This window comes from Nocardia sp. NPDC051321, from assembly GCF_044455225.1.
Classification (GTDB): domain Bacteria; phylum Actinomycetota; class Actinomycetes; order Mycobacteriales; family Mycobacteriaceae; genus Nocardia.
Window position 1 is genome coordinate 113941 of sequence record NZ_JBITEM010000019.1, and the last position, 51448, is coordinate 165388.

Consider the following 51448-nt stretch of genomic DNA (forward strand, 5'->3'; position numbering starts at 1 on the left):
TGACCGCCTCCGACCGCACCGACACCTTCGTCGAGGTCCGGCCGACCGATGCGGCCAAGAAGGCCGACGTGCGCGTCGCCGCGCAGACCAAGGTCGATTTCGCCGCGGGCGTCCTGACCGTGCGGACGCCGAGCGGGTGGCGGACCTATTCGCCGCTGGGTGGCAACCCCTCGATCGAGGTGATCATCGAGGTGCCGACCAATTCCTGGCTGAAAGCCACTGCGGGCGTTGGCCAACTGCTGGCCACCGGCGAACTCGTCGAGTCCGTGCTGGAGATCGCCGCCGGTGACATCGCGGTCGAGAGCCCGCGCGGAGCGGTGACGGCAAAGGTAGCCAAGGGCGATATCCGCGTCGGTGACGCGTCGCGCGGGGTGCTCCGGCTGGAGACCTCCATGGGCGAGTTGGCGGTAGGTATCCGAGCGGGCAGCGCGGTGCGGCTGGAAACCAACGCCCTGTCCGGCACGGTGCAGAACCTGATGGCACCGGTCGCCGGGTCGGACACCGTCGACACCGTGCAGGTGTACGCGCGAAATTCGTTCGGCAACATCATCATCCGGCACGACGTCGCAGCTTGACGTCACCAACGGCCCCGGGGTCCGCGTATCAGCGGGAGCAACCCCGGGGTCGAGCCGTGTGCGGGTTCACGCTGTGATCGGATCGTTGATCTGCTCTACGAGGATGTCGGCGTGGCCGGTGTGCCGCCCGTATTCCGCGATCAGGAACAGGTAAATCCAACGGACACTGACGATTCCGGCGCGCGGATGGTGCACGGTGTGCGCCAGGTCGTAGGGCGCCACGATCGTCGCGGATCTGCGGCTGGCCCGCTCGAACTCCGCGATGACGTCGCTGAGCGTCTCGTCGTCGGAGACGGCGAAACTGCCAGCTCCTGGCGTTGCGTAGCCGTCGCATTCGGCTTCGGGCAGGCCGGCCAGATAGTGCTGGAACCAGATCCGTTCCGCCGCGGCCGCGTGCTTGATCAGTCCGATCGGCGTTGTCGCGGAGGCGACGAGCCGACGGCGGGACTGTTCCTCAGGGAGTTCCCGCACCTTCTCGACGAGTGCGGCTCTGCCGCGATCGAGGGTATTCTCCAGCAGCGTCCGCTCGGGACCGGCGGTGATTCGGGCAGGGGTAGTCATTGGTTGCCTCCTTGTGGCGGATTTCTTTGTGGCCGAGAGTGATCGGCCAGACGATGTCAACGCGGTGGCGCGCGCTACAGCGCATCTGATTTGCCGTGGGAGCCGCGAACGAGTCGTACTCGACCCGGGCGTTCGAATGCACCGGGGAGACTTGCCGACACTGCGAGTTTAACGAATGACACCGAGACGTCCACCCCCTCCACTTGCGCGGGGTGGAGGGGGTGGACGGATGCGGTGGCGGGGTTACTTAATGAATCTCACCGAACGGAACTCGACATCGCGCTCACGCTCGCCGGGGCCCATCGCGTTCACGACCTTGCCTTCGCAGTCGTCGCCGCGGAAGAGTTCGGCGACGCGATTGGTCTTGTTCTCGGCGAAGCCCTTGCCTTCGATGCGGTAGCAGCGGTTGTTCTTGGGGTCTTCGAGCCGCTGGTGGTCGCCGTGGTGGGTGTAGATGAACGTCCCCTTCGCCTCCAGGGTGCCCGGATCGACGGGATCGGCATGAGCAGTGGTAGCTCCGCCGAGAGCCAATGCGAGAACCGCGCCGGCCGCGGCGAGAGCGCCTCCGATGTGTTTCATGATCTGCCTTTCGTAGAGCCTTCACCCACGTATCTCGTGAAACGTGGTCGCTCCCGGGCACCTTGTGGGTCGCGCCGGGGCTTTGTCTTGGCCTGGCCAGTCGACGTCGACGGCACCGATGGTAGCAAGATTCGCACTGGGGAAATCGATCAAATCTGTTGTGCCACAGTGGAATACGGGAAAGGTGCGCACTGTCATTCGGTCGCGCGGGAGCCTCGGGGGGCGTCGAGTCGGGAGTTGACGCGCGGCAACGGAGCCGATCAAGAACTAGCTCTTCACGCCGAATGGCGGGGTCGTTCCTACGCTGTGGGCCAGTTCGCATGGGGGTCCGAAATGCCCACTGGTTCAATGGGATTGCTCCCGGCGATCATGCTAACAACTCGTGCATGCGACGGTTCCCCAGTCGTCGGCGGTGTTGGTTGACGAAGGCCATTGGGGCAGTCGGTGAGCAAATGCGCCATCGTCGGGTTAGCTGATCTCGAAACGTGGCAGCGCCAGAGGGGGGCGTGCGACGGTCACCCTGTCCTGGCGGCTTCGCGCTGAGCGTCCACGACCTCGCCGACGGCTGCGGGTACCCGGGTCCTATAGCGAACGGATGCGTGACCTGGCCTGAGCGACCAGCGAGGGCTGGCTCGAGACCCCACCTCGTGAATGAGATTGCATAGTCGTGCATAATCATCACATGGTTGATTCGGTGCACGCGCCGGAGCCAGGCGCGCCCGCGTTGCGGGTCGCGGTGGCCGGGGCGAGTGGGTACGCGGGCGGGGAAGTGTTGCGGCTGCTGCTTGGGCATCCGGCGTATCGAGCCGGGCGCCTGCAGATCGGGGCGTTGACGGCGGGCGCGAACGCCGGGAGCCCGCTCGGGGCGCTGCAGCCGCATTTGCTGCCGCTTGCCGATCGCCTGCTCGTGCCGACCAGCGTCGACGAGCTGGCGGGGCACGATGTGGTGTTCCTCGGGCTGCCGCACGGACAGTCCGCGGCCATCGCGGAGCAGCTGCCCGCGTCGACGGTGATCATCGATTGCGGGGCCGATTTCCGGCTCACCGACGCGCGGGCGTGGGAGAAGTACTACGGCAGCGAGCACGCGGGCAGCTGGCCCTATGGCCTGCCCGAGCTGCCCGGTGGCCGCGAGAAACTGCGCGGCGCGAGCCGGATCGCGGTGCCAGGCTGCTATCCGACGGTGGCCAGCCTCGCGCTCGCACCCGCCGTCGCGGCGGGGATCATCGAGCCGAGGGTGAATGTCGTCGCGGTGAGCGGAACCTCGGGCGCCGGACGCAAGCTCGATGTCGGGCTGCTCGGCTCCGAGGTGATGGGTTCGGCGCGGGCCTACGGCATCGCGGGCGCGCACCGGCACACCCCGGAGATCACCCAGAACCTGTCCGCGGCAGCCGGTATCGACGTCGCCGTGTCGTTCACGCCGGTGCTCGCGCCGATGCCGCGCGGCATCCTGGCGACCTGCACCGCGCCGACCGCGGTTGAGGTCGCGCAGGCCCGCGCCGTCTACGAAAAAGCCTATGGGGACGAACCTTTCGTGCACCTGCTGCCGGAAGGTGTCTTGCCGCAGACCGGTTCGGTACTCGGCTCCAACGCCGTCACCCTGCAGGTGGCGGTGGATGCCGACGCGGGCTTGCTCGTGGTGATCGGCGCGATCGACAACTTGACCAAGGGCACCGCGGGCGCCGCGGTGCAATCCATGAACCTGGCCGTCGGATTCGACGAGACCGCAGGACTTTCCACCGTAGGAGTGGCACCGTGACGACATCCGCCGCGACATCGACCGGCAAGCTGGTGCGCAACCAGGGCGTGACGGGGCCGCTCGGCTTCCGCGCGGCCGGTATCGCGGCAGGCATCAAGGCGAGCGGAAAGCCGGACCTGGCACTGGTTTTCAATGAGGGCCCGGAATACGCCGCGGCGGGCGTTTTCACCCGCAACAAGGTGAAGGCCGCCCCCGTGCTGTGGTCCCAGCAGGTGCTGTCCGGCGGCCGCTTGCGCGCGGTGATCCTCAATTCCGGCGGCGCCAACGCGTGCACCGGGCCGGGCGGCTTCCAGGACACGCACAAGACCGCCGAGGAACTCGCTGCCGCACTGAGCAATTGGGGCTCCGAGACCGGCGCCGGCGAGATCGCCGTGTGCTCCACCGGCTTGATCGGCGACCGGCTGCCGATGGACAAGCTGTTGCCCGCGATCACCGAGATCGTGCACGAGATGGGCGGCGGCCTGTCCGGCGGCCTCGACGCGGCGCACGCCATCATGACCACCGACACCGTGCCGAAGGAAGCCGCCTTCCATCATCGGGACAAGTGGAACGTCGGCGGCATGGCCAAGGGCGCGGGCATGCTCGCCCCCTCGCTGGCCACCATGCTGGTGGTGCTGACCACCGACGCCGCCGTCACCGCCGACCAGCTGGACGAGGCGTTGCGCAACGCGACCGCGCGCACCTTCGACCGGCTCGACGTCGACGGGTCCTGCTCCACCAACGACACCGTGCTGCTGCTGGCCAACGGTGCCAGCGAGGTCACCCCGAGCCAGGCCGACCTCGACGCCGCCGTCCACGCGGTCTGCGACGACCTGTCCACCCAGCTGATGGGCGATGCCGAGGGCGTCACCAAGCGGGTGCTGGTTACGGTCGCGAGCGCGGTCAGCGAGGACGAGGCGGTGGCCGCCGCCCGCACCGTCGCCCGCGACAGTCTGGTCAAGACAGCGCTTTTCGGCTCCGACCCGAACTGGGGCCGGGTGCTCGCCGCGGTCGGCATGGCACCGATCACCCTCGACCCGAACCGGATCTCGGTGTCGTTCAACGGAAATCCGGTCTGTATCGACGGTGTCGGCGCGCCTGGCGCCCGCGACGTCGACCTGTCCGGGATGGATATCGAGGTCCGCATCGACCTGAATGTCGGTGACGCGCAGGCCACCATCCGCACCACCGACCTCTCGCACGGCTATGTCGAAGAGAATTCGGCCTACAGCTCATGACGGGCCAACTCCACGAGGACCTTTCGGCGCTTGGCAAGGCGCACGTCCTGGCCGACGCGCTGCCCTGGCTGCAGAAGTTCCGGGACAAGATCGTCGTCGTGAAGTTCGGCGGCAACGCGATGGTCGACCCGGAACTCGAGCGGGCCTTCGCCGCCGACATGGCCTTCCTGCGCACCGTCGGCGTGCACCCGGTGGTGGTGCACGGCGGCGGCCCGCAGATCAGCGCGATGTTGAAAAAGCTTGGGCTGGAGGGCGAATTCCGTGGCGGCTTCCGGGTAACCACCCCGGAGGTGATGGAGGTCGTGCGGATGGTGCTGTTCGGTCAGGTCGGGCGCGAGCTGGTTGGCCTGATCAACGCGCACGGCCCGTACGCGGTCGGCATCTCGGGCGAAGACGCGAATCTGTTCACCGCGACCCGGCGCACCGTCGAGGTCGACGGCGTACCGACCGACATCGGCCTGGTCGGTGACGTCACCTCGGTCAACCCGGACGCGGTGCTCGACCTCATCCGCGCGGGCCGCATCCCGGTGGTCTCCACCATCGCGCCGGACGCGGACGGCGTGGTGCACAACATCAACGCCGACACCGCCGCGGCCGCGCTGGCCAAGGGCATCGGCGCCGAGAAGCTGGTGGTGCTGACCGACGTCGAGGGCCTCTACACCGACTGGCCCGACCGCAACTCGCTGATCACCCGCATCGATACGGCCGCGCTCGCGGAGTTGCTGCCGCGCCTGGACGCGGGCATGGTGCCGAAGATGGAAGCCTGCCTGCGCGCTGTGCAGGGCGGGGTGCCGAGCGCGCACGTCATCGACGGTCGCGTCCCGCACGCCATGCTGCTGGAACTGTTCACCGGAGAAGGAATCGGAACGATGGTGACGCTCGCCCCGTCCTCGAATGGGGTCGGCTCGCTGGACGGAACGAAAAAATGAGCACAGATCAAGACCTCCAGACGCGGTGGACCGCCGCGATGATGAACAACTACGGCACCCCGAAGCTCGCGCTGGTGCGCGGGGCGGGCGCGGTGGTCTACGACGCCGACGGCAACCGCTATGTCGACTTCCTCGGCGGCATCGCGGTCAACAGCCTCGGTCATGCGCACCCGGCCATCCTGGCCGCGGTCACCGAGCAGCTCGGCACGCTCGGGCACACCTCGAATCTCTATGTGAACGAACCGGTTGTCGAATTGGCCGAGCGGTTGCTCGCGCACTTCGGCGACGGTTCCTCGGAATCGGGACACAGCGGCCGCGCCTTCTTCTGCAACTCGGGCACCGAGGCCAACGAGGCGGCATTCAAGATCGCCAGGTTGACCGGGCGGCGCAAGATCATCGCGTGCGAGGAGGCGTTCCACGGCCGGACCATGGGCGCGCTCGCACTCACCGGGCAGGCGGCCAAGCGGACACCGTTCGAGCCGATGCCCGCCGGTGTCGTGCACGTGCCCTACGGTGACGCCGCGGCGCTGGCGGCCGTCGTCGACGCGGACACCGCCGCGGTGTTCCTGGAGCCGATGATGGGGGAGAGCGGCGTCGTCGTTCCGCCGATCGATTACCTGGCCAAGGCCCGCGAGATCACCAGCAGGCACGGCGCGCTGCTGATCCTCGACGAGGTGCAGACCGGCATCGGCCGGACCGGAAAGTTCTACGCGCATCAGGCCGTTGGCATCGTGCCCGACGTGATCACCCTCGCCAAGGGACTCGGCGGCGGGCTGCCGATCGGCGCGGTGCTGGCCACCGGCCCGGCCGCCGAGTTGCTCACGCCGGGCTTGCACGGCACCACCTTCGGCGGCAATCCGGTCTGCGCGGCGGCCGCACTCGCGGTGCTGCGCACCATCGACGAACAAGACCTGCTCGCGCATGTGGAGTCGGTCGGCAAGCGGCTCGTCGACGGCATCGAACTGCTGGAGCATCCGCTGGTCGCGCACGTGCGTGGCGCGGGGCTGCTGCTCGGCATCGTGCTCACCGACGACGTCTCCGCCCACGTCGAGGCACGCGCCAGGGCGGCCGGATATCTGGTGAACCCGGCCAAGCCCAACGTGATTCGGCTCGCGCCGCCGCTGATCCTCACCGAGACCCAGGCCGACAATTTCGTCGCCGACCTGCCGGAAATCCTGGACGCGGCGACCCAAGATGCGAAGGAGGCTGCGGCGCAATGACTTCAGCACAGCACGCGGTACGGCACTTCCTCCGTGACGACGATGTGAGCCCGGCCGAGCAGGCCGAAATCCTCACCCTCGCGGCCGAACTCAAGCACGCGCCGTTCTCCCAGCGGCCGCTGGAAGGCCCACGCGGCGTCGGGGTGATCTTCGAGAAGAACTCCACCCGCACCCGGTTCTCCTTCGAGGTGGGCATCGCCCAGCTCGGCGGGCACGCGGTGGTGGTGGACGGGCGCGACACCCAGCTCGGCCGGGAGGAAACCCTCGGTGACACCGGCACGGTGCTCTCGCGCTACGTGGACGCGATCGTGTGGCGCACCTTCGAGCAGTCGCGGCTCGACGAAATGGCCGCGACCGCAACGGTTCCCGTGGTGAACGCGCTGTCCAACGAGTTCCACCCGTGCCAGGTGCTCGCCGACTTGCAGACCCTCGCCGAGCGCAAGGGCAGCCTCGCGGGCCGCAACCTCACCTACTTCGGCGACGGCGCGAACAACATGGCGCACTCTCTGCTGCTGGGTGGCGTCACCGCCGGACTGAACGTAACCATTGCCGCGCCAACGGGTTTCGAGCCGTTGCCGTGGATCCTGGAGGCCGCGCGCAAGCGGGCCGCCGAGACCGGCGCCACCATCACGCTGACCGGCGACCCGGTCGCGGCGGCCGACGGCGCCGACGCGCTGGTGACCGACGCCTGGACCTCGATGGGCCAGGAGAACGACGGTCTGGACCGCGTCGGGCCGTTCCGCCCGTTCCAGGTGAACAGCGACCTGCTCGCCCGGGCGCAGCCGGATGCCATTGTGCTGCACTGCCTACCTGCCCATCGCGGCGAGGAGGTCACCGACGAGGTGCTCGACGGTCCGCACAGCGTGGTGTGGGACGAGGCGGAGAATCGGCTGCACGCGCAGAAGGCGCTGCTTGTATGGTTGCTGGCCAAGCGAAGTGACGGTGCGGCATGAGCGAGTACCCGCGAGCGAGCCGGGGACACGGCGTGCGTTCGCGCACGACGGAGCCGAGTGCCGGCGAGGTGGCGGACGGTCGGCGATCGGGCATCGAGGTGCGGTCGTGAGTGTCGCGCCGGAACCGGGTAAGACGGGCCCGGAGATCGCCCGCACCAGGGCCGGGCGCCAGTCCCGCATCGTCGAACTGCTGACCGCGCACGCGGTACGCAGCCAGACCGAGCTGGCGGCGCTGCTCTCCGCCGAGGGCATCGAGACCACCCAGGCCACCCTCTCGCGTGACCTCGACGAACTCGGCGCGGTGAAACTGCGCGCCGCCGACGGTGGCGCGGGCGTCTACGTGGTCCCCGAGGACGGCAATCCCATCCGGGGCGTCATCGGCGGCACCGATCGCCTCGCGAAGCTGCTCGGCGATCTGCTGGTCTCCACCGACCACAGCGGCAACATCGCGGTTTTGCGCACCCCACCCGGTGCCGCGCATTACCTGGCCAGCGCGCTGGATCGCGCGGCGCTGCCGTACATCGTCGGCACCATCGCGGGCGACGACACCATCGCCGTCATCGCCCGTGAGCCACTGACCGGGGCGGAACTGGCGGCGAAGATCGAGGAGATCGCCTGACCGCGGTCAGCCGAACGGGTACTGGCCGTTGCCGCCGCCACCTGGCCCCTTGCCCGGCGTGCCCGCGTTGATGATGTCCTGGACGAGGTCGACGACGGCCCGTCCGATGTTGAGGACATCGTTGCCGAGGGTGCTGAATTCTTGCGCGATGAGGTGCAGCATTGCGTCCGTCCTTCTACCCGCTCGAAGATTCCGTTCTTCAGGGTCGCACACGGGGCAGGGCTCGCCAAGGGGTAATTCGCTTGATGGGCAGTGACTTTCGCGAACTATCCGAGGCAGCGGGGGAGTGCACCGGACCCCCGTTGTGAATGGGCTTGCATCATCATGCATAATCATTTGCAGGACGTGCGGGCCGCTGCGGCGGGAAGCCGGTCCGTACTTTCGAACACAAGCATCGAAACCGAGGAGCACACAGACCATGTCCGAACGCGTCGTACTCGCCTACTCAGGTGGGCTGGACACCTCCGTGGCGATCAGCTGGATTGCCAAGGAGACCGGTTCCGAGGTGGTGGCCGTGGCCATCGACCTCGGCCAGGGCGGCGAGGACATGAACGTGGTGCGCCAGCGAGCGCTGGACTGCGGCGCGGTCGAGGCCATCGTGGTGGACGCGCGCGACGAGTTCGCCAACGACTACTGCCTGCCGACCATCCAGGCGAACGCCATGTACATGGGCCGCTACCCGCTGGTGTCGGCGATCAGCCGCCCGCTCATCGTCAAGCACCTCGTCGAGGCCGCCAAGTTCCACGGGGCAAGCACCGTCGCGCACGGCTGCACCGGCAAGGGCAACGACCAGGTGCGCTTCGAGGTCGGCATCGGCGCGCTCGCGCCGGACCTGAACGTGATCGCCCCGGTCCGGGACTACGCGTGGACCAGGGAGAAGGCCATCGCCTTCGCCGAGGAGAACGCGCTGCCGATCAACGTGACCAAGAAGTCCCCGTTCTCGATCGACCAGAACGTGTGGGGCCGCGCGGTGGAAACCGGCTTCCTCGAGGACCTCTGGAACGCGCCGACCAAGGACGTCTACGACTACACCGCCGACGCGACGGTCAACTTCGAGGCACCCGACGAGCTCATCATCACCTTCGAGAAGGGCATCCCGGTCGCCATCGACGGCCGCGCCGTCAGCGTGCTCGAGGCCATCGTCGAGCTGAACCACCGGGCGGGCCGCCAGGGCGTCGGCCGTCTCGACATGGTCGAGGACCGGCTCGTCGGCATCAAGAGCCGGGAGATCTACGAGGCGCCCGGCGCCATCGCGCTGATCACCGCGCACCAGGAGCTCGAGGCCGTCACCGTCGAGCGCGAGCTCGGCCGGTACAAGCGGCAGGTCGAGCAGCGCTGGGGCGAGCTGGTCTACGACGGCCTGTGGTTCTCCCCGCTCAAGCGCGCGCTGGACGCGTTCGTCGGCGAAACCCAGGAGCACGTCTCCGGCGACATCCGGATGGTGCTGCACGGCGGCAACGCGGTCGTCAACGGACGGCGCTCGGAGCAGTCGCTCTACGACTTCAACCTGGCCACCTACGACGAGGGCGACACCTTCGACCAGTCGCTGGCCAAGGGCTTCGTGCAGATCCACGGGCTGTCCTCCAAGGTCGCCGCGCGGCGGGACCTGAACCAGAAGTAGTCACGCCGCTCGGCCAAGGCGAGTGATCGGACTCTCGCGGGCCGCGGCGAGCACAGTGAGTGGTTGTGCGGCGGGCCGCGGGACTGGTCGCGAGGAGGTTGGCCTGCTGTGGGTGAGTGCTCGACGCGCTGCGGACTGGCGTCCCCGATGGCAGGTGACCGGCACTGCGTTGGTCGGCGCTCTACCGATCGGCGCGACCGCCGTTGCCGGGGTGGTCGTAGTCTCGAAGTCGGCCGATGCGTCGGCTCGACTCGAAGGGAGCGACGATGCGGACCGAGGACGACAGCTGGGACATCGTAAGCAGCGTCGGCGCGACGGCACTCGGTGTCGCTGCGCTGCGCGCGGGCGAATCCCGCCGCACCGACGCGCTGTTCCATGACCCGTACGCCGAGCTACTGGTGAGCGCGGTCGGTTCGGCTTCCTGGACCCGGTTGAGCCAGGGCGATGTCGGCCGAATCGACCAATCGACGGTGCGCTCCTATGGTGTGCTCGGCGACCTCCTGGTGGCCCGCACCTGCTACTTCGACGACTATCTCGAGGCAGCGGCCGCCGCGGGCCTCCGGCAGATCATCATCGTGGCCGCCGGACTCGACGCGAGGGCATATCGGCTCGACTGGCCTGCGGGCACAACGGTGTTCGAGCTGGATCAGCCGAAGGTGTTGCAGTTCAAGGCCGCCGCGCTCGCCGACCGCAAACCCGCCGCCGACCGTCGCGAGGTCCCGGTCGACCTGCGTGACGACTGGCCTGCGGCCTTGCGCGGCAACGGTTTCGATCCCGCCGTGCCGACCGCGTGGCTGGTCGAGGGGTTACTGCGCTACCTTCCCGCCGACGCGCAGGATCGGCTGTTGACGCACATCGCGGCACTGAGCGCGCCGGGCAGCCGGGTGGCGATCAATACGACGCCGGGCCAGCTGTCGCCGACAATGCAAGAACAGGAAGACGGCCGCGACAGACTGCTCGCCACGCTCGACATAGATCTCGACGTCGACGCGCTGTGGTATCCGGCCGAGGGCCGCAGCGATCCCGTCCACTGGTTCACCGAACAAGGCTGGACGGTGGTGCGGGCCGATCCAGCCGCCGTGCTCACCGACCGCGGCCGCGACGTGCCCGAGGAAGTCGCCGCGGAAATGCGCGACCACCTACTGATGACCGCAACCCGAGGAGACAGCACACCATGACGCAGAGCGGCAGCACGAACACCGGTGCGCTCTGGGGCGGGCGCTTCGCGTCCGGACCGGCCGAGGCGATGGCGGCGCTGAGCAAGTCGACCCACTTCGACTGGGTCCTGGCGCCATACGATATTCGCGCGTCCAAGGCGCACGCGCGGGTGCTGCACAAGGCCGGACTGCTCTCCGAGAGCGACCTCGCCGACATGCTCGCCGGACTGGATCAGCTTGCCGCGGACGTGGATTCGGGCGCGTTCGCGCCCGCCGACTCCGACGAGGACGTGCACGGCGCGCTCGAGCGCGGGCTGATCGACCGGGTCGGCACCGAGCTCGGCGGGCGGCTGCGCGCCGGGCGCTCCCGGAACGACCAGGTGGCCACGCTGTTTCGGATGTGGCTGCGCGACGGCGTGCGCCGGGTCGCGGTCGGCGTGCTCGACGTGGTCGACGCGCTGGTGACGCAGGCGGCCGTGCATCCCGACGCGGTGATGCCCGGCAAGACGCACCTGCAGGCCGCGCAGCCCGTGCTGCTCGCGCATCACCTGCTCGCGCACGCGCATCCGCTGCTGCGCGATATCGATCGGCTGCGCGATTTCGACAAGCGAGCGGCGGTGTCGCCGTACGGTTCCGGCGCGCTGGCCGGTTCGTCGCTCGGCCTCGATCCCGAGGCGATCGCCGCCGAACTGGATTTCGATGCGTCCGCCGCCAATTCGATCGACGCCACCTCCTCGCGTGATTTCGCCGCCGAGGCCGCGTTCGTGCTCGCCATGATCGGCGTCGACCTGAGTCGGATGGCCGAAGAGGTGATCCTCTGGAGCACACCGGAATTCGGCTACATCACCCTGGCCGACGCCTGGTCCACCGGGTCCTCGATCATGCCGCAGAAGAAGAACCCGGACGTCTCCGAACTCACCCGCGGTAAGGCGGGCAGGCTCATCGGCAACCTCACCGGTTTGCTGGCCACCCTGAAGGCGCAGCCACTGGCCTACAACCGAGACTTGCAGGAGGACAAGGAACCGCTGTTCGACTCGGTCGCCCAACTGGAGCTGCTGCTGCCCGCCATCGCGGGCCTGGTCTCGACGCTCACCTTCCACACCGACCGGATGGCCGAACTCGCCCCCGCCGGTTTCACTCTCGCCACCGACATCGCCGAATGGCTGGTCCGCCAGGGTGTTCCGTTCCGCGTCGCGCACGAGGCGGCGGGCGCCTGCGTCCGCGCCGCCGAATCCCGCGGCGTCGGCCTCGACGAACTCACCGACGAGGAGTTCGCCGCCATCGACCCGGCCCTCACCCCCAAGGTCCGCGAGGTCCTCACCGTCCAAGGCTCCATCGCCTCCCGCAACGCCCGCGGCGGCACCGCAGCCACCCAGGTAACCGTCCAACTCAACGAAATCGCCACCACCACAGCCCAACTCCGCACCTGGTTGAGCTGACCCCCGACACCGCAGCCACCCCGGCCGCACACCGCCGTGTCAACGGTGAGCGACCTCAACTGCCCACGAGGACTAGTTCAGCGGGGGAATAGGTTCGCTATGTGGAGGAGGGGTGCGGCGATGGCCGGAATCATGGCGGGGTCGTGTAGTCGGCCCGTGCGGTAGGTGAGCAAGTGTTGGCCGGTGAGGCTCCAGGGCGGTGAGATGTTGGCCACGTGGGCGTCGATCAACGGCTTACCGATCAGCCAGCGGGCGTAGTTGGGGTCGCTGGTGCGGATGCGGAAGCGAGAGTCGAACGCCGCGTTGCCGGTCGCGGTGGGTTTGTCGCCGAACAGTGAGCGGCCGAGCTGCGAGAGCGGACCGCGCGGTTCGACCGCGATCGGTGGATACGGTCGGTGCAGCTGTACGACGACGGCGATGTAGTGGTGCCGGGTAGTCGATGTCGTGCTGCTGTTGTCCGACGAGTAGCTGGTGGACGTTGTCTTGTAGTGATAGTCCGCCACGGTCACCCACTGCCCGCCCGCCTGCCCGGTCAGCATCACCCCGAGACCACTTCTGTTGCGGCCGGGCAGCCTGGCCGTCCAGTCCGCGCGGGCATGCTGGGTAAAGCTCCATCCGTTGGCTCTCCCCCACGCCTGCAAGCGATTCCGGCGTTGCCGCTCGACACGAATCGACAGCGCGGCAAAGACGATCAGCAGCACAACCATCAGCACCACACCCAGGCCGATAGATAGCACGACTGAATCCATCCGATCCCCCCTCCCCATCGTCGCGTCGGCGAGCCATCCCGCGGATGCCACGATCACCGAGTTCATCCCGCCCACCGCACATCCGGCAGTACGCCGCCTCGTTATTCTGCGGCACTCGATACGCTGCCGCCATGACCCTGTTGCTGCTGGCCATTGCCATCGCGTCCGAGGTGACCGCCACCGTCTCACTCAAGATCTCCGACGGCTTCACCAAGGTCATCCCGTCGATCATCGTTGTCATCGGCTACGGCAGCGCCTTTTGGTTCCTTTCCCAAGCTTTGAAGCGCGGCATGCAGATCGGCGTCGCCTACGGCATCTGGTCCGCCGTCGGCGTCGCCGCCATCGCGATCATCGGCGTGCTGTTCCTCGACGAACGCCTGACCTTGGTCCAAGTCGGCGGCATCGGGCTGGTGATCGTCGGGGTGCTCGCGCTGGAACTCGGCGGCGAGCACTGAGACATAGCGGGCGTGCCGGCAGATCACGCAGATCTACCGGTACACCCAGAGTCAGGTGCGGCTCAGCGGAATTCGGTGGTGTCGAGATCGAAATCGAACGGAGCGGGCAGTCGTAGCAAGGTGCCGAATTTGGCGGCGGCGACGTGCTGGTACTCGCCGCCCACGGGCTGCCAGTAGATCTTCACCTCCGCGCGATGCCGGTCGACGAGCAAGTACGCCGGTATCGATGCCTGCGCGTAGGCATCTCGTTTTTCGACCCGGTCGACCTCCGCGTCGCGGGTACGGCCCGAGGTCACTTCGAGGACCATCAACACACCGGAAGGATCGGACCATGGCGGCTGGTCGAAGAAGTATTCGCGTGGTGCGACCGCACCGTCGACGCGGGCGCGGCTCTCCCGGTAGGCAGGGATACGGAGGCCGCGTTCGGGCAGCAAGCGTAGCTCCGGGCAGTGGTCGCGAACCTGGTCGCCGATAAGCATGGTGTAGGCATCATGCTCGCCATCAGGAACCGGAACCACGTAGATCCTTCCATTGATCAGCTCGACGTCGACCTCCTCGGACGATGCGCGCTCCAGGACCTCGAACTCGGCGAGGGTCACATCGGCGTCCATGCTGCTCATATCCCCAGGGTAACTGGGTGGCGCGGGTTCGGTCTGCTGGTCGTCCGCCAGCAGATGTCGCGCTGCGGTGCGCGGGCTCATCCGGGGCCCGGGTCCGGTCGCGGGCGTCCACGGTCCATTGGCAACTCCTTCTACTCGACGACAGGACTGTTGTGCATTTTCTTTGACGTGCGACGCAGCCAGTTGGTTCCCGGGAATCTCCTCGACTTTCAGCGCTGAAAGTGGAGCATTGGCGCGCCCTACCCGAGGAACCTGCCAACGTGGGCATTGCGTGCATTGTTTTCTCGCCCTGAAAACCGGAATCCGTTGCGTCCTCCGCATTTTGCCGAATATGTCCCACGAGATGAGGGGCGAACGTAGCATCGGGCGATGGACTGGACGTTTGCTCAGCTGTGCGCGCACGGATGTGGCCGATGACCTCGGACGATGCGGCGAAACCGGCCGATACCGCAGGTGCTTCCGCCGCCGTGCTGCAAGCCGAGGGGTTGGTGAAGCGCTATGGCGGGGTCGAGGCGTTACGTGGCGCGAACTTTGCGGTGAGCGCCGGTGAAGTCGTCGCGTTGATCGGCGACAACGGCGCGGGTAAATCGACGCTCGTGAAATGTCTTTCCGGCGCCGAGCAGCCGGATTCCGGGCGGATTTTGCTGGACGGCAAGCCGGTGGTGCTGAATACGCCGACGGCCGCGCGCAAACTCGGTGTGGAGACGGTGTATCAGGATCTCGCGGTGGCGCCCGATCTGGACCCGGCCGCGAACCTCTTCCTCGGCCGCGAACTGGTGCGTAAGGGGTTACCGGGCAAGCTCGGCATGCTGGACCGTACCGCCATGAGAGCCCAAGCGGTCGAACACTTCCGGCGCCTCGGCGTCACCCTGCAGAGCTCGGACGTGCCGATCGGCTCGCTGTCCGGCGGGCAGCGGCAGAGCGTCGCGGTGGCCAGGGCGGTGATGTGGGCCAGCAAGGTGGTGTTCATGGACGAGCCGACCGCCGCGCTCGGCGTGGTGCAACGCGAGCGGGTCCTGGAGGTGATCCGGCGCGTCGCCGGCGAGGGCATCGCGGTGGTGCTGATCAGCCACAACATGCCGGAGGTCTTGGCGGTCGCCGACCGCATCGAAGTGCTGCGGCTCGGCAGGCGGGTGGCGCGGTTCACCGCCGCCGAGGCCACGCTCGAGCAATTGGTCGGCGCCATGACCGGCGCGCTGTCACAGGAGGGGGCGGCGTGAGACGCCAGTGCCCCACGGGTCGCGAGGATGTCGCATGAGTGAGGTCAAGTCCGTCGATGTGGACGGGAACGGCAACGGTGCTGCCGAGTTACCGGAACGCACTGTCCTGCAGCGACTGATGGGTGCGAGCACGGTGTGGATCGGCGTGGTGCTCGTCGCGTTGTGCATCGTGTTCAGTGTGCTGCGGCCCGACGCGTTCCCGACCCGGTTCACCTTCCAGACGCTGCTCATCGAAACCTCGGTGCTGCTTGTCCTTTCGGTGGGGATGACGTTCGTGATCATCACCTCCGGCATCGACCTGTCGGTCGGCATGGTGCTGATCTTCTCCGGCGTGATCGGCGCGAAATCGATGGAGTGGCTGAGCCCGGACCAGGACGCCACCGGCGCGGGCTGGGGCATCATCGGCGTCGGCTTCCTGCTTTCCATTGCGGGCGGCGGCCTTTGGGGCCTGATCAACGGATTGCTGGTGGCCAAGGCCAAGATTCCGCCGCTGATCGTCACCCTCGGCTCGTTCGGTGCCGCGCTCGGCGCGGCCCAGCTGATCACCGGCGGCGTCGATACCCGGACGGTGCCCGAAAATCTGCGTGACACACTCGGTTTCGGCACCACACTGGGCGGGATACCGAACCTGGTGCTGGTCGCCACCGTGGTGACGGTGCTCGCCGCCTGGGTGCTGCACACCACCCGGTTCGGCCGCTACACCTACGCCATCGGCTCCAATGAGGAAGCCGCCCGCCGGTCCGGTATCGCGGTCACCCGGCACCTGGTGACGGTGTACCTGCTCACCGGCGTGCTCGCCGGTCTGGCGGGCTTCATGAACCTGGCCTACTTCGGCACCACCACGATCGGCGGGCACACCACCGACAACCTGGATGCCATCGCGGGCGTGGTGATCGGCGGAACCAGCCTCTTCGGTGGTGTCGGCTCGATCGTCGGCACCGTGATCGGCGTGTTCATCCCGTCGGTGCTGAAGAAGGGTTTCGTCATCGCGCAGGTGCCGGTGTTCTGGCAGCCGATCGCGGTGAGCGTGGTGCTCGTCGCGGCGGTCTGGTTCGACCAGCTCCGCCGCCGGGCCCGTGACCGGAAGTAGGAATTCGATAGTGCAACAACACAAATACGGCGGAGGTAAGCCAATGAGGGTGGCCAAGCGGACAGCGGTGGTGATCGGCGCGATGATGTCGGTCGGCGCGCTGCTGGTGTCTTGTAGTGGGCAGGTGAGCAATTCGGGCAGCACGGACAGCAAGAAGCTGGTGCTGATTCCCGGCGTCGCCGACGAGCCGTTCTACATCTCGATGCAGTGCGGCGCACAGGACGAAGCCACGAAGCTCGGCTACAAGCTGGACACGCAGGCGCCAACCAAGTTCGACGCGGGCTCGCAGACCCCGGTGCTGACCGGTGTGGTGGCGAACAAGCCCGGCGGCATCCTGATCGCCCCGACGCACGCCACCGCCATGGCCAATCCGATCAAGCAGGCCAAGGACGCGGGCATCAAGATCGTCGAGGTTGACACCGCGCTCGACGACACTTCCATTGCGCTGTCCTCGATTTCGTCGGACAACAAGAAGGGCGGCGCCCTCGCGGCGCAGACCCTGGCGAAGCTGGTGGGGGAGAAGGGCCCGGTGCTGGTGATCAATACCAAGGCGGGCACCTCCACCACCGACGCGCGGGCGCAGGGCTTCGAGGACGCGGTGAAGAGCTTCCCCGGCATCACCTCACTTGGCGTGCAGTACAACAACAACGAGGCGGCCCAGGCGGCGTCGATCGTCACCGCGACGCTGGCCGCGCACCCCGATCTCGCCGGGATCTTCGCCACCAACCTGAGTTCGGCCGAGGGCGCCGCTACCGGCCTGCGCAACGCGAACAAGCTCGGTCAGGTCAAGCTGGTCGGTTTCGACGCGAGCCCCAAGCAGGTCGAGGACCTGAAAGCCGGCACCGTGCAAGCACTGATCGCCCAGGACCCGGCGGGCATCGGCGCCAAGGGTGTCGACCAGGCCGCCGCGGCCATCGAGGGCAAGCCGGTCACCCGCAATATCCAGACCGACATGATCGCGATCACCCAGGCTGACATGGACGCCAACTCGAAGTACTTCTACAAGCGCAAGTGCTGACAACCACCCGATGAGGGGCCGACCGGACGCCACCGCGTCCGGTCGGCACGGGTGCGACCCCGGCGCCGAGCCGGTCCGGAGGTCATCAGCAAACTTCTGGAAACGCCCAAAACGGATTAGCCGTGCATTAGCATGATCCGCGGCGCCCCCTGATGGTCGCCCATGCATCTCGCTCCGATGGCGAGGTGGCCTCTACCCAGTTCACTGCTTTATGGCACTTCGAGCATTCGTGAAGCTCGACAGCTACCGGAAGTATCGAACAGAAGGAGCAGAGGGAATGATTGGATCGATCGTGGGCAACAGTCTGGCAATGTTGACGGCCGTTTTCCTGGCCATCGCTATTCCGATCGGTGGCTCGATCATGGACATGGCGTTGATCCCGATGGCTGCCATCGTCAGCCCGTTCATGTTCTTCGGCAGTTAGCGCCGTTTATGCACCCAGCTCGGGCGTGAGAGCGCCTGTGCGGCAAGGTATTCGACTGGCCTCGTCATGGCTGGACCGAGTTGTTCCTTGGTCCGGCCACGACGAGGTCGTCGTCAGTCCTCGACTCGGACGGCGTATTCCGCGTTGGCGAGGGCGTTCAGGACGTCGTCGCGGTGATTGGGGCCGCGGGTTTCCAAAGTGAGCGAGACCTCGACCTCGTCGAGGGCGAGCCGGGCGCCGGTGCGGGCGTGCGAAACATCGACCACGCTGGCGCCGGTCTTGCCGACCACGCCGAGCAGCGTGCTCAGGCCGCCCGGTCGATCCGAAATCGTCACGCGCACCGCGAGATAACGGCCTGCGGCGCTGAGCCCGTGGCCGATCAGCCGAGTGAGCAGCAGCGGGTCGATATTGCCGCCGGACAGGACCGCGCACACCGGGCCCTTCAGGTCGAGATCCGCTGCGGCACAACTCATCAACGCCGCGACAGCGGCCGCGCCCGCGGGCTCGACGATCAGCTTGGCCCGCTCCAGGCACAGCAGCAGCGCCTTGGACAGGGAGTCCTCGTCGACGGTCAGCATCGTCGAAACGTGCTCGGCCACATGCGCGAACGGCACCTGCCCCGGCTGCCCGACGGCGATACCGTCGGCCATCGTCGACATCCGTCCGACCCGCACCGGCTTGCCCGCCGCCAGCGAGCCCGGCCAGGCCGCCGCCTCCTTCGCCTGCACCCCGATCACCCGCACCCGCGGTGCCAGCTGATGCAGCGCCACCGCGATGCCGGCGAGCAGCCCGCCGCCACCGGTCGGCACCAGCACCGTGCCCACGTCGGGGATCTGTTCCAGGATCTCCAGCGCCACCGTCGCCTGCCCGGCCACGATGTCCGGGTGATCGAACGGATGGATCAGCGTCGCACCCGTGCGGTCGGCGAGTTCCATGGCCGCGTCCAACGCGTCCTCGATGGTCTCACCGACCTGCCGCACCTCGGCGCCGTAGGCCTTGGTGGCCGCCAGCTTGGGCAGCGAGGCACCCACCGGCATGAAAACCGTCGAGGTTATGCCAAGCGAGGTGGCCGCCCATGCGACCCCTTGCGCGTGGTTACCGGCGCTCGCCGCAACCACTCCGCGCGCACGATCCGCGGCGGGCAGATTAGCGATCCGGTTGTAGGCACCGCGCGGCTTGAACGACCCGGTCCGCTGCAAGTTCTCGCACTTCAACCAGACCTCGGCGCCCGCGCGCTCGGACAGCACCCGCGACGCCACGATCGGCGTCTTCCGGATCACCGGCGCCAGCAACTCCGCAGCAGCGATGATCCGTTCCATCCCGACCAACTCCATGCCGCACATGCTGCCACTCCGCGACCAAAACGTCCGACGATTCCTCCCCGAGTGTCTCGTCCCCCAGACTGACCAACCCGACCGCAGGCGCCCTTCGTCCCGTCTTGGCGACCGAAGGGGGCCTTGGGTCGAGTGGGTCAGGCGGCTTTGGCGAGATTGTGGGCTACCGCGCCGAGGCGGGCCAGGCGGGCGTCGCCCAGCGGAGTCAGGCGGCCGCCCAGGCGGTTGGTGACGAAGCCGAGGGACATGCCGGTGGCCGGATCGGCGAAGGCGCCGGAACCGCCGAGGCCGAAGTGGCCGAAGGCGGAGATCGGATCGGCCTTCGACGGCTTCATCGGAACGGCGTGGTAACCGAGCGCCCACGGAACACGCAGGGCGAGAACGTAATCCGGGGTGAAGACCTGGCGCCGGGTGATCTGCTCGATGGTTTCCGGGCGCAACAGCTGATATCCGTCGAGTTCGCCGCCGTTGGCGAGCGCGCCGTAGACGCGGGCGAGGGAGCGGGCGGAGAACACGCCGTTGAGGCCGGGCATCACCGAATCATGCAGGCGCGGATCGGAAACCAGATCGGCGAAACCCGCCGGGGTGGTGTCCATGGCGGCCGAGAACCGGGTGCGGCCGAGCAGCCGGGAGCTGTTCTCCCAGCTCATGCCCGCGACCGTCAGCCGGGGGAAGTTGGTCGCGATGCGATGGCGCTCGCTATCCGGCATCCGGAACCAGAGTTCTTCGGCGGCAAGCGGTTCGGCGATCTCGGTGCGCAGCACCTCGGTGAACTCGGTGCCGGTGATCTGCCGTACCAGCTCGGCGACCAAGTGCCCGAAGGTGATTCCGTGATAGCCGCTGGTGACCAGGTGTCGCGGATCCGGCGCCGCCGCGGCCAGTGCCGCCGTGACCGCCGCGTCATCGAAGAATCGGTCGTACGGGCCGGGCAGCAGCCCGCGCAGCCGATGCAAACCCGCTCGGTGGCTGAGCAATTCGCGCACGGTGATGCGCTCCTTGCCCGCGGCACCGAACTCGGGCCAGTAGGTCGCGACGGGCTCGTCGTACGCGACGCGGTCGCGCTCGGCGAGCCGGTGCAGCACCGTGCTCGCCACACCCTTGCCGGTCGAATACGCCATGGCCACGGTGTCGCGTTCCCATCGCACCTCCGGCCGCGCGTACCCGGCCCAGACGTCCACCACCGGTTCGCCGTGCAGGTAGACCGCGAGCGCCCCGCCGCCGTCGCTGGGTCGCCGGAAGAGCCGGTCGAACTCGGCGACCAGGGTCGCGAACCGGCGATCTACGAACTGTGCTGCCGAAACCGTCATCGGAAACTCTCTGTCGTTACGTGTCCGAACAGAATTACACGGACGTCACATGCCGGGGTCAATGCCCTCCCACGGGACCGGTCGGTTCTGTCCGAAGACGTTTCCTGAGCGTCACACAGCTGATCGAAATCGCAACACGCCTGGCCTAGCGTGTTTCGCATGCCCCCGAGACGACGTTCGGCGCTGCTCGCGAGATTGGTTGTCGACGCACCCGGCCGACCGCAAGTGATCCTCGGCGAACTGCGCCGGGTGATCCTGGACGGCGCGGTGCCGCCACTCACCGTCATCCCGCTGCGCGAGGTGGCCGAGCTGTTCGGGGTGAGCCACATCCCGGTCCGCGAGGCGCTCAAGACGCTGATCGGGGAGAGCCTGGTCACCCACGAACCGCACGGCGACTACACGGTGGCCCAGCTCACCGCCGCCGAACTGCGTGAGATGTACATCGTGCGGGAGACCCTGGAGAACGCCTCACTGGCCGCGGCCGCATTGCACGCGAACGCCGCCGACCGTGCGGCGCTGATCGAGGTGAACGCGCTGTTGGAACAGGCGATCCGCGACGACGATCCGGCCGCCTATCACCGCGAATCCCGTAATCTCCATCTCGCGCTGACCAAGCCGTCGCGGATGTTCCGGCTGCTGCACATGCTGGAGTCGGCGTGGAACGTCACCGAGCCGGTGCAGTCGATGGTGCACATCAGCCGGGGCGACCGGGTGCGACTGCACACCGATCACGCGCTGATGTTGGATGCCTTCCTCGCCCGCGACGTCGATCGCCTGCTGCTCATCGCCGAACGCCATCACCGCAGGCTGGAAACTGTCATCGCGACGCTGCCGACGGACACCGGCCTGCTCGCGCCGGAAGATATATCTGCCGCGCAATAGCCGGGAAATAACGGCGCAATGGGCGGGCAATGCTCAATCCTTACCGTCGTTTCGATCACAGTTTCACCTCCCGGATGGGAAAAACATGACCGAGACCATCGCGGCACCGAGCGTCGCAGCACCGACTGTTGTCGCAGTTCCCGACACCGCAGCGCCGTATAAGCCCGGCTACGACCCACGGCTCACCAATGCGGACCTCGCGCCGCTGACCAAGCAGAGCTGGGGCTCCTACAACATTTTCGCCTTCTGGATGTCGGACGTGCACAGCGTCGGCGGTTACGTCACCGCGGGCAGCCTGTTCGCGCTCGGCCTGGCCAGCTGGCAGGTGCTCGCGGCCTTGCTGATCGGCATCACCATCGTCTACTTCTTCTGCAACCTGGTCGCCAAGCCGAGCCAGGTGACCGGCGTGCCGTATCCGGTCATGTGCCGCAGCGCCTTCGGGGTGATCGGTGCGAACATTCCCGCCATCATCCGCGGTTTGATCGCGGTGGCCTGGTACGGGATCCAGACCTTCCTGGCCTCGGCGGCGCTGGATGTGGTTCTGGTCAAGCTCTTTCCGGGCCTGGCGCCGTACGCGGTGGTCGATGACTATGGCTTCCTGGGGCTTTCGCTGCTCGGGTGGGGGAGTTACCTGGCGCTGTGGGTGGTCCAGGCGTGCGTGTTCTGGCGCGGCATGGAATCCATCCGTAAGTTCATCGACTTCTGCGGGCCCGCGGTCTACGTGGTGATGTTCCTGCTCTGTGGGTACCTGATCGCCGAAGCGGGTTGGGGCGCCATCGATCTGAACCTCGGCGACGTGAAGTACACGGGCTGGGACTCGCTGCCGGTGATGCTCGGCGCCATCGCGCTGGTGGTGTCCTACTTCTCCGGGCCGATGCTGAACTTCGGCGACTTCTCCCGCTACGGAAAGACTTTCGCCGCTGTTCGCCGTGGCAACCTGCTCGGTCTCCCGGTCAACTTCCTGCTGTTCTCGCTGCTCGTGGTGATTACCGCCTCGCTGACGGTGCCGGTGTACGGCGAGCTGATCACCGACCCGGTGGCTACCGTTGCGCGGATCGACAGCACCTTCGCGATCGTATTGGGCGCCTTGACCTTTACCGTCGCCACTGTCGGCATCAACATCGTCGCGAACTTCATCTCGCCCGCCTTCGACTTCTCGCACGTGAATCCGCAGCGGATCAGCTGGCGCGCGGGCGGCATGATCGCCGCGGTCGGCTCAGTGTTGATCACCCCGTGGAACCTGTACAACAACCCCGAGGTCATCCACTACACCCTCGAGGTGCTCGGCGCGTTCATCGGCCCGCTGTTCGGCGTGCTCATCGCCGACTACTACCTGGTGCGTAAGCAGCACGTGGTGGTGGACGACCTGTTCACCATGTCGATGACCGGAAGCTATTGGTATAGCAAGGGATACAACCCGGCGGCGGTCATCGCCACCGCGATCGGCGCCGTTGTCGCGGTGATCCCGGTGCTGGCCAAGGACATCACCGGCATGTACACCGCCGCGCAGTACAGCTGGTTCATCGGCTGTGGTCTCGGCTTCGCCGTCTACTACGTCCTCGCCACCCGAACGAGGTTGGCGGTGAAGGGAGTACCTGCCTGATGCGGATCCGTGTGGTCAACCCGAACACGACCCGGGCGATGACCGACACGATCGAGCAGTGTGCCAAGGCCGTCGCGGGTCCTGGCACACTGCTCGACGCGGTGACCGCCGAGATGGGGCCCGCGTCGATCGAGAGTCACTACGACGAAGCACTCAGCGTCCCAGGGATTCTCGCGGCCATCCGGCGCGGCGAGGAGGAGAGTGTCGACGGTTATGTGATCGCGTGCTTCGGCGATCCCGGCTTGGACGCCGCGCGCGAGCTGGCGAGCGGGCCGGTGATCGGCATTGCCGAGGCGGCGATGCAGGCGGCCGGTCATCTCGGTCGCGGGTTCAGCGTCGTCACGACGTTGAGCCGAACCATCGGACGAGCCGGTGATCTAGTGGAACGCTATGGGCGGCAACGGTTCTGCCTCGGCATCCATGCCTGTGAGCTACCGGTACTCGCGCTGGATACGGACCCGGACGCCCGTAAGATCGTCACCGAGGCCTGCCGGGAAGCCGTGGACGTCGACGGTTCCGACGCCATCGTGCTCGGCTGCGCGGGTATGGCGGATCTGTGTGCGCATATTCGCGACGAGATCGGGGTGCCGGTGATCGATGGGGTCGCCGCTGCGACGCTGATCGTGCAATCGCTGGTCACGCTCGGCCTGCGCAAGTCCGGTAGGGGAGAGTTCGCCACACCGCCGGCCAAGCCGTACACCGGCCTGCTGCGTAGCTTCGGCCGCCCGCGCCACTCGTGACTTCCCGCACCAGCACTGGTTTCAAAAGTGGTGCGGCGGTGCTGGTTAGGCGGCGACGGCGGTCTGGAGGGCGCGCAGGATGCGGTCCGGGTCGTCGACATCGACGACGATCCGGGTGAAGGGGGCGCCTGCCAGCTCGAAGCGCAGTGCGCGTCCGTCGAATCTGGTGTCCCAGAACTCTTTACGGCCCTTGCCTCGGAATGTGCCCGCCGCGATCACCCCGGGGAAGAAGGTGCCCGGCGCACGCACCCACGGCGGGCGCCGATCGACCTCGGCCCTGGTGACCGCGGTGATGTTCGCCAGGTCGAAGCTGATGTGCTCACGCAGGGCGAGTACCTGATGCCCACCGACCACCTGGATCGTCACGGTCGTACCCGTGACCTCGATTTCGACCATCGCACACCTCACTTCGCGGACAACTCCAACGCATCCCACAATGCAAGGCCGACCTGGTCATAGCCTGTGCCGTTCCTATGATTTCTCTCAGGGTTTAGCACATTGTCTTACTTAGATATGCGCATTTATGGATGTTCCCCATTGGACCAATCCAGGCTCGGTCCCGAGTGTGTCGGACTAGAACCACACGGACGGTATGGGAGTCTCACCGTGCTCGGATCCACCCGTTTCTGCAGGTCCACCGCCCGCGAGAAGAGGTTGTCGATGCTCGGGAAGATCGCCACCAGCGCTGTCGTAGCCACGGCATTGCTCGCCCCGTTCGATATTCCCGTCGCTTCCGCGCTGCCGCCCGCGGGCAGCTGCGCGAACGGCGACTTCCGCTGGACGGCGGCGGACGGCGCGATCGATATGACACCGCACGTGCTCACCTTCACCTCCGTCGGCGTGCTCCGCGACTGCACCGGCGGGCCCGATGGCATCACCGGCGGCACCTTCACCGGCACCCACATCGCGACGTCGGACTGCATGCGTCCGGCGGACGGCCCGATCACCGTCGACGTGCTCTGGTCGAACGGCGAGACGAGCAGATTATGGGGGCCATGGCCGGTGACCATGCAGCAGCCGACGATCGGCACCCTGGACGTTGTCGACGGGCTCGGTCAGGGCAGCAAGGTCCGGATCACCGCCGACTACGAGATGACGCCCGCGATGGTCGGCGGCTGCCTCGGTCCAGGAGTGCGCACCGGTGTCGGACGGCTCAGCGCTGCCACGTTTCAGTGAGCGCCCGCTCGGCGAGCTCGAGCACGCCGGCCAGCCACGGTGTGTAGGCCGCCGGATCGGCGGCCATCGCGTCGCGCAGTGCGCCGAGCTCGATCCAGGCGTAGTCGGCGACCTCGGCCGGGTCGGGACGCGGCACACCCGCGGTGAGCTCGCCGAGCAGCACGTGGTCCCATTCGAACTCGACGCGGCCGGTCGACGGGTCCTCGGCGCGGTAGCGATAAACGCCGACCTCGGTGAACGAGGCGGTGAGGCCCATCTCCTCGGCCAGGCGTACCGCGGCGGCCGCCGCGACGGGTTCACCGGGCGCGGGGTGGCCGCAGCAGGTGTTGGCCCACTGCGACGGAAAGCGCGTCTTCACCGCGGCCCGCCGCTGCAGCAGCACCCGCCCCGCGTCGTCGAACAGCAGCACCGAGAACGCGCGATGTAGCCGCCCGGGCGCCTGATGTGCCTGCGATACCGGGCAGGTACCGATCGCGTGCCCCGCGTCATCGACGAGCTCGACGGGCAGGGCCTCGCGGTCGGTAGTCGCCTGGGCGTAGGTCTCGGTCACCTGCCCACCTTATCTGCGGCGATCAGCAGGTATTGGAAACTGCCCTCCTGATAGGCGGTCAGGAACGGCCGCTCGACACCCGTCGCGAGCTCGGATTTCGTGCGCAGCTCCCAGTAGGGGATGGTGGCGGCGGTGAGGTCGATCACGTCGATCGGGACCAGGTTGTGCTCGGCCATGGCGCGGAAGTATTCGCTGCGCGGATGGATCATGCAGCCGTAGTGCGCGTCGATCCAGCTGACCGAGGACGAGCGGCCACCGGTGACGTCGTTGGAGCAGCCGGTGATGCACACGTAGCGGCCGCCGGGCTCGAGCAGCCGGGAGAATTCGTGGAACAGGTCGGACAGGTCGACGTACATGGTGGTCTCGTTGGTCCAGATGCCGCGCATCGACCACGGCTCGAAGCCGGTCTCCAGCATGTTCCGGAAATGGAACCGCACCTGGTCGGCCACCCCGCGCTTGGTGGCCTGCTCGTTGGCGAAGCGGACCTGGTACTCGGAGATGGTGACGCCGTCGACTTGGCAGCCGAATCGCTGATTTGCCATGAAACTGGTTCCGCCACGGCCGGATCCGCCGTCCATCAGGCGCTGGTCCGGGTGCACCGTGCCGAGGTGGTCGAGGAGCAGCCTGGCCTGCGCGGTCTCCAAGCGGTGCAGTTCCTTGACGATTCGGTCCTGCCGGGTGTCCTCGGGCCCGCTCAGCACCGAGAGATCGGGTGCGCCGATGCCGTAGTGGTGGTGGTAAAGACCGTCCACCTCACCGAGTTTCGTGTTGACCCGGTCGTCGTTGGGGTTGTTGTTCCAGTACGCGGCAACGGATTTCTGGTAGCTGGTCTGCAGCACGGCGTCGGTGTCGGGATTGAGAATGGTCATGACAATGCACCCTCTCTCGTTGCAGCACGGTCTATTGCCTGGCGGTGTCACAGCTTTCGAGGTGTAGCTACGCGTCGGAGTAGCGCTTGCTGTCGGCGTGCCAGGCGCGGCTGCCGCCAAGCCAGGCCCAGACGCCGGTGAGATGTCGCCGTAGTTCGGCGGATCCGAAGGCGGCGAGCGGCGCCGCTTCCAGCTCGAACCGGTGCATCAGTTCGTCGTGCAGTTCGGCCGTGCGCAGCACCGCTTCGCGCCGGGTGCAGCCTTCTTCGGCGACCAGAACCGTCGGGAGGTTGAATTCTCTGCCGTCGGAGCGATCTTCGCGGGCCATCGAGTAGAGGTCGTTCACCAGCTGGCTGGCGAGGGCGGCCGTGGTGATCACCCGGCGCACCCTGGGATCGGTGTATTCAGCGGCCTGAAGTTCGTAGCCACCGACCACATCGATGGGCGCCATGCACGGTAGGAAGCTGTGCGGCTGCCGGTTGGCGAGGTACTCCCAGGCCTGCGGCTTTCGGCCGGCCTGCCGCCAGCCCGCTTCGGCGCCGAGCGCGATGAACCAGCCCGCGATCTCCGTGCGCAGCCGGGCCACCTGTGCGGGGGTGGCGTACTCGGCCACGTGCGCGAAGCCGCTGCGGAACGCGCGCAGGATCGGGTCCGCTTCCATCGCTTGTTCGAGGCGTGCGGCGTAGCGGGCGGGCAGATGGACGGGATCTATTGCGGCAGCGGCCAGTTCGAGCCTCGGGCCGAGTTCGGCCTCGGCGCTCGACGGTGTGCCGTCCGGTGCGGTGTCGTCGGCATCGGCGTCACAGTAGTAGTCGTCGATCGCCCACTCGGTGACCGCGCATTTCGCCGCGGCGAGCAGCCGGTCCGGGTCGTCGCAGTCGGGGTGCGCGAGCATGATCAACCGGCCGAAGTCGGCGTCTCGCAGATCGTCCGTCTTGCCCTCGTAGAGGCCGATCGAGCTGGCCCAGGCGAGGATTCGCTCGTTGACGGTGGCGGCGAGCGCCGGGTCGTCGCGCATCGGTGGCGGGCAGTAGAGCGTGGGAATCGAGGTATCGGTGCTGCCGTGGCGGGTCGATGCGGTGCCCAATCCGGTTGGGCCGGTGGGGATGCGGCGTTCGACCTGGGTGGTCGGCTGGTCGGGCCGCACAGGTGCTGTCACCGTTGCCGCGTCCGTCGGCGTGGCACTTTGCTCGACGATGGCAGGGACCGGGGTGGCGGCCGTCACGCGCGGTGGGGCCGATGCTGTCGTCGAAATAACCGGCGGGACAACCGTTCCCGCCGTGACTTCAGGTGGCGTGAGCAGCAGCGTCGCGGTGCCGAGTCCGGTCGGGCCGAGAATCCGCTTCCGCTCCGGGGCGGGAGTCTCAGGCGCTTGCGTCGTGGGTGCTGCGTGCCCGCTCGGCGCGGGTGTCCCGAGTGCTTGCGCCGTGGGTATTTCGGCCGCTTGCGCCATAGGGATTGCGTGCCCGGCCGCCGTGGGTATCGCGGGCCTGTCCATCGCGGGTGCTCCGTGTCTCCCCGGTACAGGTGCCTCGGGCCCGGCCAGCGGGGGTGCTCCTGGCCGATCCGGCACAGGTGCCCCGGTCCCGTCTGGTGGGGATAAATCGGTGTGCGCCAACGCTATTGGTGCGCCGCCACCGAGGTCTGATAGCAGTGCGGCGACGGCGGTGGCGACCTCGTGCGTAGCGGGCAACGCCAGGGTGCGCGAAAGCATCGACATGGCTCATTCCCCCATCAGTCCGTTTGCCGAGCGACCAGGACATTGTCGAGCGAGCCGAGTGCGTCCGGCACCAGCACGGCGGCCGAGTAATAGCAGCTGACCAGGTAAGAAATGATCGACTGGTCGTCGATACCCTTGAAGCGGACATTGAGGCTCGGCTCGTACTCGTCCGGAATGCCGGTCTGGTGCAGGCCGACCACACCCTGATCCTGCTCGCCGGTGCGCATGGCGAGGATCGAGGTGGTCTGGGTCGGACTGACCGCGAGCTTGCCGCACGGGAAGATCGGCACGCCGCGCCAGGCGGGCACCCGGTGGCCGTCGACGTCGACGGGATCCGGATACAGGCCGCGCCTGCTGCATTCGCGCCCGAACGCGGCGATCGCTTTCGGGTGTGCCAGAAAGAGTTTGGTGCTGCGCCGCATGCTGAGCAGCTCGTCCATGTCGTCGGGGGTTGGTGGGCCGGACGCGGTCGAGATGCGCTGCTTCAGGTCGCAGTTGTGCAGCAGCCCGAACTCGGGACTGTTGACCAGATCGTGCTCGCGCCGCTCGTAGAGTGCCTCGACGGTGAGGCGCAGTTGCTGCTGGACCTGGTCCATCGGGTCGTTGAACAGATCGGCGACGCGGGTGTGCACCCGGAGCACGCTCTGCGCCAGGCTGAGCTCGTACTCGCGTGGCGCTGCGTCGTAGTCGACGAACGTTCCGGTCAGCAGCGGCTCCCCGACGTGGCCGGAGGCGATCTCGATGGCGGCCTCGCCCTTGGTGTTCTGCGGGTGGGCCGGCGCCTCGGCCATTCTGGTCAGTTGCTCACGTAGCCGCGGAGCGTTGCCGAGCAGGTCGTGCAGGGCTTGGCGGGGGAGTACCAGCAGGGTTGTCCTGGTGACGGTTTTGACGGTGACCGGCCAGCTCGCGTGCGGATCAGTGAGGATCTGGTCGCCGAAGTAATTGCCGCCCGCGAGAATACCGAGCATGGTGTGTTCGTTGTATTCGCCGGAACCGTTCTTGCTCAGCTTGCCGTGCACGACCAGGACGACCTGATGCATCGGATTACCGAATTCGGCGACTATGCTGCCCGGCGCCAGATCGTGTTGCTGGAATCGTTGCGCGAGGGCGTGCAACACCTCCTCGTCGTCGAAGTCGCGCAATGCGGGCAGCTCACGTAATTCCGACGGAATGACCCTGGCCTGCGGGCCGTCCACGTCGAATTCGACCTCGCCGTTGCCGACGGTGTGCGTGAGCCGTCGGTTCACTCGGTACACACCGCCTTTGACCTGTGTCCACGGCAGCATCCGGGTGAGCCAGCGGGAGCTGATGCCCTGCATCTGTGGTTCGGATTTGGTGGTGTGCGTGAGCTTGGCCGCGGCGCTGGTGCTGAGGCTTTTGCGTACGTTGTTTTCCGTATGGACCGGCATCTCGATGGTCATGCGTTGTCCTCACCTCGGCAGGTGATCGCGCCGAGCCGAGCAGGCGCGACACGTGGCGATGGTTGGTCAAGAGACGGCTATTTCGGCACAGCGAACAGGCGGGCGAGACGGCCCGTGAATTCCGTTACTCAAGCGAAATGGCTTACGCGACAGTGTGTTCCAGTCGGCATCGATCGTAGGCCGGTGACCGGGTCGCACGCAGGGAAATCGCGGATGCCGTGGCGGATGGTTACGACACGCTGCCGATCGAATAGCCGGGACATAACTTCCGCGGGCGGAATGCGGGAATCGCGGACAGATCGCCGTCGGATAGCTACCGTGTGCTCCGGCCACACCGGCATTGGTGCCGGGAGAACGGCCCACAAACTCCGATCCGCCGCTTTCGCCGCCGGTGAATCTGGTGGTAATCGGCTACTGACCCCGCATAACGTGCATGGATCGTGTCACAGCGGCCCCATAATGGACACGCGGTATGGGAAGCTCGTCAGAACACATCGCAGCGCACTTCCAGGGGGCCGAAGGGAATCCCTTCGGCGGTGTACGCGGATGCGGATGATGAGGGTCACGTTCTAGGGTAGGGCCAGGAGCGATCTTGAAGTTCAGTGCGAAGGATTTGGTCGGATCGGTGCAGCGGTTGATGGCAACCGCGCAGAACGGCCTCGAGGTCATCCGCTTCGGCGGGCTGACCCACGATGTCGAGTCGTCCCCGTTCGAGGTGGTCGAGAGAAGGCGGATGTACCGGCTGCGGCACTACTTCCCCGACGACACCACCCCGGGCCGGCCTGTCGCGCTGCTGGTGCCGCCGCTGATGGTGAACGCCGACATCTGGGACGTGAACGTCGAGGACGGTGCCGTCGGCATCCTGCAGCGCGGCGGAATTGATTGCTGGGTGGTCGATTTCGGCTCGCCCGCCAGCGAGGAGGGCGGCTGGCAGCGTGACCTCGCCGACCATGTCCTCGCGGTCAGCAGCGCGATCGACGCGGTGACCGAGGCGACCGGCAGCGCCGTGCACCTGATGGGCTACTCGCAGGGCGGCATGTTCGCCTACCAGGTCGCCGCCTACCGGTACGGCAAGGGCGTGCAGAGCATCGTGACGTTCGGCAGTCCCGTCGACGTGGTCGCGGGCATGCCGTTCGGGCTGCCCTACGGGATGGTGTCCGACGTCGCGGACTTCCTGGCCGACCATGTGGTTACCCGGCTGCCGATCACCGATTCCATGGTGCGCATCGGCTTCCAGCTGCTCGACCCGATGAAGACGGCCAAGGCCAGGATCGACTTCCTGCGGCAGCTGCACGACCGGGAGGCGCTGCTGCCCAAGGAGCGCCAGCGCCGGTTCCTGAACAATGACGGCTGGGTCGGCTACGCCGGTCCGGCCGCCGCCGATCTGCTCAAGCAGTTCGTCGCGCACAACCGGTTGATGCTGGGCGGCTTCGTGATTCGCGATCAGCCGGTGTCGCTGGCCGAGCTGAAGTGCCCGATCCTCGCGTTCGTCGGCGAGGTCGACGACATCGGCCAGCCCGCGGCGGTGCGCGGCATCGTGCGGGCCGCGCCGAACGCGGAGGTGTACGAGGCCAACCTGATCGCCGGGCATTTCGGCCTGGTGGCGGGCAGCACCGCGACCAACCACACCTGGCCGCTGGTGCGGCAGTGGATCGACTGGCTCGAACGCGACAAGACGCTGCCGCCGGAGATCCATCCGATGGCCGAGCACGTCGACTCGAACCGGCCGCGCTCGGCGGCCACCCGCGTGGTGCACACCGCCGCGACGCTGGCCGAGGCGGGCGCGGGCGTCGGCAAGGCGCTGGAAGGCATCGCGAGCAACACCGTCCGCGGTTCGGTCGAGCTGGCCGGTGAGGCCGCGCGGGCGCTGCCGCGACTGACCAGGCTCGGCATGATCCAGCCGCACACCCGCATCTCGCTGGGCAGGCTGATCGCCGAGCAGGGCAGGCGCGCACCGCTGAAAGACCTGTTCCTGTTCGAGGATCGGGTGCACACCAACGCCGCGGTCAACGTCCGCATCGACAATGTGGTGCGTGGGCTGGTCTCGGTCGGTATCCGGCCCGCGATGCGGGTCGGCGTGATCATGGAGACCAGGCCGAGTGCGTTGGCGACGATCGCCGCGCTGTCCCGGCTCGGCGCGGTGGCGGTGCTGCTCGCCCCGGGAAGCGAGCTCGTCCGTGCGCTCGAAATCACCGGCGTCGATACGGTTGTCGCGGATCCGGAGAACCTGCGGCAGGCGGTTGGCACCGGCGCGCGTGTGCTGGTGCTCGGCGGTGGTGATGCCCGTCAGCTCGGTATTCCATTGAGCGACAAGGTGATCGACCTCGAGCAGATCGATCCGGCGCGGGTGCGACTGCCCGCTTGGTATCGGGCCGATCCCGGGTTGGCGCGTGAGCTGGCGTTCGTGCTCGTCACCGGCACCGGCGACCGGCTGGAGACCAAGTACATCAGCAACCACCGCTGGGCGCTGTCCGCCTTCGGCACCGCGACCACCGCCGATCTCGACCGCAGGGACACGGTGTATTGCCTTGCGCCGCTCCATCATTCGTCCGGGCTGCTGGTGAGTCTCGGCGGTGCGATCGCGGGTGGTAGCCGGATCGCGCTGGCGCGTTCGCTGGATCCGGCGCAGTTCGCCGAGGAGGTGCACCGCTACGGCGTCACCGTCGTCACCTACACCTGGACGATGCTGCGCGACATCCTCGACGCCGAGGTGTTCCCGAAGGGGCATCGTCATCCGATCCGGCTGTTCATCGGTTCCGGGATGCCCGCGGGTTTGTGGCGGCGCACCACCGAGCAGTTCGACCCGGCCCGGGTGCTGGAGTTCTACGCCTCCATCGAAGGCGACGTGGTGCTGGCCAATGTGAAGAGCGTCAAGCGCGGCTGCAAGGGCAGGCCGGTGCCGGGCACCGCCAGGGTGGAACTGGTCGCCTACGACCCGATCACCGAGGAGATCCTGGTCGACGGTTCGGGCTACGCCCGGCGTTGCGCGGACAACGAGGTCGGGTTGATGCTCGGCAAGGCCTCCGACGGGGTGGACATCTCCGCGGGCGGGCTGCGCGGTGTGTTCGCGCCCGGCGACTCGTGGATGCCGACGGAGAATCTGTTCCGCCGCGACAGCGACGGCGACTACTGGCTGATCGACCGCAAGGACACTGTGATTCGGACCCTGCGCGGGCCGGTGTACGGGCAGCCGATCGTCGATGTTCTCAACGACATCACCGGGGTCGATATGGAGGTCGCCTACGGGTTGGAGATCGATGATCCTCGAGGGACGGCGGCCGACGGGCTGGGTAAACCCTGCATCGCCGTCGCCGCGGTGTCCGTGCGCAAGGGTTTCCGGCTGGAGCCGAAGGATGTGACCGAGGCGCTGCGCGCGCTCGAGCCCGACCAGCGGCCCGATCTGGTCTACGTGGTGGACGAGATACCGCGCAGTTCCTCGTTCCGGCCGTCCACCCGCGCGGTGCAGGCGGCGGGACGTCCGGCGCCCGGACCCGACACCTGGTGGTACAACCGGGCTTCCGACGCCTACGAGATCCTCACCGAGGACGACGCACCCAAGATCCTCGGCGACAGCTGACGCGAATCGAGTTGTCGAGCCGCCGGATTCACCAGTTCGGCGGCTCGACCGGGTCGCGCGCGCAGGCGGTTCGCGCCGTACCATCCCACGCTGACGTTGCTGTCCGATTTGTCAGGAGTACTTGGTGAGTACGAGCCTTATCTATCGCAACGCCACCGTCTATGAGCTGCTGATCCGTGCGCTGTACGGCCGGTACTACCCGGATCGGTACCGCGCGGTCGAGGGGCTCGTGCCGGCGGGTGCCAGTGTGGTCGATCTGTGCTGCGGACCCGCGACGCTCTACACCCGTTATCTGCGGCAGAAGTCGGTCGACTATACGGGTCTCGACCGCAACAAAAGGTTCGTCACCACCCTCACCAAGGCGGGCGGCCAGGGCAAGGTCTGGAACCTGACCTCCGATGCCCCGCTGCCCGAAGCCGACTACGTCGTGATGCAGGCCAGCCTCTACCACTTCCTGCCCCAGGCCACCCCCGTCCTCGATCGAATGCTGTCCGCCGCCCGTAAACAGGTGATCATCGCCGAACCCGTACGCAACATGTCCAGCAGCAACAACCGTGTGCTCGCCGCCATCGGTCAGCGTTTCACCAACGCGGGCGACGGCGCTCAAGCCCACCGATTCACCGAAACCACCCTCGACGAGTTCTTCCGCCCCTACGCCGCCCGGGTAGTACGACAGGAACTGATCGCGGGCGGCCGCGAAAAGCTCTACGTCCTCAACGCCAATAGCTAACCGCCACACACCTTCTCACCGATGCGATGCCGGGCGGGACCCGCAGGTATCACTCCCCGAAACGGAGCAGGGTGAGCGAGGGCCGTAGCGCGCGGGCGACCGGGGCATTCGCGACCCAGCGCAGCGCCGGGGAAGCCCATCGGCCCCGTCCACGCGGCGGGATCAGGTCTTCGGCGGCAACAACTCCCGGGATTCGACCGGGCAGCCGACGCGCCTGGCGAAGAGACTGGCTGGTCGGCATCGGCGGGGGAATGTACCGGTCGCTGAGCCGTACTCTGCCCTGCATTGTCAGCGCGCTGAACACACGCGGGATGGAGTCATAGAGGAGGACGCCGCCGGGGAAGTGCCTGGCCAGGTCCGCGATCAGCGCGCGGATCTGGCCGGGCGGCAGGTACATGAACAGGCCTTCGGCGGTGATCACCGCGGGCCCGGGCGGCACGTGCCCGAACCAGGATCGGTCCAGTGCCGAGTAAGCCAGCCGGGTGATTCCCGGTGCCGGCGGTAGCAGCCGCTGCTGCGCGTCGATCATCTCCGGCAGGTCGACCGAGAACCAGGCGACCTCCGGTTCGTCCAAGCGCCAGTAGGTCGTTTGCAGCCCCTCCCCGAGCGCGACCACCGGCCCGGCGGGGTGGGTGGCGAGAAAGTCCACGATGATCTTGTCGATCACTGTCGCCCGGAGCGAGTGCACCTGGCTCGGTGGCCCGAACCGCTCGAAGTCCTCCCCGGCCAGCGCCCGGTAGAGCCGGACCGCCTCGGTATCCGTGTAGCCGGAATCCGGCCGCAGCGCCTCCTCGGCCCGGTTACGCAGCGTCCACAACGCGGTCTCGGGCACCCCGGACAGTTCGACTTGTGTCATTCGAGAGTCTCCTTCCGCTTCAGTTGCACTCTGCGGCAGCGTGTTTCGCGGCGAAGGCCAGCGGCGGCACGACCATCGGATTCCGCGACCGGTCCGATGCGGCGGTGCCGTGGATGTGCAGCTGTGTTGGGGCGTCGTGCCTCACGTAGCTGTCATGACCGCCCTGCGGCCGAGTCGACTTCTCGGCGCCGGGTAACTCATTGTTGAAAATAGTCATGCGTGCACTATCGCTGCCGCTGGGTGCCGGTGGATTGGACAAATGTTCCGGCCCACCTTCCCGGCGGGAAATCCAGCGCACGCGCGTACGCGGGCCGTCCCTGATTCGGATAGCTGACGAGGGCGCGCGGACCCAGCGGACCGTCAGACGGTGAAGTCGGTGACGCCTTCGATGACGCGGCCGACCTGCTCGTCGGTGAGATCCGGCCAGAGTGGCAGGCGGACAACGGTTCCCGAGAACTCGGCGCTGCGGACGCAGGGGTGCGGGGTGCGGCCGAGTTTCAGGCCGGCGGGGCTGGAGTCCAGGGGCACGTAGTGGAACGGGGCGACGATGCCGCGGGCGCGCAGGTGGGCGATCAGGTCGTCGCGGCGTTCCTCGGTGGGTGTGCGCAGGTAGTACAGGTGGGCGGTGTGTTCGCGGTCGCCGGGCACCGTCATGAGCTGAATGTCGTTGCGGGCGGCCCATTCCGGGAGTGCGGCGGCGTAGGCGTCCCACACCCGGTGCCGTCCGGCCTGGATGGTGTCGAACTCGTCGAGTTGCGCGTCGAGCACCGCGGCGTTGAGCTCGCTGGGCAGGTAGCTGGAGCCGATGTCCTGCCAGGAGTACTTGTCCACCGCGCCGCGCAGGAACCGGGCCCGGTCGGTGCCCTTCTCCCGGATGATCTCCGCGCGCGCCATCAGGATCTCGTCGGTGAGCAGCAGTGCGCCGCCCTCGCCGCAGTGCACGTTCTTGGTGTCGTGGAAGCTGAGCGTGCCCAGGCTGCCGAGGGTGCCGAGCGGGCGCCCCCGCCACCGGCCGCCGAGTCCGTGCGCGTTGTCCTCCACGATGGCGAAGCCGTGCGTATGGGCCAGGGCGAGCAGCCGTTCCATGTCGGCGGCAACGCCACCGTAATGGATGACCACCACGGCCTTGGTCCGCTCGGTGACCGCGGCCGCGACCGACTCCGGGTCCAGGTTGCCGGTATTCAGATCGATGTCGGCGAACACGCAGGTGGCCCCGCGCAACGCCATCGCGGTCGCGGTGGAGGTGAACGCGAAGCTCGGCACGATCACTTCATCGTCGGGGCCCAGTTGCAGCAGCAGGCCCGCCATCTCCAGGGCGGAGGTGCACGAGGTGGTCAGCAGCGCGTGCGGTGCCCCGGTGATGACCTTCAGCTTCTCGGTCGCCGTCGCGGTGAACGGCCCGTCGCCGTGGCTCTGGTCGGAGCCGAGCACCGTCTCGAGGTTGGCCAGTTCGCGGCGAGCCCGGAACGGGCGGCTGAAGATGATGCGGTCAGTGCTCAACCCGGTCGTTCCCCTTGTTCGCGGTGGTCGTGGTCAGTTGCCCGGCTGGGTAGTCGTCGGCGGCTGCTACCGGGCGCGGCGTCGGTGAATCGACGGTCAGATAGAGCGGCTTACCGACCAGGATATGCAATGCCACCCCGAGATATTCGGCGATGAGGCCGAGCGAGAACAGGATCGCCCCGGAGACCAGCAGCAGCACCACGATCATCGAGGCCCAGCCCTCGGGCGCCCAGTTGTCGGTGGTGAGCGCCTCGTACACGATCACGCCCGCCATCACGCCGCCGCCGAGACCGAGCGTCACGCCGAGCAGGCTCACCAGGCGCAGGCCGCGAGTTCCGCTGCACAGCACCATCTTCCAGAACAGCGAGAACAGGCGGCGATAGTTGTAACCGGATTCCTCGCGGCCCTCGGCGCGCAGCTGCACCGGCACCTGCGCGACGGTGCCGACCACCCAGGTCAGCGCGACATCGAGATACACGCCGTTGGACGCGACCTCGGCGAGCTGACGCCCGATGGCGCCGCGGATCAGCCGGTAGCTTTCGAACCTGGTGGAGTCGGGGAACGCGAACAACGTCGCGAGCACCAGCTTCGCGCCGCGCGAGGTGATATTGCGCAGGAAGCCGTGCGGGCGGGTGTTGCTCGGCTTGGAGTAGACGAGCTCGGCGCGCTCGGTCAGCGCGGCGTCGAGGAAGGCGCCGATGAAGCGGGGATCGTGCTGGCCGTCCTCGTCCATGGTGACGATCCAGTCGCCGCCCGCGGCCGACATGCCCGCGATGGTCGCGGCGTCCTGGCCGAAGTTGCGGCTGAGCCAGATGGTGCGCACCTCGGGGTAGGCCAGCTCCAGTTCCTGCAGCACCACGTCGGAGCGGTCCGGGCCGCGGTCGTGCACCAGGATGATCTCGTCGATCTGGAAGGTGGTGCCGCCGGGGGTCTGGGTGGGGCGGGTCAGCTCGTGCAGTTCGGCGACGAGGCCGCCGATGGTGTCCTCGCCACGGTAGATCGGCACGACCACGGACACGGCGTGCGGCCGGGACGGCCTGCCGTTCGGGGTGACCGCGGCGGGGCGGGGCGTGCGAGAGGGAATCGGCATCAGCTGGATCGACTTTCGATGACGGTGCGTGCCGGTATTTCCCGCTGGACAGCAGGGCCCGAGCCGCCCAGAACTCTAGCATGGTGCGGGTTTCGGATTCGGGGCCGTTTCCCGGTGGCCGCCGTGGTTACCCGAGCTGCCGCTACCGTCGTGCGCATGCCCCCATCATCGACGCGTCGGCGGCCGGATGCCAAGCGCCACACTGCTGTGTAGGGTTTGGAACTCGTGACGGATAGTGCAGTGTCGAGGGTGACGCGCTCAGGGTCCGCCGAGGTCACGGGGGGTGACCCGGCCGCGGCGGAGGTTCCGGCCGGAACCACCGCGGCCGCGCGGGCCGACGCTGCCGAACCGGACCATCTCGACACCGCCGCGCGCCGCAACGTCTACCTCTGGGGGCTGATCACCGCCGTCGGCGTGATCCTGGGTTACGTCGCGGTGCTGCTCGCCAACGCCAGGCATTTCTATACCGACGACACCGAATCCCAGTACACCGGATTGTGGGTCGGCCTCGGCCATGCCTTACGCGACGGCACCTTCCCGGTGCTGGTGCCCGAGCGGTGGATGTCGGGCAACAACACGATGGACGACGCGGGCCTGTTCAACCCGCCGCAGCTGCTGATCGATCTGATCGCGCCGTCCGTCGACAACATGGCCTTGTACGCGACCGTCGTCAAGCTGATCTTCGCGATCATCGCCGCACTGGGCGTCTACCGGATCTGCCTCGCCTACGGCGGCAAGCCGGCCTGGTCGGCGGTGGCCGGCGTGGCGTTCCCGCTGTCGGGTTTCTTCCTGTTCTTCGACGAGGCCAGCTGGATGACCGCGCTCACCGGCACCGCGTGGCTGGTGCACGCGTGGGCCTCGTCGGTGCGTTACACGCGGGGTCAGGGCGGACCGGTTCCCGTTTTCGTCTACCTCTATCTGACCATCTCCACCCAGTACATTTTTCCGGCGGTCGAGGCGGCGCTGATGCTGCTCGCGGTCGCGGTCGGTGAGGTCATCTACCAGCGCAAATGGTGGCCGGTGGTGCGGCTGGCGATCGTCGGCGGCTGTGCCGGGCTCGCGGGCCTGCTGACCTTCCTGCCGAGCATGCTGTCGGCGAAGGTGACCTGGCGCGGCACCATGGAGATCATCAACGACCAGTTCCTCACGGTGCCGTGGTCGGAATCGTTGAATGCCAGCCTGCCGAGTACCCATCCCGCGTTCACCTCCTGGTGGGGGTACGTGCAGCCGATGCCGGTCACCTACATCGCGTGGTTCCTGATTCCGGCGCTGGCGTTCATCGATTGGCGGCGGGCCAAGGACAGTTGGCGAGAGCTGTTCGCGGTCGCGTTCTTCGCGGTCATGATGCTGATGTGGGCGGCGGGGCCAGGGTCCATCGGTCCGCTGCGCTGGCCGGTGCGGGTGCTGCCGATGCTGGCCATCGGGCTGCTGGTGCTGGTGTGCGTGTTGCTCGCGCGCTACGGCACGACCCGTGATCTGAAGAACCGCGGCATCGCGGCGGGGGTGCTGATCCTGCTGCTGTGGGTGCGCTCGTTCTCCGCCGATCCGCACGACGTGATCTGGCACGTGCTCGCGGCGGTCGCGGTCGTCGCGCTCGGTGCCGCGGTGCTGTGGCTGGATCGGATCAAGGGCATCGCCGTGGCGTGTGTGCTGGTGATCGTCGCGATGTTCCCGATCGTGTTCTTCCAGGTGCGGTCCGCGCAGCCGACCCCGATGACGTGGAATTTGCCGACCAACCGATCCGATGCCAAGGCCGCGTTCCCCGATTTCCCCGGCACCACACTGCAACTCGCCGAGCGCGGGCTGGTGCAGCCGGAGGACAAGAGCCTCGAAGGTGCCTACGGTTCACTGGTTTTCGGCAACTACGCCAAGTCGCTCGAGCTGAGCTACGTCAACGGTTACACCCCGACCGGTCACTTCTACTTCGGTGAGCTGCTGTGCATGCGCTGGGACAGCAGCGTTTGCCCGGACGCGTTCCGGCGCATGTTCACCCCGGAGAAGACCACCGAGCGCACCCTCGTCGATCTGATGAAGCTGGATCGGGTGGTGCTGCAGCGGGCACTGTTCCCGGACGCCCGCAATCAGCCCGCGCCGGACGGCTGGAAGTGGGTCGACTACCCCGGTCACGAGAAGTACATCTCGGTGCTGGAACGGGTGGACGGGCCGATCTCGACGGTGAACGGCCGGGTCGCGGCGACGAAGAACGTGACGGCGGCGTCGATCTCCGAGACCGGCACCACCAGCCGGGTGCGAGTCAGCTCGCCGAACGGTGGCCGCGTGGTGTTCGCCCGGCTCGGTTGGCCCGGCTATCGCGTCACCATCGACGGCAACCAGATTCCGATCACCACCGTGGCCAAATCGTTTGTCGCCGTGGATATTCCCGCCGGTGCGCAAAATGCCGAACTGGTGCTGACCTGGCGTCCGCCGGGGTGGAAGATCGGCATCGCCGCCCTGGCCGCCGGGGTGATCGGCACCGGCGTACTGCAGTGGCTGTACGTGCGGTCGCGGCGGCGTGCGAGGGTGCGGCCTGCCGCCATGTAGGGTCTGGAACTCGTGGTGGAAAGCAGCGCCCTCGCCCGGCGGGACGTGTACAAGTGGGGCTTCATAACCGCGCTCGGTGTGGTGGCCGGCTACGGTGCCGTTCTGCTGGCCAACATCCGGCATTTCTATACCGACGACACCGAGTCGCAGTACGCCCCGCTGTGGGTGATGCTCGGGAATCGCCTGCGCGACGGGCAGTTCCCCGCGATGATCCCCGAACACTGGATGGCCGGTAACTACACCATCGAAGAGGCGGGGCTGCTGAATCCGCCGCAGCTGCTGATCGATCTGATCGCGCCATCGGTGGACAACGTCGCGCTCTACGCCACCATCGTCAAACTGATCTTCGCGATCGTGCTCGGGCTCGGCGTGTACCGGGTGTGCCTGGAATACGGGGCCAGCGCGCCGTGGGCCGCGGTCGCCGGTATCGCGATTCCGTTCACCGGCTGGCTGCTGTTCTTCGACGAGGCCAGTTGGTACACCGCGTTTGTCGGCACCGCGTGGCTGGTGCACGCGTGGGCCTCCGGTGTTCGCTATGCGCGCGGGCGCAGCGGGCCGATCCCGACCTTCATCTTTTTGTATCTGGCCATCTCGGTGCAGTACATCTTTCCGGCGGTCGAGGCCGGGCTGATGATCGGCGCGGTGGCCGTCGGTGAGGTTGTCTACCAACGCAAATGGGTGCCGTCGCTGCGGCTGCTCGCGGCCTCGGGGTTGGCGGCGCTGGCCGGGCTGGCGACCTATCTGCCGAGCATGCTGTCGGCGAAGGTGACCTGGCGCGGCACCGCGCAGATCAACAACGACCAATTCCTGACCGTGCCGTGGTCGGAGTCGCTCAACGCCAGCCTGCCCAGCACGTTGCCCGCGTACAGCTCCTGGTGGGGCTACGTGCAGCCGATGCCGGTGGTCTACATCGCGTGGTTCCTGATTCCGGCGCTGGCCTTCATCGACTGGGGCAAGGCGCGGGAGAACTGGCGCGAATTCACCGCCATCGCGCTCGTCGCGATCATGGGGCTGATGTGGACCGCCGGGCCCGGCACCATCGGACCGCTGCGCTGGCCCGCGCGGGTGCTGCCGATGGTGGCGCTCGGGCTGCTGGTGCTGGTGTGCGTGCTGCTCGGTCGCTTCGCCACCTTCGACGGCTGGCGGCGGCGCGGGATCGCGGCCGGGGTCTTGATCGGGCTGCTGTTCGTGCGCTCGTTCTCGGCGGCGCCGCGTGAGCTGGGTTGGCATGTGCTCGCGGCGGTTTCGGTGGCCGCGCTCGGCGCCGCGGTGGTGTGGCTCGGGCGGACCAGGGGGATGGTCGCGGCCTGCGTACTGACCCTCGTCGCCGTGTTCCCCATCGCCTACCTCCAGGTGCGCGCCGCGCAGCCGACGCCGATGAGCTGGAACCTGCCCGAGAAACGGTCCGAGATGAAGGCCGCGTTCCCCGACTTCACCGGCACCACACTGCAACTCGCCGATCGCGGGCCGATCCCGCCCGCCGAGAAGAACCTGAAGGGCGCCTACGGCTCGCTCGTCTTCGGCAACTACGCCAAGGATCTCGAGCTGACCTACGTCAGCGGATACACCCCCAACGGGCACTACTGGTTCGGCGAAATGCTCTGCATGCGATGGGACACCAGCGTGTGCCCCGACGCGTTCCGCCGCGCATTCGACGTCGAACCGACCACCGGACGAACCATCGTCGACCTGATGAAGGTCGATCGAGTCGTCCTGCAGCGCTCGATGTACCCCGACGCTCGCAACCAGCCCGCGCCCGACGGCTGGAAGTGGGTCGACTATCCCGGCCACGAACAGCAGATCTCCGTGCTCGAACGAGTCGGCGGCCTCATCTCCACCCGCAACGGCCGCGTCGCGACCAGCACCGGCGTCACCGCGACCTCGGTCGCGGAATCCGATCTGGCCAGCCGCGTCCGAGTGAACTCCGACAACGGCGGCCAGGTCGTCTTCGCCCGCCTCGGCTGGCCCGGCTACCGAGCCACCCTCAACGGCCACGACGTCCCGATCAAGGTCGTCGCGAAGACCTTTGTCGCACTGGACATCCCCGCAGGCACCAAGAACGGCGATCTCGAACTGAGCTGGCGCCCACCCGGCTGGAAGATCGGCGGCGCGACAGCGTTACTCGGCCTGCTCGGCATCGGCGTCCTGCAATGGGCGTTCCTGCGAAGCCGCCGCCGCGACGACGGCCTGGATTCGACAGGCACCGCCGACACCAACGAACCCGTCACCCCACAACCCGACCTGGTGGACGCAAAGCACTGAGCCCCACCGCCCCTTCGCGTACCACCCCCCCCAACAAGATCAGGTGGAATTGGCGTCGGCATCGCCCGAGAGCCACCGACACCAGTTCCCCCTGATCATGAATACGTCCGCAGCCTTGAGCGACCGCCACCTCGGGAGCGGAATCCGCGCTCATTCTCGGGATCCTCTGGGTGCCTAGGGTGGGTGTCGGATTCGTGGGTTGGCGGGGATGGGTGCGCCCGCTGACCGGGTCGGTCGTCGGGGCGATAGAGTGCCCTGGCGTGACTGGAGGTGGGCGTCTGATGGAATTCGAAGGTGAGCGAAGCATGGCGTCCGCGGGCGTTGACGCAGGTGCGTCGGCGTTGCCGGGCGGGTCTGTGATCGACGCGCATGATGCGCGGGCCGAGGGTGGGGGCGAGGCGATGAGTGGCGTGGCCGGTTCGCCGGTGTCGGGCGTGGCGGTCGGCCCGGTGGCGGATCCGATTGCCTCAGCGACCAGTGCCGAACAGGTGAAACCCGGTCCACTGCTCCGTCTCGTGCAGCGGCAGGAGGTGGCGTTCGCTGCGGTTGGTGGGTTCAATACCGCGCTGGGGATCGGGCTGACCGTGGTCTGGCTGGCGGTGCTCGGGGACAATGTGCCGCCGTCCGTCGCTGTGGCGGCGGCATACGCCGTCAGTATTCTTATCGCGTTCGTGTTGCATCGCACGCTGGTGTTCCGGGTGCGCGGGCATCTGCTGCGCGACTTCCTGCGGTTCGTCGCGGTCAATTCCGGTGGGCTGCTGCTGAATATGGTGTTGCTCGAGTTGGCCGTCTCGGTGTGGCACTTTCCCGACAAAGCCGCTGCGGTCGTGGTGATGGCCCTGGTCGCCGTCGCCAGCTACTTCGGCCACCGCCACATCTCCTTCCGGCGCCGACCGCCGGTCGAAGCGGACCGCTCCGTCGGGTAGGTTTTGCTCATGCCGGAGCACACCTTGGACGCCACACTGTTGAGCCTGCTGGCCTGCCCGCAGGACAAGGGCCCACTACTGCTGGTCCGCGCGACCGAGGGCACCATCCTCTACAACCCGCGCCTGCGCCGCGCGTACCCCATCGACAACGGCATTCCCGTGCTGCTCATCGACGAGGCCCGCGACGTATCCGACGACGAACACGCCGCCTTCCTCGAACAGCAAGTAGAAGCCTGATCAACGGGTCATGACCCACGCGGCCGTGACCCGTTCGAACGCGGGGCCAGGCTGTACCCCGTTCGATGCTCAGTTGGGTTTCGTTGGGGGTGTGTCTATTTCACCGGTGAGGTAGCGCTGCAGGGTGGGGGCGATCGCGGTGACGAGGTCCTCGGCCGGGGACGACGCCATGGGTTCGATGCCGATCACCTTGCGGCCCATCAACAGACCGATCATTTGTGAGCCGACCAGGGCTACCCGCAGACGACCGTCGTCGTCGGGCGTGGCGATGCGCTGCCGGACTCGTTCCATGACGACCTCCAGGATGAAGGCGCGCGCCAGCGAGGTGTCGCCGCCACCGATGATGCTGCGGACCATCGCGACGATGCCGGGGCCCGCGGGGGAGTCCCAGACGCCGAGCACCGCGCGCAGAATGGCTTCGCCGAGCCGGTCGAGCGGGGCGGCGTCGACGGCCGAGAGCGTGAGCTCGGGATCCACCGGCAGTTGCACGACCGCCCCGAACAATTGCTGTTTGGTGCCGAAGTAGTGATGCACCAACGCGGGATCGACCCCCGCGTCCGCGGCGACGGCGCGGATGGACGTCTTGTCGAAACCCGCTTCCGAGAAGCGCACCCGGGCCGCGGCCAGGATCGCCTCTCGCGCGCCAGACTGTCCCGGCCTGCGCCCGGAGCGCGCGGGGCGGTCTCCGGTTTCGGATCCGTTCGCCGTCACGCGGTGCGCCGCCGTAGCGTCGCCGCGCCGAGGCACAGGGCGACCACCGCGAAACCGGCGACCACCGCGAGGTCGCGCCACATCGCCCCGGTGGCGCTGGCATGCGTCGAAACCTGTTGCAGCGCATCGACGGCGTAACTCAACGGCAGCACATTGCTGATCGCCTCCAACCAGCCGGGCAGCTCGCCGCGCGGAACGAGCAAGCCGCACAGGAAGATCTGCGGTGCCACCACCACCGGCATGAACTGCACCGCCTGAAACTCGGTGCGCGCGAACGCACTTGCCAGCAGCCCGAGGGCCACCCCGCAGACCGCGTCGAGCACCGCGATCAGCACCACCCAGCCGGGACTACCCGCCGAATCGAGACCGAGCAGACCGAACGACACCAGACAGGCCACCGCCGCCTGCGCCGCCGCGGCCAGCGAGAACGCCGTGCCGTACCCGCCGAGCAGATCGAGTTTCGCCAGCGGCGTCGTGAGCAGCCGCTCCAGCGTGCCCGAGGTGCGTTCGCGCTGCATGGCGATGGCGGTGATCAGGAACATCACGATGAACGGCAGGATGCCGAGCATGGCGATGCCGACCCGGTCGAACAGGGATACCGGGTTGAACGGATTGGTCGGAGTGTCCCGATAGATGAAGTACAGCAACGTCATCAGCAGCGCGGGGACCACCAGGATCATCGCGACGGTGCGGTGGTCGTTGCGCAGCTGGCGCAGGATTCGGGTGGTCGTCGCGAGGTAGGGGCGGAGGGAGGGAGTCCGTCGCGTTGCGGGCTCGAGGGTGGCGGTCATGGCTTCCTGCCTAGTGTTCGGTGGTGGGGTTCATGCCGGTTGCTTGGTCGTAATCAGTGTGAGGAAGGCACGTTCGAGGTTCTGCTCGCCGGTTTCGGCGCGCAATTCGTCGGGGCTCAGCTGGGCGAGCAGATGTCCTTCGCGCATCAGCAGCAGCCGATCGCAGTGCTCGGCCTCGTCCATCACATGGCTGGACACCACCAAAGTGGTTCCGTTGGCCGCCAACTCCCGGAACTGCTTCCAAAGGTCAACGCGCAGCACCGGATCCAGGCCGACCGTCGGCTCGTCGAGCACCAGCAGTTCCGGCTGCGCGACCAACGCGCAGGCCAGCGAGGCACGCGTCTTCTGCCCACCGGACAACTGGTCGCCGCGCTGATCGGCGTGCTCGGCCAGCCCGACCGCGTTGATCGCGTCCTCGGTGGCACCTCGCTCGCGACCGTAGAGCGCGGCGAAATACGCGACATTCTCGTGCACGCTGATATCGGAATAGATACTCGGCGATTGGGTGACGTACCCGATCCGCCGCCGCAACTCCGCCGCCCCCGCGGGCCGCCCCAGCGCCGAGATCTCGCCGGACTCGACGATTTGGGTACCGACGATGCTGCGCATCAACGTCGTCTTGCCACACCCAGACGGCCCGAGCAGTCCGGTGATCGACCCGCGCGGAATCGTCAGCGAAATATCGTGTAGCACCTCCCGCCCGCCGCGCCGCACCGTCAGATTCCGAACCTCGACCGCCGGTGATGGACTGTTCTGCGACATCGTCGCCTCAATTCATCGAGTGTTGAATTCACTATGCGATGAATTTAGCGCGACCACCCCTCCCGGACAAGAGGAAAGTTCAAAATCCCCCAAGACCCGCCCACCCCTCCCGGGCGCATCGTCCGCGTGTCCGATTTAGGCTCCAGCGGTGACCAACGAGAACGCGACCCCGTCCGCTGACGGGGGACAGCTGCGGGCTTCGACGCTGGAACTGTTTTTCGATCTGGTGTTCGTCTTCACCATCACCCAGCTCACCCATGTCTTCACCCACCACCCGAGCTGGCAGGCACTCGGCCAGGTGGCGCTGCTGTTCGGCGTGATCTGGTGGATGTACAGCGGATTCGTTTTCCTCACCAACGAGGTCGCGCCGAACAGCTCGGCCCGGCGTACCTGGCTGCTGATCGGCATGTTCGGCTTCTTTGTGGTGTCAATGGCCATTCCGGACGCCTTCCACGGCACCGGAGTGGCCTTCGGCGTCGGCTACTTCGTGATCACCGCGGTGCACACGGCGCTGTTCTACAGCAACGGCGGCGAGTCCGCTGTCCTCGCGATCAAGCGGATCGCGCCGCTCAATACCCTCGCCGCCGGGCTGGTGCTGGCTGGTGGATTCGTGCACGGCTGGCATCAGTACGCGCTATGGGGTGCCGGACTCGCGGTGCAGGTGGTGAGCCCGTACCTGGTCGATACCGGCGACTTCCGGATCCGGGCCAGTCATTTCTGTGAGCGGCACGGGCTGGTGATCATCGTCGCGATCGGCGAGTCGATCGTCGCCATCGGCGTGGGGCTGGCGGAGGAGAAGATCACGGTGCCGCTCATCGCGACCGTGGCGCTTGGGCTGTGCCTCGCCTACGTGCTGTGGTGGGCCTACTTCGGCATCGATGATGAGCGCGGCGAGCACGCGCTCGCGGCGGTGCCGGAGCGGGAACGGTCCCGGCCTGCGGTGCTCGCGTACGGGTATTCGCTGTACGTCCTGCTCGTCGGCATCATAGTGACGGCGGCGGGCATTCAGATGAGCATCGCGCACGGCAACGAACCCGCGTCCGTCGCGACCGCCGCCGCGTTGTCCGGTGGGGTCGCGCTGTATTTCCTCGGCCAATTCTTCTTCCGCTGGGCGCTGCGGTTGCCTCGGGCGTGGAGCCGGTTGATCGCGGCGGCCGCGGTCGCCGCAACTATCCCGATCGGCGTGGTGTGGGTGTCCTGGGCGCAGTTGGCCGCGCTCGTCGCGGTGGGCTATATCGCCGTCATCAGCGACGATCTGATCACCCTGCGCAGCGGTCAGCACAGCTCGTACGTGTAGCTCGTATGACCGATACCGGAGCACCTCCGGCGCGCGATAGGTTGTTGCGACCGTGCCGCGCCCGCAGCAGGCCGCGACCCCGCCGTCGGGGGCGACCGCACGCTGCAAGGACGGCACCTACAGCCAGAGCCGGCACCGCAGCGGCACCTGTTCCGGGCATAAGGGCGTCGCGGAGTGGCTGGTGGATCTGCCGTAGTGGCCGTCTTGGACAATGGCGGCTGTGTGTGCCGATGAGCTAGCCGTCGAACCGCCCGTTGCCGCCCGCCGATTGCTGGGCGCCACCCTCTGGTCTGGACAGGTCGGCGTGCGGATCGTCGAGGTCGAGGCGTACGGGGGAGATCCCGCCGGGCCGTGGCCGGATCCCGCGTCGCACTCCGGACGCGGGCGGACCAAGCGCAACATGGTGATGTTCGGCCCGGCCGGGGTGCTGTACGTCTATCTCAGTTACGGCATGCACACCTGCATCAACGTCACGAGTGGACCGGACGGGATCGCCAGTGCCGCGTTGCTCAGGTCCGGCGAGGTGGTGGCGGGGCTCGACGAGGTCCGGGCCCGCCGCCGCACCGCGCGCACCGAGGCCGATTTGGCAAAGGGGCCGGGCAATCTCGGTAGTGCGCTGGGAATCACGTTGAGCGACTACGGAACTCCGCTGTTCGATCCGTCCTCGACGATTCGCTTGGAACTCGGCCGTCCCATCGCCGCGAAGCAGATCGCCAGCGGTCCGCGCGTCGGCGTGAGCACCGCCGCGGACCTGCCGTGGCGGTTCTGGCTACCGTCCTCATCCTCGGTCTCTACCTACCGCCGCAGTCCACGGGCGCCCCGCGCCGAGGCGTCCTGAAAGTTTCTGCTCGGCGGCCGATGAGTTTTCTCGAAGGGCCACGTCCTATCAGGTGAACGCGCCAACACCCAGCGCGACCGACCTGAAGGAACGACATCATGACCGCCATCCCCGCCTCCGCCCCCGCCGCCGACGCCCGCCCCGGCAAGAAGCTGAACCGGGTCCTGTGGACCCTGCAGATCCTGCTCGGCCTGTTCTTCATCATCGCCTCGGCGCTGCCGAAGCTGTTCGGCCAGGAAGCCGCCGTGCAGTCGTTCGACGACATCGGCTGGGGCGACTGGTTCCGCTACTTCACCGGCATCGTCGAGCTCTCCGGCGGCATCGGCCTGCTGGTGCCGCGGCTGAGCGGGCTGGCCGCCGCGGGCCTGTCGATCACCATGGTGCTTGCCGCGGCCACCCAGGTCTTCCTGCTGGACGCACCCGCCCTCGCGCCCTTCCCGCTGGTGCTGGTGGTGGTGTTCGCCTGGATCGCCTACGAGCGGCGCGACAGCATCGTCGCGGTGCGGGAAATGCTGTCCCGCTGAACAATTCGATAACGCGGACGATCGGCGGACTTCGGTCCGCCGATCGTCGTGCCGCGTTGCGGGTCACTCCGTAATCGGCTGGGAGAGATCGTCTTCCGCGATCACCTGGTACACGGCGTTCAAGGTCGGTTCGCCAACCAGGTGCTTGATGCGTTCGTAGCGCCGTTCCTCGATCGGCGCGATGCGTTCCATCCACGCGGGGATATCGGCGGGCTCGGCGTGCTCGATGAGGGCGAGGGTGAACAACTCGCGGGAGTCCTCGAGGTTCAGCGCGCTGAATACCCGGGTGCGCGGGTCGCCGGGGACGGTTTCGTCGGGTATCCACGCCTTGCGGAAGGTGGCGTAGTCGACATCGTCGTTGAGTCGGCGGGACATCGCTGCGATCAACATCTTCGAGGACCTTTCCAGTTATCTTGCAGTGCAAGATAAACCGTAGCCCGCGTTTTCTTGCAGTGCAAGAAAAATCTGGGAGGATGGTGGCGTGGTTGATCGAAGGTCCCGCCCGCGCGCCGGGCTCACCAGGGCGAAAATCCTGGACGCGGCGATCGCGTTCGTCGGCGAACACGGGCTCACCGCCCTGTCGACCCGCAAGCTCGGCGCGGCGATGGGCGTGGACGGCATGAGTCTCTATCACTACGTGCCGAGCAAGGCCGCGCTGCTGGACGGCATGGTCGAACGACTGCTCGAGCAAGGAGAGTTGCTGCCCGCCGGAGACCGGCCGTGGCCGGAGGCGGTGACCGCGATGGCGCATGGATTTCGCCGGACGCTGCTCGCCCATCCCGCGACGCTTGGCATCCTGGCGACCAGGCCGGTCAACTCACCCGGTGCCTATCGGATTCTGGAATCCGGCCTCGTGGTGATGTGCGAGCAGGGCGTGCCGCTCGACCGGGCGATGGACATCGTCAACGCCGTGATGACCTTCGTCATCGGCCACACCCTCGCCGAAGCGGGCACCACCCCCGGCCACGAACAGGCCGGCACCGCCCAGGCCGAGGCCGACCCGGAGGCCTATCCGCTGCTCGCCGAGTCAGTGGCCACCGGCGCGGGCCTCGACTTCGAATCCCGCTTCGCACTGACCGTCGACATCCTCGTCCGCGGCTTCGCCGACGCCGGGTAATTCCCTCGACCCGCGGCGGATAACGGCGACACACTGAGGTGCAGTCCAACCACCTACTACCCGTGCGGAAAGATGGGACACCGTGAGCGGCGACATCATCGACGAATTGACCTGGCGCGGACTGATCGCGCAATCCACCGACCTGGACGCGCTGCGTGCGGCCCTGGACGCGGGACGGTTGACCGTCTATGCCGGTTTCGACCCCACCGGGCCAAGCCTGCACGCCGGACACCTGGTGCCGCTGCTCGCACTGAAGCGTTTCCAGCGCGCGGGCAACCGGCCGATCGTGCTGGCCGGCGGCGCCACCGGGCTCATCGGCGATCCGCGCGACGTCGGTGAGCGCACCATGAACTCCACCGACACGGTCGAGGAGTGGGCCGGGCGCATCCGTTCGCAGTTGGAACGGTTCGTCGACCTGGACGATTCGCCGACCGGCGCGGTGATCGCGAACAACATGGACTGGACCGCGAAGCTGTCCGCCGTCGACTTCCTGCGCGACATCGGCAAGCACTTTTCGGTGAACGTCATGCTGGCGCGCGACACCATCAAGCGGCGCCTCGACGGCGAGGGCATCTCCTACACCGAGTTCAGCTACATGCTGTTGCAGGCGAACGACTACCTGCAGCTGCGCCGTCAGTACGACTGCACGTTGCAGGTCGGCGGCTCCGATCAGTGGGGCAACATCATCGCGGGCGTCGAGCTGAACCGGCGCGTCGACGTCGCATCGGTACACGCGCTCACCGTTCCGCTGGTGACCTCCGCCGACGGCAAGAAGTTCGGCAAGTCGACCGGCGGCGGCAGCCTGTGGCTCGATCCGGAAATGACCAGCCCCTACGCCTGGTACCAGTACTTCGTGAACACGGCCGACGCCGACGTGGTCCGTTACCTGCGCTGGTTCACCTTCCTGTCGCGGGAGGAACTGGCCGAGCTCGAGGTGGCCACGGCCGAGCGGCCGCACGCGCGGGAGGCACAGCGCAGGTTGGCCGCCGAGATGACCACGCTGGTGCACGGCGAGGCGAACACGCACGCGGTGCAGTTGGCGAGTCAGGCGTTGTTCGGTCGCGGCGAGTTGCGCGAACTGGATGAGCCGACGCTGGGTGCCGCGTTGCGCGAAGCCGCTGTCGCCGAGTTGGGCGCGGGGGAGCCGAACACGATCGTGGATCTGCTCGTCGCCACCGGGTTGAGCGAAAGTCGCGGTGCCGCCCGGCGCGCGGTGAACGAAGGCGGCGCATCGGTGAACAACGAGCGGGTCTCGGATCTGGAATGGACCCCCGCCGACAGCGACTACCTGCACGGACGCTGGCTGGTGCTGCGGCGCGGAAAGAAGAACCTCGCGGGGGTACTGCGGGCAGGTGCATGAAGATCGCGGTGGCTTGAGTCACATCCGTGTGATTCAAGCCCCCGTTCGGGTCCGGTGCACGGCTCTGACCTGGGGAAACACCGGCTCGAACAGCGGATTTGACTCTGCGTTATCCGCCGCGTAACTTAGTTCAAGTCAGAGCGACACGGACACCGACCCGGAGCCGAGAAGCCCAGCGGAAACGCTGAGCGGATGGACCGGGAAACGAGGTAGTACGAGAGCGCCTGGCCATCAGCTAGAAACCTAAGGTGATCACGCGGACTTGACTCTGCGGGAGATGCCGTTTAGGCTGGAACAGTTGCCTCACGGAAGAACCGGTTAACGCCGGGGACGAAGTGTGTGCGTGTGTTCTTTGAGAACTCAATAGTGTGTCGATGAATGTCAGTGCCAATTATTTAATTGGTTCCGGCCTCTCATACCCCCCGGTTGTTGAGGTCGGACATTTAGTCAGCAAATCTTTTTGCTGGCGTTTTGTTTTGCTAGGTTTTCGGACTCTAGTTTAGATATTTCTGATTCGCTCTTTCG

Annotated in this window: 51 protein-coding genes (1 of these 51 cut by a window edge); 31 read left to right on the top strand and 20 right to left on the bottom strand. The window is 67.3% G+C overall.

Features of this window, described 5'->3' with window-relative positions; translation table 11 throughout:
• Positions 1-575: the 3' portion of a hypothetical protein gene (locus ACIA8C_RS37300; RefSeq protein ID WP_397143139.1), read on the top strand. It extends 67 nt beyond the left edge of the window; the window shows 575 of its 642 coding nt (coding positions 68-642); the start codon falls outside the window, past its left edge; its stop codon occupies positions 573-575.
• Positions 576-641: 66 nt separating this feature from the next.
• On the opposite strand, the gene ACIA8C_RS37305 is transcribed toward ACIA8C_RS37300, so the two are convergent.
• Together ACIA8C_RS37305 and ACIA8C_RS37310 are read right to left on the bottom strand one after the other, a co-directional pair.
• Positions 642-1136 (bottom strand): DinB family protein, encoded by a 495-nt coding sequence (locus ACIA8C_RS37305; protein ID WP_397143141.1) that lies wholly within the window; start codon positions 1134-1136, stop codon positions 642-644.
• 243 nt (positions 1137-1379) lie between these two features.
• Complete coding sequence (locus tag ACIA8C_RS37310; RefSeq protein ID WP_397143143.1) at positions 1380-1715, bottom strand: hypothetical protein; 336 nt, start codon at positions 1713-1715, stop codon at positions 1380-1382.
• 682 nt (positions 1716-2397) lie between these two features.
• Between ACIA8C_RS37310 and argC the strand changes: the two genes are divergently transcribed.
• The 6 genes from argC to ACIA8C_RS37340 all read left to right on the top strand — a co-directional run bounded on the left by argC (position 2398) and on the right by ACIA8C_RS37340 (position 8409).
• Positions 2398-3471, top strand: coding sequence for an N-acetyl-gamma-glutamyl-phosphate reductase (gene argC, locus ACIA8C_RS37315; protein WP_397143145.1), 1074 nt, complete (start codon positions 2398-2400; stop codon positions 3469-3471).
• Positions 3468-4688, top strand: a complete 1221-nt coding sequence (gene argJ / locus ACIA8C_RS37320; RefSeq protein ID WP_397143147.1) for a bifunctional glutamate N-acetyltransferase/amino-acid acetyltransferase ArgJ — start codon at positions 3468-3470, stop codon at positions 4686-4688. The genes argC and argJ overlap by 4 nt, the downstream gene beginning before the upstream one ends.
• Positions 4685-5617 carry an acetylglutamate kinase gene (gene argB / locus ACIA8C_RS37325; protein ID WP_397143149.1) on the top strand — a complete coding sequence of 311 codons (933 nt, stop codon included), beginning with the start codon at positions 4685-4687 and terminating at the stop codon, positions 5615-5617. Before argJ ends, argB begins: the two co-directional genes overlap by 4 nt.
• The gene (locus ACIA8C_RS37330; RefSeq protein ID WP_397143151.1) at positions 5614-6837 is read left to right on the top strand and encodes an acetylornithine transaminase; all 1224 of its coding nucleotides are present in this window, start codon (positions 5614-5616) and stop codon (positions 6835-6837) included. The genes argB and ACIA8C_RS37330 overlap by 4 nt, the downstream gene beginning before the upstream one ends.
• Positions 6834-7790: an ornithine carbamoyltransferase gene (argF, locus tag ACIA8C_RS37335; RefSeq protein WP_397143153.1), complete on the top strand. Its 957-nt coding sequence runs from the start codon at positions 6834-6836 to the stop codon at positions 7788-7790. Before ACIA8C_RS37330 ends, argF begins: the two co-directional genes overlap by 4 nt.
• Before the next feature lie 106 nt (positions 7791-7896).
• The gene (locus ACIA8C_RS37340) at positions 7897-8409 is read left to right on the top strand and encodes an arginine repressor (RefSeq protein ID WP_397143155.1); all 513 of its coding nucleotides are present in this window, start codon (positions 7897-7899) and stop codon (positions 8407-8409) included.
• 6 nt (positions 8410-8415) lie between these two features.
• Here ACIA8C_RS37340 and ACIA8C_RS37345 read toward each other — a convergent pair whose 3' ends face one another.
• A complete protein-coding gene (locus tag ACIA8C_RS37345; protein WP_397143157.1) occupies positions 8416-8571 on the bottom strand; it encodes a hypothetical protein in 156 nt (51 codons plus the stop codon).
• Between the two features lie 256 nt (positions 8572-8827).
• Here ACIA8C_RS37345 and ACIA8C_RS37350 point away from each other — a divergent pair, with 256 nt between their 5' ends.
• From ACIA8C_RS37350 to argH, 3 genes are all read left to right on the top strand, one after another.
• A complete protein-coding gene (locus tag ACIA8C_RS37350) occupies positions 8828-10030 on the top strand; it encodes an argininosuccinate synthase (protein ID WP_397143159.1) in 1203 nt (400 codons plus the stop codon).
• A gap of 266 nt (positions 10031-10296) precedes the next feature.
• Positions 10297-11208 carry an SAM-dependent methyltransferase gene (locus ACIA8C_RS37355; RefSeq protein WP_397143161.1) on the top strand — a complete coding sequence of 304 codons (912 nt, stop codon included), beginning with the start codon at positions 10297-10299 and terminating at the stop codon, positions 11206-11208.
• A complete protein-coding gene (gene argH, locus ACIA8C_RS37360; protein ID WP_397143163.1) occupies positions 11205-12626 on the top strand; it encodes an argininosuccinate lyase in 1422 nt (473 codons plus the stop codon). The genes ACIA8C_RS37355 and argH overlap by 4 nt, the downstream gene beginning before the upstream one ends.
• 77 nt (positions 12627-12703) lie before the next feature.
• On the opposite strand, the gene ACIA8C_RS37365 is transcribed toward argH, so the two are convergent.
• The gene (locus ACIA8C_RS37365; RefSeq protein ID WP_397143165.1) at positions 12704-13375 is read right to left on the bottom strand and encodes a hypothetical protein; all 672 of its coding nucleotides are present in this window, start codon (positions 13373-13375) and stop codon (positions 12704-12706) included.
• A gap of 131 nt (positions 13376-13506) precedes the next feature.
• Here ACIA8C_RS37365 and ACIA8C_RS37370 point away from each other — a divergent pair, with 131 nt between their 5' ends.
• A complete protein-coding gene (locus tag ACIA8C_RS37370; RefSeq protein WP_397143167.1) occupies positions 13507-13830 on the top strand; it encodes a DMT family transporter in 324 nt (107 codons plus the stop codon).
• Between the two features lie 62 nt (positions 13831-13892).
• Here the strand turns inward: ACIA8C_RS37370 and ACIA8C_RS37375 are convergent, their stop codons facing one another.
• Positions 13893-14450 (bottom strand): Uma2 family endonuclease, encoded by a 558-nt coding sequence (locus ACIA8C_RS37375; RefSeq protein WP_397143169.1) that lies wholly within the window; start codon positions 14448-14450, stop codon positions 13893-13895.
• A gap of 413 nt (positions 14451-14863) precedes the next feature.
• On the opposite strand from ACIA8C_RS37375, the gene ACIA8C_RS37380 reads away from it, so the two are divergent.
• The 4 genes from ACIA8C_RS37380 to ACIA8C_RS37395 all read left to right on the top strand — a co-directional run bounded on the left by ACIA8C_RS37380 (position 14864) and on the right by ACIA8C_RS37395 (position 18202).
• Complete coding sequence (locus ACIA8C_RS37380; RefSeq protein WP_397143171.1) at positions 14864-15670, top strand: ATP-binding cassette domain-containing protein; 807 nt, start codon at positions 14864-14866, stop codon at positions 15668-15670.
• Positions 15671-15704: 34 nt separating this feature from the next.
• A complete protein-coding gene (locus ACIA8C_RS37385) occupies positions 15705-16760 on the top strand; it encodes an ABC transporter permease (RefSeq protein WP_397143173.1) in 1056 nt (351 codons plus the stop codon).
• Between the two features lie 43 nt (positions 16761-16803).
• On the top strand, positions 16804-17778 hold the full coding sequence (locus ACIA8C_RS37390) for an ABC transporter substrate-binding protein (protein WP_397143175.1): 975 nt from the start codon (positions 16804-16806) through the stop codon (positions 17776-17778).
• A gap of 229 nt (positions 17779-18007) precedes the next feature.
• The gene (locus ACIA8C_RS37395) at positions 18008-18202 is read left to right on the top strand and encodes a hypothetical protein (protein WP_396990127.1); all 195 of its coding nucleotides are present in this window, start codon (positions 18008-18010) and stop codon (positions 18200-18202) included.
• A gap of 113 nt (positions 18203-18315) precedes the next feature.
• Here ACIA8C_RS37395 and ilvA read toward each other — a convergent pair whose 3' ends face one another.
• Positions 18316-19545: a threonine ammonia-lyase gene (ilvA, locus tag ACIA8C_RS37400; RefSeq protein ID WP_397143177.1), complete on the bottom strand. Its 1230-nt coding sequence runs from the start codon at positions 19543-19545 to the stop codon at positions 18316-18318.
• Positions 19546-19673: 128 nt separating this feature from the next.
• The gene (locus tag ACIA8C_RS37405) at positions 19674-20843 is read right to left on the bottom strand and encodes a serine hydrolase domain-containing protein (RefSeq protein ID WP_397143179.1); all 1170 of its coding nucleotides are present in this window, start codon (positions 20841-20843) and stop codon (positions 19674-19676) included.
• A gap of 159 nt (positions 20844-21002) precedes the next feature.
• On the opposite strand from ACIA8C_RS37405, the gene ACIA8C_RS37410 reads away from it, so the two are divergent.
• The 3 genes from ACIA8C_RS37410 to ACIA8C_RS37420 all read left to right on the top strand — a co-directional run bounded on the left by ACIA8C_RS37410 (position 21003) and on the right by ACIA8C_RS37420 (position 24068).
• Positions 21003-21725 (top strand): GntR family transcriptional regulator, encoded by a 723-nt coding sequence (locus ACIA8C_RS37410; RefSeq protein ID WP_397143181.1) that lies wholly within the window; start codon positions 21003-21005, stop codon positions 21723-21725.
• Positions 21726-21810: 85 nt separating this feature from the next.
• Complete coding sequence (locus ACIA8C_RS37415; protein WP_397143183.1) at positions 21811-23328, top strand: NCS1 family nucleobase:cation symporter-1; 1518 nt, start codon at positions 21811-21813, stop codon at positions 23326-23328.
• A complete protein-coding gene (locus ACIA8C_RS37420; protein WP_397143185.1) occupies positions 23328-24068 on the top strand; it encodes an aspartate/glutamate racemase family protein in 741 nt (246 codons plus the stop codon). The genes ACIA8C_RS37415 and ACIA8C_RS37420 overlap by 1 nt, the downstream gene beginning before the upstream one ends.
• Before the next feature lie 45 nt (positions 24069-24113).
• Here ACIA8C_RS37420 and ACIA8C_RS37425 read toward each other — a convergent pair whose 3' ends face one another.
• Positions 24114-24464 carry a hypothetical protein gene (locus ACIA8C_RS37425; RefSeq protein WP_397143187.1) on the bottom strand — a complete coding sequence of 117 codons (351 nt, stop codon included), beginning with the start codon at positions 24462-24464 and terminating at the stop codon, positions 24114-24116.
• A gap of 264 nt (positions 24465-24728) precedes the next feature.
• Here ACIA8C_RS37425 and ACIA8C_RS37430 point away from each other — a divergent pair, with 264 nt between their 5' ends.
• Positions 24729-25244 carry a hypothetical protein gene (locus ACIA8C_RS37430; RefSeq protein WP_397143189.1) on the top strand — a complete coding sequence of 172 codons (516 nt, stop codon included), beginning with the start codon at positions 24729-24731 and terminating at the stop codon, positions 25242-25244.
• Here the strand turns inward: ACIA8C_RS37430 and idi are convergent.
• From idi to ACIA8C_RS37450, 4 genes are all read right to left on the bottom strand, one after another.
• The gene (gene idi, locus ACIA8C_RS37435) at positions 25222-25794 is read right to left on the bottom strand and encodes an isopentenyl-diphosphate Delta-isomerase (protein ID WP_397143191.1); all 573 of its coding nucleotides are present in this window, start codon (positions 25792-25794) and stop codon (positions 25222-25224) included. The genes ACIA8C_RS37430 and idi overlap by 23 nt on opposite strands.
• Positions 25791-26663 carry a geranyl diphosphate 2-C-methyltransferase gene (locus ACIA8C_RS37440; RefSeq protein ID WP_397143193.1) on the bottom strand — a complete coding sequence of 291 codons (873 nt, stop codon included), beginning with the start codon at positions 26661-26663 and terminating at the stop codon, positions 25791-25793. The genes idi and ACIA8C_RS37440 overlap by 4 nt, the downstream gene beginning before the upstream one ends.
• Before the next feature lie 67 nt (positions 26664-26730).
• Entirely contained in the window at positions 26731-27888 is a 1158-nt protein-coding gene (locus ACIA8C_RS37445; protein WP_397143236.1) for a family 2 encapsulin nanocompartment cargo protein terpene cyclase, read from the bottom strand.
• A gap of 509 nt (positions 27889-28397) precedes the next feature.
• Positions 28398-29804: a family 2B encapsulin nanocompartment shell protein gene (locus tag ACIA8C_RS37450; protein WP_397143195.1), complete on the bottom strand. Its 1407-nt coding sequence runs from the start codon at positions 29802-29804 to the stop codon at positions 28398-28400.
• Between the two features lie 592 nt (positions 29805-30396).
• On the opposite strand from ACIA8C_RS37450, the gene ACIA8C_RS37455 reads away from it, so the two are divergent.
• Both ACIA8C_RS37455 and ACIA8C_RS37460 read left to right on the top strand, forming a co-directional pair.
• On the top strand, positions 30397-33381 hold the full coding sequence (locus ACIA8C_RS37455) for an AMP-binding protein (protein WP_397143197.1): 2985 nt from the start codon (positions 30397-30399) through the stop codon (positions 33379-33381).
• 124 nt (positions 33382-33505) lie between these two features.
• On the top strand, positions 33506-34111 hold the full coding sequence (locus ACIA8C_RS37460) for a class I SAM-dependent methyltransferase (protein WP_397143199.1): 606 nt from the start codon (positions 33506-33508) through the stop codon (positions 34109-34111).
• A gap of 49 nt (positions 34112-34160) precedes the next feature.
• On the opposite strand, the gene ACIA8C_RS37465 is transcribed toward ACIA8C_RS37460, so the two are convergent.
• The 4 genes from ACIA8C_RS37465 to ACIA8C_RS37480 form a co-directional block, all read right to left on the bottom strand.
• Positions 34161-34967: a class I SAM-dependent methyltransferase gene (locus ACIA8C_RS37465; protein ID WP_397143201.1), complete on the bottom strand. Its 807-nt coding sequence runs from the start codon at positions 34965-34967 to the stop codon at positions 34161-34163.
• 19 nt (positions 34968-34986) lie between these two features.
• Positions 34987-35184: a hypothetical protein gene (locus ACIA8C_RS37470; RefSeq protein ID WP_397143203.1), complete on the bottom strand. Its 198-nt coding sequence runs from the start codon at positions 35182-35184 to the stop codon at positions 34987-34989.
• 143 nt (positions 35185-35327) lie between these two features.
• Positions 35328-36467 (bottom strand): dTDP-4-amino-4,6-dideoxygalactose transaminase, encoded by a 1140-nt coding sequence (rffA, locus tag ACIA8C_RS37475; RefSeq protein ID WP_397143205.1) that lies wholly within the window; start codon positions 36465-36467, stop codon positions 35328-35330.
• A complete protein-coding gene (locus ACIA8C_RS37480; RefSeq protein ID WP_397143207.1) occupies positions 36457-37557 on the bottom strand; it encodes a glycosyltransferase in 1101 nt (366 codons plus the stop codon). The genes rffA and ACIA8C_RS37480 overlap by 11 nt, the downstream gene beginning before the upstream one ends.
• Positions 37558-37971: 414 nt before the next feature.
• Here ACIA8C_RS37480 and ACIA8C_RS37485 point away from each other — a divergent pair, with 414 nt between their 5' ends.
• The 4 genes from ACIA8C_RS37485 (at position 37972) to ACIA8C_RS37500 (ending at position 43523) form a co-directional block, all read left to right on the top strand.
• Positions 37972-40098: a hypothetical protein gene (locus ACIA8C_RS37485; protein ID WP_397143238.1), complete on the top strand. Its 2127-nt coding sequence runs from the start codon at positions 37972-37974 to the stop codon at positions 40096-40098.
• Between the two features lie 15 nt (positions 40099-40113).
• Complete coding sequence (locus ACIA8C_RS37490) at positions 40114-42360, top strand: hypothetical protein (RefSeq protein WP_397143240.1); 2247 nt, start codon at positions 40114-40116, stop codon at positions 42358-42360.
• A 281-nt stretch (positions 42361-42641) separates the two neighbouring features.
• Positions 42642-43286 (top strand): GtrA family protein, encoded by a 645-nt coding sequence (locus tag ACIA8C_RS37495; protein ID WP_397143209.1) that lies wholly within the window; start codon positions 42642-42644, stop codon positions 43284-43286.
• A gap of 9 nt (positions 43287-43295) precedes the next feature.
• The gene (locus tag ACIA8C_RS37500; protein WP_397143211.1) at positions 43296-43523 is read left to right on the top strand and encodes a Trm112 family protein; all 228 of its coding nucleotides are present in this window, start codon (positions 43296-43298) and stop codon (positions 43521-43523) included.
• A 69-nt stretch (positions 43524-43592) separates the two neighbouring features.
• Here the strand turns inward: ACIA8C_RS37500 and ACIA8C_RS37505 are convergent, their stop codons facing one another.
• Genes ACIA8C_RS37505 through ACIA8C_RS37515 form a run of 3 tightly spaced genes read right to left on the bottom strand, consistent with a single transcriptional unit; the run spans position 43593 to position 45787 of the window.
• Positions 43593-44234, bottom strand: a complete 642-nt coding sequence (locus ACIA8C_RS37505) for a TetR family transcriptional regulator (RefSeq protein WP_397143213.1) — start codon at positions 44232-44234, stop codon at positions 43593-43595.
• Complete coding sequence (locus tag ACIA8C_RS37510; RefSeq protein WP_397143215.1) at positions 44231-45025, bottom strand: ABC transporter permease; 795 nt, start codon at positions 45023-45025, stop codon at positions 44231-44233. Before ACIA8C_RS37510 ends, ACIA8C_RS37505 begins: the two co-directional genes overlap by 4 nt.
• Before the next feature lie 30 nt (positions 45026-45055).
• On the bottom strand, positions 45056-45787 hold the full coding sequence (locus ACIA8C_RS37515) for an ABC transporter ATP-binding protein (RefSeq protein ID WP_397143216.1): 732 nt from the start codon (positions 45785-45787) through the stop codon (positions 45056-45058).
• A 148-nt stretch (positions 45788-45935) separates the two neighbouring features.
• Here ACIA8C_RS37515 and ACIA8C_RS37520 point away from each other — a divergent pair, with 148 nt between their 5' ends.
• The 4 genes from ACIA8C_RS37520 to ACIA8C_RS37535 all read left to right on the top strand — a co-directional run bounded on the left by ACIA8C_RS37520 (position 45936) and on the right by ACIA8C_RS37535 (position 48446).
• Positions 45936-47084 (top strand): low temperature requirement protein A, encoded by a 1149-nt coding sequence (locus tag ACIA8C_RS37520; protein WP_397143218.1) that lies wholly within the window; start codon positions 45936-45938, stop codon positions 47082-47084.
• Positions 47085-47136: 52 nt separating this feature from the next.
• Positions 47137-47280 carry a DUF3761 domain-containing protein gene (locus ACIA8C_RS37525; protein WP_397143220.1) on the top strand — a complete coding sequence of 48 codons (144 nt, stop codon included), beginning with the start codon at positions 47137-47139 and terminating at the stop codon, positions 47278-47280.
• 15 nt (positions 47281-47295) lie between these two features.
• The gene (locus ACIA8C_RS37530) at positions 47296-47922 is read left to right on the top strand and encodes a DNA-3-methyladenine glycosylase (RefSeq protein ID WP_397143222.1); all 627 of its coding nucleotides are present in this window, start codon (positions 47296-47298) and stop codon (positions 47920-47922) included.
• A 98-nt stretch (positions 47923-48020) separates the two neighbouring features.
• Positions 48021-48446, top strand: coding sequence for a DoxX family protein (locus tag ACIA8C_RS37535; RefSeq protein ID WP_397143224.1), 426 nt, complete (start codon positions 48021-48023; stop codon positions 48444-48446).
• Positions 48447-48509: 63 nt separating this feature from the next.
• Here the strand turns inward: ACIA8C_RS37535 and ACIA8C_RS37540 are convergent, their stop codons facing one another.
• Entirely contained in the window at positions 48510-48836 is a 327-nt protein-coding gene (locus tag ACIA8C_RS37540) for a hypothetical protein (RefSeq protein ID WP_397143226.1), read from the bottom strand.
• A 91-nt stretch (positions 48837-48927) separates the two neighbouring features.
• Here ACIA8C_RS37540 and ACIA8C_RS37545 point away from each other — a divergent pair, with 91 nt between their 5' ends.
• Both ACIA8C_RS37545 and tyrS read left to right on the top strand, forming a co-directional pair.
• On the top strand, positions 48928-49563 hold the full coding sequence (locus tag ACIA8C_RS37545; RefSeq protein WP_397143228.1) for a TetR/AcrR family transcriptional regulator C-terminal domain-containing protein: 636 nt from the start codon (positions 48928-48930) through the stop codon (positions 49561-49563).
• Between the two features lie 82 nt (positions 49564-49645).
• Positions 49646-50923, top strand: a complete 1278-nt coding sequence (tyrS, locus tag ACIA8C_RS37550) for a tyrosine--tRNA ligase (protein ID WP_397143230.1) — start codon at positions 49646-49648, stop codon at positions 50921-50923.
• Positions 50924-51448: the final 525 nt, after the last annotated feature.

Coding starts and splice junctions, on each gene's coding strand:
- ACIA8C_RS37305 (WP_397143141.1), bottom strand. CDS start 1,136: ATGACTACCCCTGCCCGAATCACCGCCGGTCCCGAGCGGACGCTGCTG.
- ACIA8C_RS37310 (WP_397143143.1), bottom strand. CDS start 1,715: ATGAAACACATCGGAGGCGCTCTCGCCGCGGCCGGCGCGGTTCTCGCA.
- argC (WP_397143145.1), top strand. CDS start 2,398: ATGGTTGATTCGGTGCACGCGCCGGAGCCAGGCGCGCCCGCGTTGCGG.
- argB (WP_397143149.1), top strand. CDS start 4,685: ATGACGGGCCAACTCCACGAGGACCTTTCGGCGCTTGGCAAGGCGCAC.
- ACIA8C_RS37330 (WP_397143151.1), top strand. CDS start 5,614: ATGAGCACAGATCAAGACCTCCAGACGCGGTGGACCGCCGCGATGATG.
- argF (WP_397143153.1), top strand. CDS start 6,834: ATGACTTCAGCACAGCACGCGGTACGGCACTTCCTCCGTGACGACGAT.
- ACIA8C_RS37345 (WP_397143157.1), bottom strand. CDS start 8,571: ATGCTGCACCTCATCGCGCAAGAATTCAGCACCCTCGGCAACGATGTC.
- ACIA8C_RS37350 (WP_397143159.1), top strand. CDS start 8,828: ATGTCCGAACGCGTCGTACTCGCCTACTCAGGTGGGCTGGACACCTCC.
- ACIA8C_RS37355 (WP_397143161.1), top strand. CDS start 10,297: ATGCGGACCGAGGACGACAGCTGGGACATCGTAAGCAGCGTCGGCGCG.
- argH (WP_397143163.1), top strand. CDS start 11,205: ATGACGCAGAGCGGCAGCACGAACACCGGTGCGCTCTGGGGCGGGCGC.
- ACIA8C_RS37365 (WP_397143165.1), bottom strand. CDS start 13,375: ATGGATTCAGTCGTGCTATCTATCGGCCTGGGTGTGGTGCTGATGGTT.
- ACIA8C_RS37370 (WP_397143167.1), top strand. CDS start 13,507: ATGACCCTGTTGCTGCTGGCCATTGCCATCGCGTCCGAGGTGACCGCC.
- ACIA8C_RS37375 (WP_397143169.1), bottom strand. CDS start 14,450: ATGAGCAGCATGGACGCCGATGTGACCCTCGCCGAGTTCGAGGTCCTG.
- ACIA8C_RS37380 (WP_397143171.1), top strand. CDS start 14,864: ATGACCTCGGACGATGCGGCGAAACCGGCCGATACCGCAGGTGCTTCC.
- ACIA8C_RS37385 (WP_397143173.1), top strand. CDS start 15,705: ATGAGTGAGGTCAAGTCCGTCGATGTGGACGGGAACGGCAACGGTGCT.
- ACIA8C_RS37390 (WP_397143175.1), top strand. CDS start 16,804: ATGAGGGTGGCCAAGCGGACAGCGGTGGTGATCGGCGCGATGATGTCG.
- ilvA (WP_397143177.1), bottom strand. CDS start 19,545: ATGTGCGGCATGGAGTTGGTCGGGATGGAACGGATCATCGCTGCTGCG.
- ACIA8C_RS37405 (WP_397143179.1), bottom strand. CDS start 20,843: ATGACGGTTTCGGCAGCACAGTTCGTAGATCGCCGGTTCGCGACCCTG.
- ACIA8C_RS37410 (WP_397143181.1), top strand. CDS start 21,003: ATGCCCCCGAGACGACGTTCGGCGCTGCTCGCGAGATTGGTTGTCGAC.
- ACIA8C_RS37415 (WP_397143183.1), top strand. CDS start 21,811: ATGACCGAGACCATCGCGGCACCGAGCGTCGCAGCACCGACTGTTGTC.
- ACIA8C_RS37420 (WP_397143185.1), top strand. CDS start 23,328: ATGCGGATCCGTGTGGTCAACCCGAACACGACCCGGGCGATGACCGAC.
- ACIA8C_RS37425 (WP_397143187.1), bottom strand. CDS start 24,464: ATGGTCGAAATCGAGGTCACGGGTACGACCGTGACGATCCAGGTGGTC.
- ACIA8C_RS37430 (WP_397143189.1), top strand. CDS start 24,729: ATGCTCGGGAAGATCGCCACCAGCGCTGTCGTAGCCACGGCATTGCTC.
- ACIA8C_RS37440 (WP_397143193.1), bottom strand. CDS start 26,663: ATGACCATTCTCAATCCCGACACCGACGCCGTGCTGCAGACCAGCTAC.
- ACIA8C_RS37450 (WP_397143195.1), bottom strand. CDS start 29,804: ATGACCATCGAGATGCCGGTCCATACGGAAAACAACGTACGCAAAAGC.
- ACIA8C_RS37465 (WP_397143201.1), bottom strand. CDS start 34,967: ATGACACAAGTCGAACTGTCCGGGGTGCCCGAGACCGCGTTGTGGACG.
- ACIA8C_RS37470 (WP_397143203.1), bottom strand. CDS start 35,184: ATGACTATTTTCAACAATGAGTTACCCGGCGCCGAGAAGTCGACTCGG.
- ACIA8C_RS37480 (WP_397143207.1), bottom strand. CDS start 37,557: ATGCCGATTCCCTCTCGCACGCCCCGCCCCGCCGCGGTCACCCCGAAC.
- ACIA8C_RS37495 (WP_397143209.1), top strand. CDS start 42,642: ATGGAATTCGAAGGTGAGCGAAGCATGGCGTCCGCGGGCGTTGACGCA.
- ACIA8C_RS37500 (WP_397143211.1), top strand. CDS start 43,296: ATGCCGGAGCACACCTTGGACGCCACACTGTTGAGCCTGCTGGCCTGC.
- ACIA8C_RS37510 (WP_397143215.1), bottom strand. CDS start 45,025: ATGACCGCCACCCTCGAGCCCGCAACGCGACGGACTCCCTCCCTCCGC.
- ACIA8C_RS37515 (WP_397143216.1), bottom strand. CDS start 45,787: ATGTCGCAGAACAGTCCATCACCGGCGGTCGAGGTTCGGAATCTGACG.
- ACIA8C_RS37530 (WP_397143222.1), top strand. CDS start 47,296: ATGGCGGCTGTGTGTGCCGATGAGCTAGCCGTCGAACCGCCCGTTGCC.
- ACIA8C_RS37535 (WP_397143224.1), top strand. CDS start 48,021: ATGACCGCCATCCCCGCCTCCGCCCCCGCCGCCGACGCCCGCCCCGGC.
- ACIA8C_RS37540 (WP_397143226.1), bottom strand. CDS start 48,836: ATGTTGATCGCAGCGATGTCCCGCCGACTCAACGACGATGTCGACTAC.